31 protein-coding genes and 3 pseudogenes are annotated in these 47,440 nt (G+C 43.8%); 18 read left to right on the forward strand and 16 right to left on the reverse strand.

The window, feature by feature from the left end:
- Positions 1 to 127: 127 nt before the first annotated feature.
- Positions 128 to 307 (reverse strand): annotated as a pseudogene (locus F6K46_RS08035) (DUF427 domain-containing protein); the annotation flags it as partial.
- Between the two features lie 434 nt (positions 308 to 741).
- Here F6K46_RS08035 and F6K46_RS08040 point away from each other — a divergent pair.
- On the forward strand, positions 742 to 1,914 hold the full coding sequence (locus tag F6K46_RS08040) for an N-acetylmuramoyl-L-alanine amidase (RefSeq protein WP_293054778.1): 1,173 nt from the start codon (positions 742 to 744) through the stop codon (positions 1,912 to 1,914).
- 1,208 nt (positions 1,915 to 3,122) lie between these two features.
- Here the strand turns inward: F6K46_RS08040 and F6K46_RS08045 are convergent.
- Entirely contained in the window at positions 3,123 to 3,386 is a 264-nt protein-coding gene (locus tag F6K46_RS08045; RefSeq protein WP_293054779.1) for a hypothetical protein, read from the reverse strand.
- A gap of 337 nt (positions 3,387 to 3,723) precedes the next feature.
- On the opposite strand from F6K46_RS08045, the gene F6K46_RS08050 reads away from it, so the two are divergent.
- Positions 3,724 to 6,687, forward strand: a complete 2,964-nt coding sequence (locus F6K46_RS08050) for a S8 family serine peptidase (protein ID WP_293054780.1) — start codon at positions 3,724 to 3,726, stop codon at positions 6,685 to 6,687.
- 337 nt (positions 6,688 to 7,024) lie between these two features.
- Here F6K46_RS08050 and fdhD read toward each other — a convergent pair whose 3' ends face one another.
- On the reverse strand, positions 7,025 to 7,915 hold the full coding sequence (gene fdhD, locus F6K46_RS08055) for a formate dehydrogenase accessory sulfurtransferase FdhD (RefSeq protein ID WP_293054781.1): 891 nt from the start codon (positions 7,913 to 7,915) through the stop codon (positions 7,025 to 7,027).
- A 353-nt stretch (positions 7,916 to 8,268) separates the two neighbouring features.
- On the opposite strand from fdhD, the gene F6K46_RS08060 reads away from it, so the two are divergent.
- Positions 8,269 to 8,391: a hypothetical protein gene (locus tag F6K46_RS08060; protein WP_269087083.1), complete on the forward strand. Its 123-nt coding sequence runs from the start codon at positions 8,269 to 8,271 to the stop codon at positions 8,389 to 8,391.
- Between the two features lie 68 nt (positions 8,392 to 8,459).
- A complete protein-coding gene (locus F6K46_RS08065; protein WP_293054782.1) occupies positions 8,460 to 10,706 on the forward strand; it encodes an FdhF/YdeP family oxidoreductase in 2,247 nt (748 codons plus the stop codon).
- Positions 10,707 to 11,065: 359 nt separating this feature from the next.
- Here F6K46_RS08065 and F6K46_RS08070 read toward each other — a convergent pair whose 3' ends face one another.
- From F6K46_RS08070 to F6K46_RS08080, 3 genes are all read right to left on the reverse strand, one after another.
- The gene (locus F6K46_RS08070; RefSeq protein ID WP_293054783.1) at positions 11,066 to 11,359 is read right to left on the reverse strand and encodes a hypothetical protein; all 294 of its coding nucleotides are present in this window, start codon (positions 11,357 to 11,359) and stop codon (positions 11,066 to 11,068) included.
- A 57-nt stretch (positions 11,360 to 11,416) separates the two neighbouring features.
- On the reverse strand, positions 11,417 to 11,569 hold the full coding sequence (locus tag F6K46_RS08075; protein WP_293054784.1) for a hypothetical protein: 153 nt from the start codon (positions 11,567 to 11,569) through the stop codon (positions 11,417 to 11,419).
- A gap of 500 nt (positions 11,570 to 12,069) precedes the next feature.
- Entirely contained in the window at positions 12,070 to 12,282 is a 213-nt protein-coding gene (locus F6K46_RS08080; RefSeq protein WP_293054785.1) for a hypothetical protein, read from the reverse strand.
- 522 nt (positions 12,283 to 12,804) lie between these two features.
- Here F6K46_RS08080 and F6K46_RS08085 point away from each other — a divergent pair.
- Positions 12,805 to 12,990 carry a DUF2256 domain-containing protein gene (locus F6K46_RS08085; protein ID WP_293054799.1) on the forward strand — a complete coding sequence of 62 codons (186 nt, stop codon included), beginning with the start codon at positions 12,805 to 12,807 and terminating at the stop codon, positions 12,988 to 12,990.
- Positions 12,991 to 13,131: 141 nt separating this feature from the next.
- Complete coding sequence (locus F6K46_RS08090) at positions 13,132 to 14,088, forward strand: isoaspartyl peptidase/L-asparaginase (RefSeq protein WP_293054800.1); 957 nt, start codon at positions 13,132 to 13,134, stop codon at positions 14,086 to 14,088.
- Between the two features lie 287 nt (positions 14,089 to 14,375).
- Here the strand turns inward: F6K46_RS08090 and F6K46_RS40085 are convergent, their stop codons facing one another.
- Positions 14,376 to 14,726: a HEAT repeat domain-containing protein gene (locus tag F6K46_RS40085; RefSeq protein WP_081431373.1), complete on the reverse strand. Its 351-nt coding sequence runs from the start codon at positions 14,724 to 14,726 to the stop codon at positions 14,376 to 14,378.
- 108 nt (positions 14,727 to 14,834) lie between these two features.
- Here F6K46_RS40085 and F6K46_RS08095 point away from each other — a divergent pair.
- Positions 14,835 to 16,068 (forward strand): annotated as a pseudogene (locus F6K46_RS08095) (transposase).
- On the opposite strand, the gene F6K46_RS08100 reads toward F6K46_RS08095, so the two are convergent.
- The 4 genes and pseudogenes from F6K46_RS08100 to F6K46_RS08115 all read right to left on the reverse strand — a co-directional run bounded on the left by F6K46_RS08100 (position 16,001) and on the right by F6K46_RS08115 (position 23,395).
- Positions 16,001 to 18,985, reverse strand: a complete 2,985-nt coding sequence (locus F6K46_RS08100; protein WP_293054786.1) for a HEAT repeat domain-containing protein — start codon at positions 18,983 to 18,985, stop codon at positions 16,001 to 16,003. The pseudogene F6K46_RS08095 and the gene F6K46_RS08100 sit on opposite strands and share 68 nt — an antisense overlap.
- Positions 18,986 to 19,141: 156 nt before the next feature.
- Complete coding sequence (gene glmU / locus F6K46_RS08105) at positions 19,142 to 20,512, reverse strand: bifunctional UDP-N-acetylglucosamine diphosphorylase/glucosamine-1-phosphate N-acetyltransferase GlmU (RefSeq protein ID WP_293054787.1); 1,371 nt, start codon at positions 20,510 to 20,512, stop codon at positions 19,142 to 19,144.
- 194 nt (positions 20,513 to 20,706) lie between these two features.
- Positions 20,707 to 21,953, reverse strand: a pseudogene (locus F6K46_RS08110) (RNA-guided endonuclease TnpB family protein).
- A gap of 563 nt (positions 21,954 to 22,516) precedes the next feature.
- The gene (locus tag F6K46_RS08115) at positions 22,517 to 23,395 is read right to left on the reverse strand and encodes an MnmC family methyltransferase (RefSeq protein ID WP_293054802.1); all 879 of its coding nucleotides are present in this window, start codon (positions 23,393 to 23,395) and stop codon (positions 22,517 to 22,519) included.
- A gap of 320 nt (positions 23,396 to 23,715) precedes the next feature.
- Here F6K46_RS08115 and F6K46_RS08120 point away from each other — a divergent pair, with 320 nt between their 5' ends.
- Positions 23,716 to 24,813, forward strand: coding sequence for a tocopherol cyclase family protein (locus tag F6K46_RS08120; protein ID WP_293054788.1), 1,098 nt, complete (start codon positions 23,716 to 23,718; stop codon positions 24,811 to 24,813).
- A gap of 180 nt (positions 24,814 to 24,993) precedes the next feature.
- Here F6K46_RS08120 and F6K46_RS08125 read toward each other — a convergent pair whose 3' ends face one another.
- Positions 24,994 to 25,356, reverse strand: coding sequence for a hypothetical protein (locus tag F6K46_RS08125; RefSeq protein WP_293054789.1), 363 nt, complete (start codon positions 25,354 to 25,356; stop codon positions 24,994 to 24,996).
- A 280-nt stretch (positions 25,357 to 25,636) separates the two neighbouring features.
- Entirely contained in the window at positions 25,637 to 26,791 is a 1,155-nt protein-coding gene (locus F6K46_RS08130; protein ID WP_293054790.1) for a DUF819 family protein, read from the reverse strand.
- Between the two features lie 678 nt (positions 26,792 to 27,469).
- Between F6K46_RS08130 and F6K46_RS08135 the strand changes: the two genes are divergently transcribed.
- The 3 genes from F6K46_RS08135 to F6K46_RS08145 all read left to right on the forward strand — a co-directional run bounded on the left by F6K46_RS08135 (position 27,470) and on the right by F6K46_RS08145 (position 29,418).
- Positions 27,470 to 27,595, forward strand: coding sequence for a hypothetical protein (locus tag F6K46_RS08135; protein ID WP_269087082.1), 126 nt, complete (start codon positions 27,470 to 27,472; stop codon positions 27,593 to 27,595).
- Between the two features lie 348 nt (positions 27,596 to 27,943).
- Positions 27,944 to 28,621 carry a PEP-CTERM sorting domain-containing protein gene (locus F6K46_RS08140; RefSeq protein ID WP_075904055.1) on the forward strand — a complete coding sequence of 226 codons (678 nt, stop codon included), beginning with the start codon at positions 27,944 to 27,946 and terminating at the stop codon, positions 28,619 to 28,621.
- Positions 28,622 to 28,800: 179 nt separating this feature from the next.
- On the forward strand, positions 28,801 to 29,418 hold the full coding sequence (locus F6K46_RS08145) for a PEP-CTERM sorting domain-containing protein (RefSeq protein WP_075904053.1): 618 nt from the start codon (positions 28,801 to 28,803) through the stop codon (positions 29,416 to 29,418).
- A gap of 90 nt (positions 29,419 to 29,508) precedes the next feature.
- Here F6K46_RS08145 and F6K46_RS08150 read toward each other — a convergent pair whose 3' ends face one another.
- Positions 29,509 to 31,443 carry a WD40 repeat domain-containing serine/threonine-protein kinase gene (locus F6K46_RS08150; protein ID WP_293054791.1) on the reverse strand — a complete coding sequence of 645 codons (1,935 nt, stop codon included), beginning with the start codon at positions 31,441 to 31,443 and terminating at the stop codon, positions 29,509 to 29,511.
- 99 nt (positions 31,444 to 31,542) lie between these two features.
- On the opposite strand from F6K46_RS08150, the gene F6K46_RS08155 reads away from it, so the two are divergent.
- On the forward strand, positions 31,543 to 31,827 hold the full coding sequence (locus F6K46_RS08155) for a hypothetical protein (RefSeq protein WP_293054792.1): 285 nt from the start codon (positions 31,543 to 31,545) through the stop codon (positions 31,825 to 31,827).
- Positions 31,828 to 31,838: 11 nt separating this feature from the next.
- Here F6K46_RS08155 and F6K46_RS08160 read toward each other — a convergent pair whose 3' ends face one another.
- A complete protein-coding gene (locus tag F6K46_RS08160; protein WP_075904048.1) occupies positions 31,839 to 32,390 on the reverse strand; it encodes an Npun_F5560 family protein in 552 nt (183 codons plus the stop codon).
- A 764-nt stretch (positions 32,391 to 33,154) separates the two neighbouring features.
- Positions 33,155 to 36,511, reverse strand: a complete 3,357-nt coding sequence (locus F6K46_RS08165) for an SdrD B-like domain-containing protein (RefSeq protein WP_143727851.1) — start codon at positions 36,509 to 36,511, stop codon at positions 33,155 to 33,157.
- A gap of 1,020 nt (positions 36,512 to 37,531) precedes the next feature.
- Here F6K46_RS08165 and F6K46_RS08170 point away from each other — a divergent pair.
- The 6 genes from F6K46_RS08170 (at position 37,532) to F6K46_RS08195 (ending at position 47,367) form a co-directional block, all read left to right on the forward strand.
- Complete coding sequence (locus F6K46_RS08170) at positions 37,532 to 38,677, forward strand: acyl-CoA dehydrogenase family protein (protein ID WP_293054793.1); 1,146 nt, start codon at positions 37,532 to 37,534, stop codon at positions 38,675 to 38,677.
- A gap of 12 nt (positions 38,678 to 38,689) precedes the next feature.
- Positions 38,690 to 40,288: an amino acid adenylation domain-containing protein gene (locus F6K46_RS08175; RefSeq protein ID WP_293054794.1), complete on the forward strand. Its 1,599-nt coding sequence runs from the start codon at positions 38,690 to 38,692 to the stop codon at positions 40,286 to 40,288.
- A gap of 4 nt (positions 40,289 to 40,292) precedes the next feature.
- Positions 40,293 to 40,574, forward strand: a complete 282-nt coding sequence (locus F6K46_RS08180; protein ID WP_293054795.1) for an acyl carrier protein — start codon at positions 40,293 to 40,295, stop codon at positions 40,572 to 40,574.
- Between the two features lie 72 nt (positions 40,575 to 40,646).
- The gene (locus tag F6K46_RS08185) at positions 40,647 to 42,077 is read left to right on the forward strand and encodes a type I polyketide synthase (protein WP_293054796.1); all 1,431 of its coding nucleotides are present in this window, start codon (positions 40,647 to 40,649) and stop codon (positions 42,075 to 42,077) included.
- A gap of 321 nt (positions 42,078 to 42,398) precedes the next feature.
- The gene (locus F6K46_RS08190; protein WP_293116925.1) at positions 42,399 to 44,816 is read left to right on the forward strand and encodes an SDR family NAD(P)-dependent oxidoreductase; all 2,418 of its coding nucleotides are present in this window, start codon (positions 42,399 to 42,401) and stop codon (positions 44,814 to 44,816) included.
- A 1-nt stretch (position 44,817) separates the two neighbouring features.
- Positions 44,818 to 47,367: a type I polyketide synthase gene (locus F6K46_RS08195; protein WP_293054798.1), complete on the forward strand. Its 2,550-nt coding sequence runs from the start codon at positions 44,818 to 44,820 to the stop codon at positions 47,365 to 47,367.
- Positions 47,368 to 47,440 lie beyond the last annotated feature (73 nt).

A 47,440-nucleotide genomic window follows, 5' to 3' on the forward strand; every position in this document is an offset into this window, starting at 1 on the left:
AGGATTTTATCGAGAATCTGCACACAGGTTCCGATTACTCTTCCCCTCTCATCTCGGCAGGCTGAGGGATGCACTCCTCAGAAAACCATTTCAGGTTTCGATTCATTCAGACGCTTTCACGTCGCACACCATCCACAACTATGGTATAGTAGCTAGCCTCACCTTTCCAATAACAGGTTGTGTGGGTAGTACTTTCCTTGAAATACTGGTTGTTGATGGAGTCGGGGGGAAAGTATTGATTGCCTTCCACCACGACACATTCGTCGCTCTCGGCTAGTAACGCTCCGTTCCAGATTGCTTTTGGCATGGTTTACTTACTTGCGGTTGACCTAGTTAATTTAATCTTATTTCTAAGTTTACTAGCTTAACACCATTGAAGTGCAAATGGTGTTTCTTGATCGTTGACCCTAAACTCTAACCTTCAAAAGCCTGGTTGCTTGTTATGTTTCTTGCTACCTAGCTACATACCTACCTACATATATAGCGTTTCCAATACTTATGAGGTACATTCAATTTTATTCCCCAGACTCCTGACTCCCTAAAACCCAGGACGAAAGTACTTCACCCAATTGAGAACTGCTATAGATGATAATCGCAATTGAAGGCTAAGATCCAGTCAGCAATAGTGGCCAATCCACCTCAGCCAAATCCATAGTTTGGTTATATGGTTTGGTTACCTGATCGCATCCTATTCCAAGGATACCACTAGTAAATTAGTATAACTGGAGACCGCAAGTCAATATGTCTTTCACTGCTAGTGTCATTTCAGCAAAAGAATGGGGAGCTAAACCCCCAAAAAAATGGCCAGATACCACTCGACCACGATATATTATTATTCACCATACTGCTACTCCCAATGCCCCGAATGATCTATCGAAAGGAACCTTATGGGGATCCAGAAGTTTGGCTAGGAGTATTCAAAAATCCCACATGGATGGTTTTGGCTGGGATGACTCAGGTCACAACTTTTTGAATACCACCGGTGGATATTTACTCGAAGGTAGACAGAGTTCCTTATCAGCGATTAAAAAAGGACGTTCTGTCAGCTCTGCTCATGCTGGTAGTACTCTAGGTAACCAGTCACCCGGAATTGAAAATGAAGGCACCTTTATCAGCTACCGGATGAATGCCAAACAATGGAAAAGTTTGGTAGATTTATGTGTTTCGATTTGCAACACTACCAAGATTAGCCCAGACAATATTAAAGGACATCGAGACTTTTCACCAACCCAATGCCCTGGGGACTGGTTATACAGTCAATTGCCTCGGTTGCGCCGAGAAGTTCGTCAGCGCCTTGACTCATCAGTTGAAGACTATCTCAGAGAAGGAGACACTGGTCTGAAAGTCAAACAGCTACAGCAATCCCTCCAAACTAAAGGGTTTAGTCCCGGCCCAGTTGATGGCATTTTTGGTCCTGCTACCACCAAAGCAGTAATTTCCTTTCAGAAGTTTGAAGGACTAAATGCCAATGGATTAGTGGGTTCAAAGACCTGGGAAGCACTGAAAAGTTCTTCTAAACCATCAGAGAAATCTCCTTCTGAACCAGGTAACAAGAAGCGCGAGCCTGTGGTTATCCTGAACACCTACAAGTATTATCGTGGCTTACCTCACCAAAAACAAGCGATTGAGTGGCTGCAAAAACAGCTACCAAAAGAAGTCTTGGAAGAGTTTTCAGAAAGATGGCGTAACGATCAACCCTCATCTGCCTATCTTCCTTTAATTCAAGGAGCAGTTGGATCAGAAGTAGAGGAACTACAGCAGCTGCTCCAAACCCAAGGATTTTATTCTGGTGCAACGGATGGTGATTTTGGCACTCGGACAAAATCTGCTGTGATTGCTTATCAGAAAGCGAAAGGATTATATGCTGATGGGATTGTAGGTTCTATAACTTGGTCTACTTTGAATCTTGACTAATGGTAATCGGTAATTTGCAATTGGTAATTGGTAGTTGACGATGACCCAAAACGGGAGGCTAACAAAGGAATTATTTAGCCTCCTTTATCTAGGTATAACCATGCTTAAATTGATGCTATTTATTGATAAATATAGACATAATTAAACGTCCCTATAATGGTTAGTTTTTTAACGTTTATACAACTCTTCATAAGTATTTATATTAACTGTAGTTTAGACTATGAGAAAATAACCCAGTGTTCTTTTGAAGCTGAGATGTTAACAAATTTATTCAAAATTTTAGTTACGTCTTCTTATTTTTACCTTTTTTAGCAACCGTTTTTCCTTTTTTGACCACGGGCGAATTTGTTTCTGACGGGGTGACAACCAAGCCAGAAGCCTTATGAATTGGCAATTAGAGCGACTTGTGGTCAAAAAAGAATGGTCTCAATTGTCAACAAGACCAATAAGATTGAAAATGCTACCTCAATTTTACCAGACTCATCTTCAAAGCCGATTAAACTCAACTCAATTTATAACTGTTGAGTTATTGGTAGGGCTGTTACAAAATCACCACGCAAGTCAGGATTGAACCCTTAGCAGCTTTGTTTCCTCAACCGATATTATTTGAGAGTCGTCGCCGTTACTTACAAAGATTCCTCAAACTCCCTCAACTGAGTGTAACTTTACTATGGTTTCCAATTATTAAACATCTAATTCAGACCTGACGGGGTGACAAGCTAATTGAAAATCTTACAGGGGTTAGGTTTTAGGGGTTAGGTGAAGCGTGAACATCTTCATGGCATAGTGGTTGATTAAAACTATCTATGCAGTTGGATTGGTGAAAATTGCTTCAAATGCTGGGAAATACAACAACACGAGTCGCTGTAATAAACCAAACACCATTAACCATTAACCGTGCCACCTGCCTAGGTTTGAGCTTTGTTGTCACCCCTTGAGAATTCAGACTAATTGCCCTCAATCTAAACGTCTATTTATTGCTCTTGATAGAACTCAATGGAAGCAATACAACTTATTTATGGTCAGCGTAATTTGGTCGAAACGAGCTTGGCCGATTTATTGGACTTTTTTAGATAAACGTGGGTGCAGTAACCTGTCAGAACAACAAGCTTTACTGGTTCCGGTAATTGAAATGTTAAAAGGTGACGATTTTGTGGTTATCGGAGATAGAGAATATCTAGCGTGTTGAACTAGCTAAATGGCTCCAATCAAAGCATGTAGATTTTGCTTTGCGTCAAAAAGCCAATACCTACATTCAGGTGCGACCCGTGGCGAATTAAATTCGCCACGGGTCGCACCTCAGAAATTGTGTACCTCATAGCTATGATAATTGCTATAGCAATTCTACGACTTGTGAGGTACAAATTTATGGTTTTTAGGGAGCAGGGAGCAGGGAGCAGGGAGCAGGGAGCAGGGAGCAGGGAAGAGGGAAGAGGGAAGAGGGAAGAGGTAAAAAATAATGTGTACCTCATGAGTCCTAGAAACGCTATAAATGAGATGTAAACCTAGGAGGTATTTTTTTATTGTCCAATAAAAATCCGTATCTATTGCCCCTGTTGCCTTTTGCCTTTTGCCTCTTGCCTTTTGTTCTTTGGGAGTATGTTTACAACTCAAATAAAAAATCTAGATCTGATTAAATGTGAAAGCCCTGCTTAACTTAAATTTTATAAAACTTGAGTGATACTTCTTCAAAGCTTCGCCTACATTTCCCGGATTTATAGTTAGGATAGTTTATGTAGCAAGTATTATCCTAAATATCTGATTGGTAATTTGGGTTTAGATTGTAATCAGTCAAACCATTATTATCGAATGCTTGAGTCTGTTGGCAAATTGTCACTATTAGTAGGTGGATGGCAGCCACCTACTAATACTAATGTGCAGGATGCTAACAGTAATCAACCGGATTTTAGAGGACTGCTGAGACTAGTAGCCATTTCACCAGTGGCTACTGTTACAAACCAACACATCATAAAGGGGCATTTTAGCATGTTTGATATCAAATATGCAAGTTTTAACGATCTCGATAAGTCGTTGCACTTTGGGGAGACTGAGGTACACAAAGCTTTGGGAAGTCACTCCAAAACTTATAAAGCCGCTGATCTTGTTGTTAGTGTTTCTACTACTGAATTAGCAACCCCTGGAGAAGAACTATCTCCCATTGAGGTCAGGGTCAAAAACATTGGTGATAGCCTTGCCCAAGGTACTGAAAGTGGAGGGGCATATGGCTACTTTGTAGACCTTATCCTCTCCAGCGATACAGAAGTGCCAAAAGGCTTTGCTACTTTTTCCCCAAACTTCAGTGAAGACGTTCTGCTACTAGGAGGACGGCTCAGTAACACTCCAGATCTAAAGCCTGGAGAAGAGTTTGTTTTTACGACTAGTGGAGGGATCCCTAATGATACCCCCGTTGGTGATTACTTTATTGCTGCTCAAATTGATCCAGGGCAAAAAGTTGTCGAATCCAATGAGAGAAATAACACTGCTTTTGAGCCTATCAAAATTAGACTCGCTCCTGTAATAGACTTAGCAACAGATTTGGGTTTAGTGGATGATCCTATCGATGTTGGCAATGGGATATTTTTCTTAGGAGAGGGCATCCACCCGGATGATTTGGATATTGACAAGCCAAACAACGTCGATGCTGCTAATACAACAAATACCGATCAACTTTGGGATGGTGGTAGCCTGGGACTGAATCTTGATGGTTCTGGCTTGACGGTTGGTATTTGGGAGGCAACGGAACAAAACAGTAATAGTTGGAGAATCCGGAATACCCACCAGGAACTGAATGGGCGCGTGACAATTGTTGATAGGGGCACAGGTTTCAGTAACCATGCTACCCATGTTGCAGGAACCATTGGAGCAACTGGCATCAACAATCAAGCTCGTGGCATGGCAAATCAGATTGACCTACGTAGCTATAGCAGTAATAACGACACCACAGAAATGGCTAGGGATGCTTCTATAATTGTCGCATCAAATCATTCCTATAATCGAATTGCTGGTTGGGAGATAGCAACTCGAACAACAGTAAATGCTGGTGTTGTCAATAACACAAACACTTGGCTTGAAGATTATAGTGTCAGCTCAACTGAAGATATTAATTTTGGCAAATATGGCACCGATGCTCAAGCTTTAGATCAAGTTATTTTCAATAATCCCAATCTCTTGAGCGTCTGGGCTGCTGGAAATGATCGCAATGATGCATTACCTGATACGCAGACTAATTATGTAACATTCTTTGGCTCAAATCCCAACATCATGAGCTTTAACTGGACTTTACCAGGTTGGTATCTGGTATCTACAAACATCGTGCCGCCTCCTAGAAATGATGGCAATGGAGGCACAGGCTATGACTCCCTTCCTGTTGCTGCTGTTGCTAAGAACACCCTTGTAGTTGGCGCGGTTAATGACATTACCACTGACAGTAGCGATGTGACCATAACAGGCTTCTCTTCGTGGGGACCAACAGATGATGGGCGCATTAAACCGGATGTTGTAGCTAATGGTGATTCTCTCCGGTCCTCAGGAGCCGCCGGGGATGCACATTACTATAACAGTTCCGGTACATCGATGGCAGCACCTAATGTGACAGGTACAGCAGTACTCCTAATTGAGCATTACAACAACCTTTTTAACGCTATGCCTCGGAGTGCTACAACCAAGGGGTTATTAATTCATACCGCAACTGATGCTGGTAATGTTGGACCCGACTATACATTTGGTTGGGGTCTAGTGAATGCAGCGGAAGCTGCCAATTTCCTGACCAACATTGATGAAAATAATCCTACAGTTCAGTTTAGGGAAACTGACTATGTGGGCACTAAGCAAACAATCGATGTTGTCTCTGATGGAACTGAACCATTGAAAGCAACCATTGTGTGGACTGATCCAGCACCTGATACTGTTCCGGGGGCTGGGTTAGATGTGAACACACCTGTGCTTGTAAATGACCTCGATCTATGGATTACAGGACCCAACGGAACTAATCTGCCCTGGACTCTAAATCCCGCTAACCCAGGAATTTCAGCAGTTCGCACAGTAGCTAATCATCTCGATAATGTGGAACAGGTACTTATTGATACGCCTGTTGCTGGAGGGTACAAAATTCATATCGGTCACACAGGCAATTCCTTCAATCAAAAGTATTCACTATTTGTTAGTGGTTTAGCATCAAGCCCAACTATTGTCGCAACCCCCAACGACGATAATCTGACTCTCACCCCAAACAACGACACCATCAATCTATTGACCGGTCAAGATATTGCCAAAGGTCTAGCAGGTGATGATTTTATTGACGGTGACGGCGGTGACGATAAGTTATTTGGAGACGAGGGTAATGACACCCTCTTAGGCGGTCAAGGTCAAGATAAACTGTACGGTGGTAGCGGTGATGACAGCCTTGAGGGCGGTGATGGTGACGATAAGTTATTTGGACAGGCTGGCAATGACACCCTCTTAGGGGGCCAAGGTCAAGATAAACTCTTCGGCGGTAGCGGTGAAGACCTCCTCAATGGTGGTCAAGGAGATAACATCCTGACTGGTGGCGCTGGAGAAGATACCTTTGTCTTGTCCACAGCAGGCAAGAACACCATTGCTGACTTTGAAGATGGTGTAGATTTGTTGAAATTAGATGGAGATCTAACCTTTGAGTCACTTTCTATCTTTGAACAAAATGGTGACACTTGGATCACAACTGAAAATAATCAACTGTTGGCTACATTGAATTTTGTGGAGGCCAATCTGATTACGGCTGACGATTTTATTTATTAATCTAGCGTAAGCTATCAGCTATCAGCTATCAGCTATCAGTTATCAGCTATCAGCTCATGCGTGGCACAGGCTAGAAGCCTGTGCCACGCTACTTGATGTGCTTATGGGTATAGGATAAGCTACACCAAACAGCTTTTGAATAAGCGACTGCATCAAGACAACAGGTAAGCAAAAGTTTAATCTGAGTTACGAAATGCTGTTCGCGCAGCGTGAGCTAAAGGCTCACGCTGCGCGAACAGCAGACCGCTGAATGCTAAGATATCAACCATGATCACAGGACTTACGCGGTTAAGTGTATTTCGCCCCCCTAGCCCCCCAATTCTGGGGGGTAATGATGTCAAAGTCCCCCAGAATTGGGGGATTTAGGGGGCAAATGCCTAAGTTCTGGATCAAAAAAACTGCAAATACGCTCTTTCCCAGAATAAACATTAAACCGTTTTCCCCGCAGAAATCCCACAAGGGTAATCCCAAACTCTCTGGCTAGGGTTACCGCTAGACTGCTGGGAGCAGATACAGCGCAAACAATTGGAACCCTAGCCATGAGACATTTCTGTAAAATCTCAAAACTAGAGCGCCCACTTACCATCACAATGCGATCGCTTAAGGGCAGTTGATTAGTTAATAAGGCTGAACCCACCAATTTATCTACAGCATTGTGACGTCCGACATCTTCTTGTAAAGAGAGTAACTCTCCTTGGGAATTAAACAACCCAGCAGCATGGATTCCCCCTGTTGTGGAAAACACTGATTGAGCTGAACGCAGCTGTTCCGAGAGGCTGTAAATCACCTCAGTGCTGACTTCCATAGCATCAGACATCACTGGACACCCTCGCAACCGTAGTGCCTCAAGACTAGCTTTTCCACAAATTCCACAGGCGCTGGTGGTAAAAAAGTGGCGTTCCAGGGGCTGCAAATCTGGAGTCAGTTCCTGCCTCAGGGTCACATTCACAATGTTATAGCGCTGCTCACCATCTCGATTAGAATCCACACAGTAGCTAATCCGTTGAATATCATCCCGATCCTTTACAATTCCTTCACTGTAGAGGAACCCTGCTGCTAGTTCAAAATCTGCCCCTGGGGTGCGCATCGTCACCGCAACGGTTTTCTGGGCAGAGGTCAGGCGAATTTCCAAGGGTTCCTCTGTTGCCAGTTGATCTAAACGCGATCGCACTTGGCTGTTTTCCACTACCCAGACTTGGGATTTAGTTTTGCTACGGTGCTGATTCATAGTTTATACTCAGAGCTTGCACCAAGTTTAAAATTGATCTGTAAAAGCAGGGAACAGGGAATAGGGAATAGGGAACAGGGAGTAGGGAGTAGGGAGTATAACTGGATTACTATTCCTTAAAATTAAAAATATACCTCACCGATTTGAGAAATACTATAGATTTATATAACTTTTTATGGCATTCCTAAACTAAGCGATCGCTCTGCTATCAACACACACAAAAATTTCTAGCAACCAACCCTTTAACCCTCAGTTTTATTGACACCAATAAACCGTTATCTTCCCTCCAACATTTCATCCTCAGCATTAACTTAAATTAAGTAATTTATTAGATAGTAATCCGTAGATTAATTGTGATAATTTTTGTTCCCTGTTCCCTGTTCCCTGTTCCCTATTCCCTATTCCCTATTCCCTATTCCCTATTCCCTGCTCCCTGCTCCCTGCTCCCTAAAATCCAGAAATTGTTTACCTCATAGCTATGATAATTGCTATAAGTTTATGGTAACGTAATCAAGTCCCCAGATTTTAACGTTACTCCAAACTCATGCTGCGTCAACCCAAAAAAAGCTGGACTCCTTCCCACTGGGCAAAGTGGAAACCATTCGGTATTGGTGAACAATACCCGAACAATTATTGGGAAGTCTTCAGAGCAGCTTGGGAAAACCGAGACGAGTTATCCTATGCTTGGGATATCCTAAATCAGGGAGTGTGCGACGGTTGCGCCCTTGGAACTACTGGTATGAAAGACTGGACTGTTGATGGGATCCATGTCTGTAATGTCCGGCTGCGGTTGTTGCGGATGAATACCATGCCAGCATTTGATCCCCAAATCTTAGCAGATGTCTCCCAGCTTCAGAGGAAAAAAAGTATCCAACTGCGGGATTTGGGACGGCTTCCTTACCCCATGATGCGGCAACGAGGGCAGAAAGGATTCCGTCGAATTAGCTGGGATAAAGCACTTGAATTAATCAGCGATTCCCTACGGAATAGTTTCCCTTCACCCATCGATACCACCACTAACCGATTCAGCGTTTATCTAACCAGTAGAGGTACAGTAAATGAAACCTACTACGCTGCCCAAAAAGCAGTGCGGGCAATCGGGACTAATAATATAGATAATGCTGCTCGCATCTGCCATTCTCCCAGTACCGCTGGACTTAAAGGCGGATTAGGGGTAGCAGCTACTACCTGTTCTTACAAAGATTGGATTGGCACAGATTTATTAGTATTCATTGGCTCTAACGTTGCCAACAATCAGCCAGTTACAGTTAAGTATCTCCACTGGGCTAAGAAGGCTGGTACCAAAATCGTGGTAATTAACACTTACCAAGAACCAGGTATGGAACGCTATTGGGTGCCTTCGATACCAGAAAGTGCCTTATTTGGTACTAAATTTGCCGAAGACTTCTTTTTAATCAACATGGGTGGGGATATGGCATTCCTCAATGGCACCCTTAAAGAAATGATTGCTAACCATTGGGTAGACTTATCCTTTATAAGAAACTATACCGCTAATTTTGAGCAATTAAAAGCAACCCTAGCTAACCAATCCTGGGAAGAACTAGAACAGCTTTCCGGTACTTCCCGTGAACATATGTACGCCTTTGCCAAGATGCTAGCTCAAGCTGATAAAGCTGTGTTTGTCTGGAGCATGGGTATTACCCAGCATCAGTGTGGGGAAGATAATGTGCGAGCCATCATTAACCTAGCCTTAGCCAAAGGGTTTGTTGGTCGAGAAGGCTGTGGGTTAATGCCGATTCGGGGTCACTCTGGGGTGCAAGGAGGAGCAGAAATGGGATGCTATGCCACGGTTTTTCCTGGTGGTAAGCCCATTACTCCAGAAAATGCTGCCAAGCTCAGCCAACAATGGCAGTTTGAGGTTCCCACCACCAAAGGATTAACAGCAGCGGAAATGATTGATGCTGCCCATTCAGGGGAGTTGGATACACTGTTTTCCGTCGGAGGCAATTTCCTGGAGGTGTTGCCAGAACCAGATTATATCAAAGAGGCACTACAGCGAATCCCTCTGAGAGTCCATATGGATATTGTCCTCTCCAGTCAAATGTTAGTAGAACCTGGAGAAACCGTACTCTTGTTACCCGCCACGACTCGCTACGAAATTCCAGGGGGAGTAACTGAAACCAGTACCGAGAGAAGGGTAATTTTCAGTCCAGAAATTCCTGGCCCTCGGATTGGGGAAGCCCGTCCGGAGTGGGAAGTGTTTATGGAACTAGCACGGCGAGTGCGTCCGGATTTGGCAGATAAATTACAGTTTGATAGCACAGCCGCGATTCGGGCAGAAATTGCCCAGGTTATCCCCCAGTATGCTGGTATCCAACATCTTAAGGAAGCAGGTGATCAGTTCCAGTATGGGGGTGCCCATCTTTGCTTTGGCTGGAATTTCCCCACACCGGATGGGTTAGCCCATTTTTCCCCCTTATCTCCACCGAAGCTAGAACTGCCAGAAGGTCATTTCTTGGTAGCCACCAGGCGAGGTAAACAATTTAACAGCATGGTGCAAGAACAGAAAGATGCCATTACTGGGGCAAGGCGAGAAGCGGTGCTGATTAGTCAGGTGGATGCTAAAAAACTGGGATTAAACCATGGCGATGCCGTAATTCTGAGGAATCAACAGGGTCAATTCCAAGGACACATCCATATCGCACCGATTACACCAGGAAATTTACAGGTACATTGGCCCGAGGGAAATGTGCTATTGGATAAAAGCAAGCGATCGCCTGAAGTGGATATTCCAGACTACAATGCTTTGGTTCAACTGGAGAAGATTTAAGGAGATAGTATCGAGGTAAGCATACAGCCGTCAGCTGTCAGCCGTGAGCTTTTAGCTCACGCTACGCGAACAGCTGAATGCTTAGTAATTAGTAATTGGTAAGTTACAAGTTACCAAGTTGCAAGTTATCAAGTTACAAGTTATCAAGTTACAAGTTTCACGTTACAAGTTTCACGTTATCAAGTTTCACTTGATCAAGTTTCACGTTACAAGTTTGAATAGGGATCCGTGTAGGAATTGTAATAATTGTTGTTCCCTACTCCCTACTCCCTACTCCCTACTCCCTACTCCCTACTCCCTACTCCCTACTCCCTACTCCCTGTTCCCTTTGCTATATAAGTAGTCAACCGGAAATGATATTAGTCAGCAACATATCGCCATCCTTGAGGTTCATATTCCCGTTGAATTCGCACCATCCAGCTACCTTGGGGAAGCTCAATTGGCTGATGCTCTTCGTGAGTTAAGGTTGCTGTTTCTGAGAGAACTTGTAGATAAAGGTGTCCATGTTTTTCGTATAACTGAGCAACACCATCACTGATGCGATGGGAATGTCCAGTTACCTCTCCTTCTGCTAGGGTTAGGTGAGGTAACTGTTGTCCATTGATTTGCTCTACAGGAAGTAAAATAACGTCCCCTTGTCGAATAGGTTGCATAGGTTATTTTTTGATTAGTTGTGAGTTTGATTAGTTGTTAGTTTGATTAATTGTTATCTAGTTATCGATTAGTTGGGAAAGGTCATATATCATGTCGGGATAATTACCCTTAATAAAAATCTCCCCCATCTCCCCATATTCCCCTCCTGGGAGGGGGTTAGGGGTGGGTCCCCATCTCCCTATCTCCCTATCTCCCCACACTTCCCACACTTCCCAACCTCCCTCTAATTATGGGTATTCAACCTGACTTGATAATAAGGGTTCTTCTTCCCTTTACTATAGCATTTCTCCTAGTAATGATGTACAGTCAATTGGCTTATGCCTACTCCCTATTGCCTACTCCCTATTGCCTAAAACCTAGGACAAAGTACTTGATAAGTATGAAAAATTATAGGTTTTATAAACGAGTTGTGAAAATTCCGAAACCCAAAATCCTTGTGAGTACGGGTATCCTGCCCCCGTGAAATTTCACAACCTATTTAGAATTGCTATAGACAATCAAAACTCAAAAGTTGTCAATTAACAATAAACAATTAACGTAAGCATTCAGCGGTCAGCGGTCAGCGGTCAGCCGTTGGCCGTTGGCCACGCTATGGGCATAAACTTTTCCCGTAGCGTGGCCACAAGCCTTTAGCTGATAGGTAAGCATTCAGCGGTCAGCCGTCAGCCGACCGCCGACCGCCGTCAGCCGTCAGCCGTCAGCCTTCAGCCTATGCGCTACTTGAGGTGCTACTTGAGGTGCCGACCGCCGTCAGCTGTTGACTGAAAGCTAATAACTGATAGCTGATAGCTGATAACTGATAGCTGATAGCTGATAACTGATAGCTGATAGCTGATAACTGATAGCTGATAACTGATAGCTGATAACTGATAGCTGATAACTTACGCTGATAGCACCTCAAGTAGCACCTCAAGTAGCGCATTAGCTGATAGCTGAATGCTTACCAATTAACGATTAACAAACCGCTATATAATTAATTTTTGTAAATTGTTTTAATTAAACTTGATATAAGTTAATAAGTTGTTACAATTTTAGGTATTTATAGTCTATAATAGAACTAATATGACCAAAAAATTGGGTTTCAAGCCCCGTCCTTCTAGGACGGCTTTTATCTGATTAGTTATAATCAAAGAGTGGCCTAACACAGACAGGATTCGTCGGTACTGTCATAAACCCCACGACGTAAAGCGATGTTAGCACGTGAGGCGCGAAAAACCTCATTAAAAACGTATGGATCCTAACAGATACCGAAAACCAGTAAAGCAAACCTTAAAAACTAAAAAGTACCGTGGGGCACACGGAAACTGAGGAAGCTCAACGCTTAGGGAGATAAGCCCACTGGGGTTAGTTAAGTTAGGCTAGGTATTTTGTTTTTAAACGGATACTCGGCTTAAGTATTGCCTTTGGCGGATAACTAGCTTTAAGGCATGTCGAAGAACTAAGAATCCCCGCTCATAAGCGGGCGGGGAGTGTCAAACGCCAGCAATTGAAATCGAACCTGCCAACAAAAATTTGCCCTGTTTGTCAACGTTCCTTTACATGGCGCAAAAAATGGCAAGATTGTTGGGAGGAAGTCAAATATTGCTCAGAGCGCTGTCGCAGACGGAAATCTGGCGTGAAGCAGGGATGAGGTATAAACGATAACCAGGGCTAGTTCCAAAGGTTTCGTCAGTGAACTTTTTGTGTTTTGTATATTTTCATACTTGACACATCAGAGTCTCATAATTCACACTATGTGTTCTAATCCTTAATATTTTCTTCATTCTTGTGTATGTTTGTGAAGACGGTGTGTCCCAAAGTCATTATCCACGGTGGTGCTGGTAGTTCTATAAAAGGCAAAGGAGGGGCTGATGCGATTCGCAAGTCCCTCCACTCAATTATTGAGGAGATTTATGCCTTGTTAGTGAACGGTAGTAGTGCGACTGATGCTGTTGTCCGAGGCTGCCAACTCTTAGAAGATGACCCGCGCTTTAATGCTGGAACCGGTTCGGTGTTGCAATCAGATGGGCAAATCCGGATGAGTGCGTCCCTGATGGAAGGTCAATCTCAGCGCTTCAGCGGTGTGATTAATGTGTCGCGAGTGCAGCATCCGATTCAGCTGGCAGAAGCGTTGCAAGGCTCCGATGACCGCGTGCTGTCGGACTATGGAGCTGCAGAATTGTTACGAGACCTGCAACTCCCGGTTTACAATCCTATGACGAAGCTGCGGTTACAAGAGTGGCTTCAAGAAAGGCAGGCCAATTTTAGCCATAAGATGGCGGGAGTGATTGCTGAGGACGAATTGGTGACCAGCTCTGAAGCTCGAAGGGGAACCATTGGTGTGGTTGTACTAGATAGCCGGGGTCATCTGGCAGCAGGGACCTCTACTGGTGGTAAGGGTTTTGAACGGATTGGTCGCGTCAGTGACTCGGCGATGCCAGCAGGAAATTACGCTACTTCTGATGCAGCAGTGAGCTGCACCGGTATCGGAGAAGACATTATGGAAGAGTGTCTAGCAGCACGGATTGTGGTGCGAGTCACTGATGGTTCATCCCTGGTGAATGCCATGGAGCGTTCATTTAAGGAAGCTCGGAAGAATCAGCGAGATTTTGCCGCTATCGCTCTAGATGCTAATGGTGCGATCGCATGGGGCAAAACTAGCGAAGTTCTGCTAGCGGCTTATCATACTGGCGAAAAGATTGTGGATACGTTGAATATGACTAAGGATGTGGAATTTTTGTCGATTTAAGTCGATTTAAATGTATCTGAACAATTACGCATACAGGATGCTGAAATCTTGATAGTCATTAGTAATGGCTTTTCGGTACCTGTTAGACTAAGCTGTTAACTTTAGTGGCCTCAAACTGCTATTGTGTATAGCTTTGATATTTTGATAATTGATTTTTTATACTAAATAGTATCTCAATGGCTAAAAGCGTTGCCTAGCAATACTTTGAGCCATTTTTTCTGAGAATTAGCCTTGTGGTCAACCCCTCAGCTCCTACTCCCTACTCCCTACTCCCTACTCCCTACTCCCTACTCCCTACTCCCTTGTGGGATTTCCAAATTCCATAGAGCATCAATCCCACTACCCACATAGTCTGAGGATTGGTGCAGCTCAATCCATTGTGCAAGAGCACTGGACACATAACTAGATGGTTTACCTAACTCAGCCAAGGTCTCAGCAGCTGAGGCCCGTACACCAGACTCTTCATCTTTGAGGCACCCCAACAAGGCAGTGATCACAACTTGAGAAGAATTACCCAACTGGCTTAAGGCATTAATAGTGGCACAACGTACATCAGAATCTTGATCCTCTAGCTGGGGTAGTAGGGCACTGACAACTGTTTCAGAAAGGTTCCCTAACTGACCATTACCAAAAATTATGTATGGGTTTAAAGCCCCGTCCTTCTAGGACGGCTTTTCTGAGATATGTCCTGATAGTTTTCGCTAAATGTGGTACTCTAAAAGAGTAACGGAAAGGGTCGATATCCGATGATCATATTAGAGTTTAAAGCTAAAGGCAAAAAGTCCCAGTATCAAGCCATTGATGAAGCTATCCGGACAGTTAGATTTATCCGAAACTCTTGCATTCGTCTATGGATGGATAATAAAGGGACGGGAAAATACGACCTTAGCAAATATTGCAAAATATTAGCTAAACAGTTCCCATTTGCTAATGAATTAAACTCTACCGCTCGACAAGCTGCTGCTGAAAGAGCATGGTCATCGATTGGCCGTTTCTATGACAACTGCAAGAAGAAGGTACCTGGTAAAAAGGGTTTTCCTAAATTCCAAAAACGTGGCAGGTCAGTCGAATACAAACAATCAGGCTGGAAATTATCCCCTGATAAAAAGTCAATCACCTTCACTGACAAGAAAGGAATTGGGAAACTCAAGCTCAAAGGTACATGGGACTTGTGGCGCGAGACCGCGAAGCAAATCAAGAGGGTTAGGATAGTCCGTCGAGCCGATGGATACTATGTCCAGTTCTGTGTTTCAGTTGACATAGCGGAAGAACTGGAGCCAACTGGGAGCGCTATTGGATTAGACGTCGGACTAAAGGACTTCTATACTGATTCCGTTGGGAACGCTGAACCTAACCCCCGGTTTTATCGGACTGGAGAAAAGCGTCTAAAATTTTATCAACGTCGGGTTTCCCGAAAAAAGAAAGGCTCTGCTAACCGTAAGAAAGCTATTAATAAACTAGGTAGAACACACCTCAAAATAAGTAGGCAGCGTGAGGAACATGCCAAGAGACTGGCACGTTGCGTAATCCGGTCTAACGATCTGGTCGCTTATGTTCGCGCAGCGTGCCGTAAGGCAAGATTTGAGGGTCAAAAATCTGGTCAAAAACCATTGTCTTGCCAAGTCAATTAATGATGCAGGTTGGTATCAGTTTCGGAAATGGATGGAACAGTTTGGTATTAAGTTCGGGAAGGTAACTGTTGCAGTTAATCCTGCTTATACTAGCCAAAATTGTTCTAGGTGCGGTGAAGTAGTGAAAAAGTCTTTATCGACTAGAACCCATGTATGTAAGTGTGGTTGCAGGCTTGATAGAGATTATAATGCTGCAATCAACATCCTAAAAAGAGCCTTAAGTACTGTGGGGCACACAGGAACTTGGATCCTAGATCCGAACGCTTTGGGAGATTTGGCCTCTACTCTTCCTGGCTCTGGCCTGGTTGAGCAAGTCGAGTCTGTGAACAAAGAATCCCCGCGTCTTTAGACCGGGGAGTGTCAACTAACTGACCTAAAGCAGTAGCAGCGGCACAACGGAGATCAGAATCTTGATCTTTGAGGGATGTGACTAAAGCACTGACTACAGCTTGAGTAGGCTGGTCTAATTTACCCAACACTGAAGCACTCAAGCAACGAACACGAGAATTTTGATCGTTTAGCCTGGTCAATAACGCACTCACAACGGTTTTACCACGCTGCTTCAATTTGCCCAATGCCCAGATACTGGAGTAACGAACACGAGAATTTTTATCGTTTAACCGCATCAACAAGCTATTCACGACTAGCTCAGAAACCTGACCCAATTCACCTAATGCTAAAGCTGCTTCAGAACGAACGGTAGCATCGTCATCTTTTAGCCAGCTCAGCAATGTATTTACTAAGCTTTCTGAAGTATTGTCTAATCTAGCAATAGTACTTAGTGATGAGTTCTGAGTATTTTTTGGAAGACTAGTGTTATCTAGAGTAGTGAGATAATAGTCAGGAGAGTCTAATTTATTTAATCTATCACTAGTTAATCTATCACTAGTTAATATGTCACTGACCTGGTGACGCACGGTATCATTATTATCCTGTAGCCCTGCCAAAAAGGTTTTGAGGACTGTCGGGTTTTGCCATAATTGGTTTTGCCCTAACTGGTTTTGCTCTAACTTGACTTGGGTTTCCTGGGATTGTGTATCTTTCTGAGAGTTTGCTCTATCTTTCAATAGTTGTACAAGGTCAAGTTTAATCTCAGTCTGATTCAAGTCAGAAAGGGTTTGAAAGACTTGCTGATGAATTTGGTAACCAACTCGCCGTGAATCACTGGCTGCTAGGGTAACTAATGCTGCTAAAATTTCTTGCAGTAGGGAATTATCTGCTATTTTCAAGGGTTGAGTATTTTCGGTAAGGCTTGTGGCAGCAAATAATAAATCTCGATGTAACCAAGACTCATACTGACTGTCGTGATTTAAAATTTCCTGAATTGCTTTAGCGGCTTTTTTGGGTTTAAGCTGAGCAATTAGTAGCAGCAATACGTCTTGCCAGTAAGAGTCATGGAGATAGTCTTGGATATGATTGAGGATAATCTCAAAATTTTCTTCATTATCGGCTTGATAGTTAATTTCTTGAGCACACAGATAGTCTTGAAAGATTTTATGGATAAAGGCGTAACCATCCAATCCTTGTTGTGTTAAAATGCCAGTGCGATGCTCCTTTGGAGCCGCTACGCTATCCCTAATCAAATTAACCAACCGTTTTGCCTCTGCCTTGGCCTCGTATAACTGAATCTGTTTCAGGTTTTTAATTTCTCTACCAAACCAAGCCATCAGTTCATCTCGATTAATTACTATCCTACCTTCTTTCTCCGTTTTACTCTCCTGGATATTCATCCAATACCCGAGACGTTCCATCAATCGTCTACAATCATTCAATCCCAGATATTTCAGCTTCTGATTATTACTAATATCTGGACTAATATCTGGTTTATTATCCCAGGAGGTTAATAACAGGTCTACTGCCTGGTCATAAAGCTGATAGCGCTCCAAAGGCAATCGGAAATGATAGCGGTGAATTAGGGTAATAATTGTCAACAATAGGGGGTTTCGTGCCAGGCGTCTAATCTGCTGATGCTCATATAGCACTTTGCTCAGGCTTTCTTTAAGTCGTTGTGCTTCTGCTTTGTCTTGAATCTGACTATAGTACCAGCGCTGAATAAATTCCTCTATTTGACTGTCATCAAAGGACTGAATTTGATAGGGATAAAATTCTTCGTTCCTGTAAAACTCCCAGAGAAAATTTGAGTTATGGTAACTGGAATTTTCGCAGGTTATAATTACCCAATTGTTAGGAAATTGCTGGATAAAATCATTAATTTTACCTACGACTTGCTCACCTTTGGCTGGTTCTGTGACTTGATCAAGCCCATCGAGCAAAATCAATGTTCGTCCATCCTCCAGCCAATGTTCAAAGAAACCTTTAGGCAGGGATTTCACCAATAGGGTTTTTTCAGCAAACTGCCGTGCATAGTCTAGAATACTGATATCTGAATACTCGACCCAATCCCGAATATCAATTAAAATCGGCAGCCAGTCAAGATCTGGCGCTAACCCCATTGCTTCTGGTTGCTTCTGGGCTAACATGACAGCAACATAATTCATTAAGGTGGTTTTACCTGAACCAGGCGCACCCAGTAACATGACGTTTCGGGATTTAGCAGAGGTAACCTGCCAGGTTTTTACGGCTGATAAATATTGGGCAAGAGTTTTTTTAACCGTTTGCATGGGCAATGGTTGCCATTGCTTACCGGGTAATGCTACCTGAGGGTGAAAAACCCGCGACTCTACCGGTCGCTGACTACTGGGAGGATGTAACACTTCCACCTCAGGCATGACAAAAATTTGGTCAAGCTTAAGGGAATGGTTTCCATGCTGGGTCGCTACCAACATCCCAGCAAACTTAACATGATCAATCCTGTGGGAAATTTGCTGGAAATAGTTTTCCTTAGTTAGTTGAAATTGTAAATAAGTGCTGGTTTTCTCAGTATAAGTCTTGACAAAGGTTTCCATCCAGGGAAGGATAAAACTATCTTGTGGTTGAGTGGGGGCATAGTTTGAGGCTACCTGCTTAAATTTTTCCACAAGTAAAGAGGTTAACGGTATTTTGTTCTCCTCTTGGAGGGGTTTGTGTAATTCCTCCTGTACTTCCCTATCTTGGAAAAAGTCTTCCAGAAAAAGCGCGATCGCATCAGGAGCAGAGTAATAGAAAAGGCGCTGCTCTGGTGCCAAAGGTTCTTCTCGCATTAGGGCAGCTTTGAGTCCTTGCTCTACTGCTTTGTTAATGTCGGCAGGAGTTAGCCTAGTTTGAATTTTTATCCCTAAAATAGGGGCAACAGATTTAGCAACAACAGAAGCAATTTCCCAGGTCATAGGGCAAGCTCAATTTTCCCTCAACAATTATTATCGCAGTCTTTAGTCATTTGCTTCTCCTTCTTACTTCTGTTACCCCTATTGCCCCTCTTGAAACACCCAATTTAGGTCATTTGCGAACAACCTGATCAACTCACGGCCATCCCTTATCCTTGCTCAGCTGTTGGCATCTTCAGTGGTCTTTAATCGCCAACCGGGTTTAACGACCTGATTTCTACTACGAGCAATCACCAAGCTATCGTTTGGCACATCCTTGGTAACCACAGAACCAGCTGCCACAGTGACATCCTCTCCTAAAGTTAGTGGTGCCACCAGCACACTATTGGAACCAGTCTTAGTGCGATCGCCTATCTCGGTTTTATGCTTTTTAACACCATCGTAATTGGCAGTAATCGTACCTGCGCCAATATTCACTCGTGACCCTAGGGTAGCATCTCCCAAATAAGATAGATGAGAGGCATTAGTGCGATCGCCTATCTGAGTATTTTTCAGTTCCACAAAATTTCCGATACGGCAGGATTCTCCTACTTGGGCATTACCCCGAAGATGAGAATACGGACCAATACGGGTGCCATCTTGAACCACAGAATCACTTACCACTGAATATAGCACGGTCACCTTCTCACCCACCTGGCTATTTTCAATTAGACTCCCTGGGCCAATCCTGCTACCAGCACCAATCACCGTCTTACCCCGCAAATGAGTTTGGGGCTCGATGGTGACATCAGGTTGCAATTGGACAGTCTCATCAATGGTGATACTGTTTGGGTTAATTAATGTCACCCCTGCCTTCATCCAGTCATCCTTAATCCGCTCTTGCAAAATCTGCTCAGCCATGGCCAGCTGTTTACGGTCATTAATCCCGAGAATTTCGTGGGTTACTTCCACATCCACTGCCATTACTGGATTAACCATGGTAACCGCATCCGTTAGGTAATACTCATTTTGGTCATTATCCGCAGACAGTTTTGGTAGGACCAAAGCCAATTGAGACCAGTTGAAGCAATACACACCAGCATTGATGCGGTGATTTTGCTTTTGAGCATCAGTGCAATCCCGGTGTTCCACAATCTGTTGCAGCTGATTGTTACTATCACAGAAAACCCGTCCATAGCCCGTGGGATTCGGCAAATGGGCAGTTAGGAGCGTAGCGCCATTGTTATGGGCTTGATGGGTTTCTAATAGTAGTTTAATGGTATCGGGACGCAACAAGGGAACATCACCATTTAAGACCAGTAAGTCTCCGGTATCGTCTGCCAAGTGGGGCAACAGTTGCTGGACGGCATGACCAGTACCCAATTGCTCTTTCTGTTCAACGAATTCTACATCGGTGTAGGCGCTCAGACTTTCTTTTACCCGTTCACTCTGATAGCCACAAATCACTATCACTCTGGAGGGGTTAATAGAAACACAACTGTTGAGCACACGCTCCACTAGAGTTTGTGAACCCAAACGATGACAGACTTTGGGCAGGTCAGATTTCATGCGAGTTCCGCGTCCTGCCGCTAGAATTGCTACTGCAACCATAGATTAGCTTTTTGCTTCCATCTTTGCATCCCTATCATACTAAGACTTGAGCTGAGTTCAATGTCATAAATTGGCAGTTTTGTTAAAGATGCAGGAGAGAGAATTCAGAATTCAGGATAAGAATGATGAATCTATTGGGAGATTGACATCCTCCCACCGCTAAATTATAAATTCTAGCGGGGGATTCCTAAGACTCACGACTTAGGTTTCTGTTTCTTTCTCCCCTTAGGGGAGTTTTTCGCACCAGCCTTCCGAGACTTACTCTCTTTCGCCGTAGGCGACGCTACGCGAACGGGTCTTACGGTCGCTCCACAGACTGACACGGCAAGCCCTGCCGCCAAAATGTTAATTGATGCGTTGATATCGCGATTAGCCCGAAGGGCTACGCTACGCGAACGTGGTGAGTATTACAGGATGGACAATCCCATTCCCGAATCTTTAAGGGCAAGGAAGCAACACGATTTAGACAAACAGAGCATAACTTGCTACTAGGAAACCATCTATCAATGGAAACAGCTTTCCGATTGTACCAATCTGACTTGTACTTAATCTGACGAATTATTTCTGCCCAATTAGCATCACTGATTACTTGAGCTAGTTTGTGATTTTTGACCATGTTTTTCACAGCTAAATCCTCAAACGCAATCAATTGGTTTTCTCTGACCAGTTGAGTAGTTAGCTTGTGAGTAAAATCTCGTCTAGCGTCCTTGATCTTTGCGTGTATCCTGGCAACTTTCAATCTTGCCTTGTAACGATTGTTAGATCCTTTTTGTTTTCGCGATAAAGCTTTTTGATATTTAGCTAATATTTTCTTGAGTTTTTTAAAGTGTTTAGGATTAGGGATTTTATCTCCATTACTAGTTGTCATCAAACTCGAAATTCCTAGGTCAAAGCCAACCTGTTGATCCGTTGAGGGCAAACTTAAATCTCTGTGGTCATTAAACCTAATTGAGATATGCCACCGATCGGATGGATCTAAGCTGATCGTAACGGTACTTGGATTACAGCTTTCAGGTAAATGACGACTCCAACGAATTGCTAAAGGTTCTTTGCATTTGGCAAGATAGATTTGATCATCTTTCCATTTAAATGCTGATTTAGTGAACTCTGCGCTACCACCATTACGCTTCTTTTTGAAGTTGGGATACTTAGCCCGACCTGCAAAGAAATTAGTGAAGGCAGTTTGGAGATGTCTTAATCCTTGTTGAAGGGGCACAGAACTGACGTCGCCCAAAAAGAATAAGTCATCCTGTTTTTTCCATCCTGTCAACATCAAAGAAGTTTCCTTGTAGCTTATACGTTCTTGACGTTCATACCAACCTTTTGTTCTAGCATCTAAAGCCTTGTTGTAAACAAGTCTTACACAGCCTAAAGTCCTCCTCAACAGAGTTTCCTGTTCAGGGGTTGGATAGAAACGGTAACGGTAAGCTTTTTCGACCATATTAACTCTTTGACATATATTTACATTTTAAGATGTTATGTGTAAGATGTCAAGGGGAGGTGCGACCCGTGGCGAATTTAATTCGCCGAACGCGCCCCGCGTCTCCGTAGGAGAAACGCGCCCCGCGTCTCCGTAGGAGAACGGAAAGCGCACCTAGCAATTCATGAGGGGCTGTGTGCGGAACCTGCGTCCGCACTTTATACGCCCCGTCTCCCGTTATACCCGTAGGGTTAGCGGGAGATGAATTGCTCCTAAGGATAAATAGTATTATTCCGGATTAAACTGTTATTAATTCCTAATTAAGTAAAAAATTACCGTATTCTGAACTATAGGAGGGGAGTAGGGAATCGGGAATCGGGAATTGGGACTGCATCGCTTAAACCTGTCTTGCCTTTTGCCTTTTGCCTTTTGCCTTTTGCCTTTTGTCTTAAAAAGTGGTGCGTTACGGGGCTACTGGCTACGAAGTTGAATATGATGGCAAGGCGCGCCCCTAACGCACCCTACTCCCTACTCCCTACTCCCTACTCCCTACTCCCTACTCCCTGTTCCCTATTCCCTATTCCCTATTCCCTTTGCTCTCTCAACCAACGCTTTTTCCAATGGGAGGTTGGTTCAAGTAACGAGTTTTGCTGCTCTAGGCGGCGTCGGTGTAAAATGTCCGAGGCTGAGTCTGATAAATTCGGGTCTCGGTAAGGTACAGCGGCACGAGTTTGCAAATGTTCTTGCTCTCGGATTGATAAGCTAGGTAAATCAGCTTCAGTAAAGCTAGCGACAGTACCGGGTTGCCTATTTCCCACTTCAATGGTAGAGCCAATCGTAAACCCAGCTGTGATCAGGGCAATTCTGACTGCTGCAGCACAAGAGTAGGTGGCTAGTCTACCGGTGTCTGAGCAACATTGGGCTAAGTGTTGAATAAATTCTAGAGTCCATAATTGGGGACAGTTGGGTGGGGAAAAGGGGTCAAGAAAGATAGCATCAGCTTGGAAGTTAGCTTGTTGCACCTGTTGGATAGTCTCTCTGGCATCACCGAGATAGAGTTGAGCTTGGCATTGGTCGGTTTCAAGCAATCCAGTGGTTGCCAGAGCTTCTAATAGTTGGGGGATAGGATTGGGGAAGTGATTGAGCCAACCCTGAGCGATCGCAGCTTGTGGTACGGTAGAGTCTAATTCTATGGCAACTAGTTGAACATGGCAGTGGGGATTGTGTTTCCAAATTTCCGCTAGGGCAGCAGCTGTGTTGTAACCTAGACCATAACAGATATCCAACAACCGTAGCACTGGCTGTTGGGCTTTTTCCGCTAGTTGGCAGGGTTTGACAAACTTCAGCTGGGCCTCTTCTATGGCACCTTGTCGGCTGTGATAGGATTCACCAATTTCTGAACAAAAGAAGGTGAATGAGCCATCAGCAGTCATTTCCGGTGTGAATACCTTTTTATCGGGCATTAGGAAGTAGGGAGTAGGGGTAAGAGGGAACAGGGAACAGGGAACAGGGAACAGGGAACAGAGTTGATGTAGTTGATGTAGGGTGGGCAGTGCATCAAACAGATTCACCAAGCTGGTTATAGGGTTACTCGGCACTGCCCACCATCTGCCCACCATAGAAGGTTATGTGGTTGTTCGCCTTTGGCGTTCCCGTGGGGTAGGTTATTTGCCCAACATGCAACATGTAACCTGCTAACTTTCAACCCTTCTAGGGGAAGAGTTGATGCTGGAATTTATAATAATTAATGGCAAAATCCCCCAAGCTACCAAAACCCTAGTCTATGACACATCCTTTTCAAACACCCCACAGCGGATATCACTGGGACGGTAAGAGCGGTCGCTTTTTTGAAGGTTGGTACTATCGGGTGACCTTACCCAGTTGTGGTCAGACGTTTGCGTTTATGTATTCCATTGAAGACCCCATCGGTGGTCAACCCTATAGTGGTGGTTCAGCCCAAATTCTAGGCCCTGATGATCAGTATCTGTGTCGTACCTTTCCCCATCCGGAACAGTTTTGGGGGTCATCGGAATCCTTAGGTCTAGGACATTGGGGTAAAACGAAATTACAAATTACTCCTCAATACCTTGATCCTGATAAATTTGAGTATCAAATCAAGGAAGGATATCAGGCTACAGCTACCTTGAATCAAGGGTTTATTCGGGACCCAGCCAACGGACGCTATTGTGATTGGCGCTATGAAATTAAACCGATTTATGGCTGGGGAGATCTGGGAAAACCCCAGCAATCAACCGCTGGCTGGCTTTCGTTTTTACAGATATTTGAACCAGGATGGCAAATCTTGATGGCCCACGGTTTAGCCACTGGCTGGATTGATTGGAATGGTAGGCTATATGACTTTACCAATGTCCCGGCCTATGGGGAAAAAAATTGGGGTCGTGCTTTTCCTAAGAAGTGGTTTTGGCTCAATTGCAACAGTTTTACCGATCAACCAGACCTGGCTCTGACTGCTGGTGGTGGTAGACGGGAAGTAGTGGGGTTGGCAGAAGCTGCTGCTTTGATTGGCATTCACTACGAAGGTAAATTTTATGAATTCGTGCCCTGGAATTCAGAAGTAAGCTGGCAGATTGAGCCTTGGGGAAATTGGCAGATGCAAGGGCGCAATGGTGAGTATGAAGTAGAGTTAACTGGTACAACTGACTATCCTGGTACACCTCTACTAGCTCCGACGGAACAGGGATTAAATTTGATTTGCCGAGATACTATGCAAGGTAACCTGAAGTTGGAACTTAAACAACGACGTGGGGATAACGTTGAACCGATTTTGATAGCTGAAAGTAAGTTATGTGGATTAGAAGTTGGTGGTATTCCTTGGCAAAAACCCTGGAATTCTTCTGCTAAATTGCCTTGGGTTTTGTGATATAGCGCTATGGGCCAGGCAAGAGAGAAAAGGCAAAAGGCAAAGGTGCGCTTTCCGGATTAAGAATTAAATTCGCCACGGGTCGCACCTAAAAGTTGATTACCACAGCTTTTCAGCTTTTATCATCGTTGACTTTTATGTTATTAAATAGGAATTATTGAGAATAACTAGACAGCTTGATTAGTCATCAGACTTATATTTGATCTTCATGACATAATTTATTTTCCCTTTGCTTCCGAATGTCACATCGACACCTTGTATACCATCTACATTAATTCCCGCAGCAGCATCACGGCTCATCTCAATTTCCATTTCATCAACGTTTTGCTTGCGTCCCTCCTCAATGATTGACCTAATGATTTCACTATCATTTTGAATAATTTCATTATCATTTTTAAAAATATTACCTGGTGACTTGACTAAATCTACTACATATTTAACAAGTCCCAATGCAGCTTGGTAAGTGGAAAATGGAAGAATAAAAATTTTCCAGTTAAATTCAGCTTCAAGCTTCTTTGTTTCTGTGTTATAAAGTATTTTCATAACATCATTTATTGATTTTTTAACAGCACTTTCGCCAATCTAGGATATTAAAAATTACAATTAGTCCGTTATGATACTTAGTATTACCCCAAATACAGTATCCCAAAAGCACATTTTTTAGGGGAAATTACTTAATGCTTATCAGTTTGCTTATCAGCCTTAGTAATACTATATAGCAATTCTCAATCATTTGTCAAATATGCAAAATATAAAATAGTTGCTGGTATTGGTTTATAGCGATATTTTTTTGCTATTTTACGAATCATTTAGGACTTCTATATCAACCCAAAGAGCGCAGAAAATTCCCTAATCCTACACCAATAAACGTAGCAACAGCATAACCCAGAGTACCGCAGAGAATCGCTGGAGTAACTAGCTTATCCCACTGCCGTGCTGTTGCCATAGCCGCTGCTGTAGTTGGCCCACCCATATTAGCATTCGACGCAATCACCAATTCAGCTAAATCCAAACCCAGCAATCGCCCAACTCCCAGTAACACTAACAAATGGATGGCGAGAATTAATCCAGCAAAGATAAACAGAACTGATCCCACTCGTAGCACTATTTCCACATTAGCGCTGGCTCCAATTACAGCAAAAAATACCTGCATCAGCAGATAGCCAATTTTTTCTGCAGCCGTTATCCTACTTAAATAACTTGGGAATACTGTCGCTAGCATCACAATTAAAACCGTTACCACCAGAATTACCCCTTTGTTGAAGCCCAACCAGCTAGCGAGACCATAACCTACAGCACAAGCAATCATACTAATAGCTAATGCCAAACTGATCTTGAAAACAGATAGTTGTTGTCGAGACTGGGAATCAAAGATACTAAACTGACTAGAATGAGTATTTTCATGGGAGCGCTGGTTAGGAAAAATTCCCCGTAGCCACTTAATGGAAGGTAAAGAAAACAGCACTAAAAAGTACAAGGTCATCACTAAATTATCTGCTGCTACCCCAGCACTGAGTAAATCTCCTGCTCGTAACCCAGTGCTTTCAGCGGTTGCCGCAAAATTAACTGAACCACCAATATAAGTAGCACAAAAAATTGCTGCCAACTTCCAACCTTCTTCTCCTAAAGGAATCAGATAGTAAGCTACTACTGTGCCTAAAATTGTTCCCACTGCACCAATTCCATAGGCAATTAAAGTAGGTCCAGCCTCTCGCACAATCCTAAACAAGTCAGCTTGGAATAGTAGTAAAGGAATAGCTAATGGAACTAAGTAAGACCAGACCACCCCATAGGCGGGAGCATCCGGTGGGATAATCCTAAGATTAGATAGGATAAACGTTACCAAAATGGTGACAACAGCCCCAGATAGTTTAGCTCCCCAAGGAGTCCGTTCTGCCCAGAATCCAATCGTTGCTGCTGACAGCAACACAGCCCAAAGAGCGAAATCTTGATTAGGATTGATTAGAGAGGTTGCCATGATAGCTATGAGAACCGCTATATATAAATAGGTTATGAATAATAGTGCTAATTTATCACAACATTAAACACTCTTTGGAGCTCTTTCCTACTCCCTATTCCCTGCTCCCTGCTCCCTATTCCCTAACTAGTCAATAATTGATATTATTTATTAATAGTTGATGAATCTTATAGTCAATATAGGTCAACAAATAGCAAAATTTTTCTCCCCTGAGGTTTGGTTACTTAAGGGTTTGAGTAACGATTGAGCCCAGCAAGCCTAGGTAGATCAGCTGATCAGGTGACAATAAGGCTGAAAAGTAGACAGGGGTTAAGTGATGGGTGTTCGGTGCTCGGGATTCTACCCTAAAGAAAGTGAGCTCAACCCAGAGCAAGTCGCCCTCAACAATCAGGCTGAAAACCTGATTAAATCGTTTCTAGCAACAGATGATTACTTGTAATTTTACCCTCAGCTTTAAATCATAATCTTTAATTGTATCATAAACAGAGTCCAGTGGTGACCCTCTGAGGTGTATCAGTTTAAATTGTCAAGGTATCTTCATCTTATCTTTATAAAATTTTTATATTATCTTCATAGTTGAGGGTTGAGTTTTATTAAAAATCTTGATAGATTAAAATCGGCGTTAATTGATAAAAACTATTAATAAGGAGGCATTCGAGATTTAGAGCAGTTCAACCAATGCCTACATTTTTTTCTCGTCCGCTATTTGGTAGTAAGCATTCAGGCGTTGGCCAAAAGCCAAAAGCCAAGGCCACGCTACTTGAGGTGCTTTGTGGCACAGCCTTCGACGCTGTGACGATGTAACTCAGATTAAACGAATGCTTACCCATTTTATTCAAAAGCACAATCTATACCACCATCTGTAGCAGATTAGCTCAATGCTTACCCTAACCCAATAATGCTATACCCGATTTATTGAGCTGCTTCACATTCCTGAATTCAATTCAATTTTGGGGCTTTTAACATTGGGTTTTATCAGAGCATATTCGGTTTTAAAATGCAAATTTTTTAAACTAATAATAAGTTCAAAAGAAGGAGTTAAAAATGTTTACTCATAAATCCTTCGTAAGTTTGAGTTTAGCAACTACTAAATACTGACTACTAACTCCTTCTGCCGAAAGCAGATCATTTGATTCTAGGAGGTTTAAACTTATGTCTTGCTATTTAAAGACAGCCGTTATCACCCTAAGTACAGCATTAAGCATCGTTATCCCTACCGTAGCTGAGGCAATTACCTTTGGATTTGATTGGACAGGTCAAATTGCTGGCTTTAGCGTTACCGGTTTATTTAGCTATGACGAAACGCAAAGTTATACCGATGGAATCGTCAGGACCAGTGACTTAGATTCTCTGATTGTCTCATTTTTTGATCCTCAAGGCAATTTTTTGAGAACCTATACCGATAATCATTTCGATGCAGGGGTTAACTTCAATTTTGATACTCAAACAAAGCAAATACTCCAATCGGGGACTTACTTTGACCCAGATGGAATCAACATTGGAGATGGCTCCAGAAGCGATGGTTTAACCTTCTGGTCAAAACCACCGCAAAGTAGTACGCCTCACGTCCATGTAGATGATTGGTTGGATGAGTTTGGTTTTCCTATCGGTTTTAGTAGCCATGAAGATGTTGCGTTTCCGACTCGAACCACCCAGGAACTGATTGAGACGGGCAAGGTTGGTGACACCTATATTGATCGACTAACTGAGTTAGAAACAAAAGGACAATTTGCCAAAGTTTCCACGGTTCCTGAACCAACAACATTGATAGGAGTGTTGGGTCTGGGAGGGTGGCTTTTCACTTCAAGTTTACAGCGTCGGAAACAATAGCAGATTTTCCAGCAATTTTATGTCTAAAGGAAAGATTTTTCCATGACAAAAACCCTTATACCCATATGATGCGATCGCGGTAGTGAGAAATCTACAAATCCAGGCACGGGGTGCTTCCCTCTTAGCTGGAAAAGAGGTGAAATTTTTGGTGTTTTTTTTCTTGTACTAGGAGAATAACAATGACAATCAAGACTTTAACTAAAGTAGCAACAGCGATCGTTGGCGGTAGCTTAAGCTTAGGGGTAGTCGGAATCAACTTCGTTGAAGCAGCAACTGTCAAATATAATTTCACAGTGAATCTGGAAAAGAGCTTTTTCCTGACTGGCTCTTCTGAACTCGATATTGCCCCCAATCCTGATTATTACAACGGTGAGTTTACCTTTGACGATTCAAGTTTGACTAAGGTGGGAGCTGAGAGTTTAGGAGTTGACGATGGTTTGTCAATTACCCTATTTAGTGATCCTCGAATAAATGAAGAGGACGACGAGCGTTTCCCAGACTTCCCAACTGTCAATTTCCTAAACGGAGAATTACTGGGGTTAGATTACGATGTAGTTTATCATCCTTTTACCGCCGTTGGTGAATTCTCTGGAGATTTTTTCCGTTTTTCTAATGGTGATTTCACTGACGGTTTCGATCCTACCTTCTATACTCCAGAAGACGAGCCGCGCCAGCCTATTCTCGGAAGTGGAACTGTCACCTATACACTTGTTCCTGAACCAACAACATTGATGGGAATGTTGGGTCTAGGAGGGTGGCTTTTTGCCTCAACCTTAAAACGTCGGAAACAATCATAGATTGTAAGCTATCAGCTATCAGCCGTCAGCCCGCATAAGCTGTTCGCGTAGCGTGCGCGTAGCGCATAAGCTGACGGCTGATAGCTTACATCACTCAAACTGCCAAATTTTAATAGTATTATCTTGAGAACTACTAGCAATGGTAGCACCATCATGGCTAATAGCAACCGTAGTAACAGCGCCTAAATGATCTGTAAGAGTATAGAGCAATTCACCACTACCAGGATGCCAGATTTTGACAGTCTTATCGGCGCTACCACTGATTAAGGTATTCCCTTGAGGGCTAATGGCAATAGATTTAACAGCATTCCCATGTCCGGTGAGAGTAAGCAACGGTTTTTTTGGTATTTGTAAATACCGATCCCTCTTCAGCAACCAAATCTTAATGGTTTTATCAGCACTGCCACTAATTAAAATTTGACCACTAGGGCTAAAGGTGAGTGACTCTACCGATGCCGAATGTCCAGTAATCGTTGCGGCAAGCTTACCAGTTACTAAATTCCAAAGCTTAATGGTTTTGTCAGCACTACCACTAGCTAGCAGTTGTCCATCTTTACTAATAGCTACTGTATTAACGGTTCCTAAATGGCCAAACAAAGTTGTCTGTAATGATGCCTTCTTCAGCATCCAAAGCTTAATAGTCTGATCCGCACTACCACTAGCTATAAGTTGCCCATTGTGACTAATTGCCAGACACTTTACCCAAGCAGAATGTCCACAAAGGGTATGGATTAAATTTCCCGTATACCCATGCCATAGTTTAATGGTATGATCCCAACTGCTACTAGCGATAATTTCTCCATCTGGACTAAACCCAACCGCCTCAATCACATTTAAATGTCCTGAAAGTTTGGCGACAACTGTTTTAGCTTGCCAGTTAAAAATGGTGATAGTTTTGTCTGTACTACCACTAACTAAAGTTTCTCCCTTCGGGTTAAACGCGATAGAATTAATTCCACTCGACTCTTCGGAAAAAGTCTGTACACATTTCCAAGTAGGAGTCTCAAACTTAGGGGTAACTGTTGTAGATAAAGACGTTACTGGTATAGCAGCGAAATCCTCTGGTAAACCAAGTGCTGCTAGGACTTGAATGGCTGATTGGTAGCGTTGGTCTGGTAAATTTTCTACCATTTTGTTCAGGATGCGAATAAGCTGCTCACTGACAGGTTGCCTGAGGTAATCGACCCAAACCCACTTCCCTTCTAGACTATTAAACATATCAAAGGGGTGAACATTGGTAAGTAGATGAATACAGGTAACCCCTAAACTGTACAAATCGCTGGTTGCGATCGCTTTTCCCATCAACTGTTCCGAAGCCGTGTAAGCCGCAGAGCCAATCATAGTTCCCGTTCGTGCTAGCACAGTTTTTGTAGTCAGCTTAGCAGCACTGAAATCCACCAGAAACAGTTCGCTCCCCCTTCCCCCCCAAGAATAAAACCTCTTCCTGGTTTTTCGTGTTGGTAACTTGGACAAAGAGGACTCAGGAGGAGGCCGACGAATGATATTGTGCGGATTGATATCCCGATGAATTACCTGATGACTATGGATAAAGCGCAGCACTGGCAGCAATTCAATCAGGACTTGCCGAACCTGGTTTTCCCTAAACGTCCCTTCGGTTTCCAGTTCTGTGGCTAAGCTTTCACCCTCGATATACTTGTGAACTAGAGCCGGTTCTCCTGGGATACCTAATTGATGATCCGCCTCAAAATAGGCCAGAAGTTCCGGAATCTGAGGATGTTGTCCCAGCACTTGCAGCCTAGTCGCTTCTTGGCGGAAAGACTCAGCCGCTTTCTGAGCATTGTTGGTATCTTGATTTTGTAAGGATAACTGTTTGATGATACACTTACCATGGCGCTCATCCGCCTCATCCACCCCCAGAAAGGTGCGCCCCATACCACCAATACTAATTAGCCTCAGAGCACGGAAGCGTCCGCCTAATCGTAATCTATGGCCACAATAGGCACAAAACCTGGCCTGATTCGGATTTTGAGGATTTTGGCATTTAGGATTAAGACAGTAGCTCATGATATGGGGTGGTCAAGTCGAAGGGTTGGCAAGTTGACAAGTTAGCCAGTTGACAGATTTGTTGAAAGTATTCCCCAAGTTTTCCCCAAGTTTTCCCCAATGTTAACTGTTGCAAACCAAGCAATAAACGTCAGCAGTCACCCCTCAGCTGTCAGCCGTCAGCAGCTGTCAGCGGTCAGTTGTCAGCCGTCAGTTGTCAGCCGTCAGCTATACAGAAACCTTGGCCAAAAGGCCACGCTACGCGAACAACAAACCAACCTACCCTTAGGTAAGGCCAAAGGCGAACAACCTTCGACAAACCCACCTTCAACCTTCAACCTTCAACCTTCAACCTTGGCCTTTGGCCACGCTACGCGAACAACCTTCCAGATGAGGCACCCCTAACCCAAAGGCTGTTACACACTACCAAAAGTTGGGATTGGACTAGCATTCTGACGATTGAAGCTCGGTAGATCAACCCGGGTGATATTGCGGCTTCTAACCGCTAATCGGTAACTGACACTCTGGAGTTCTGCGTGGAGTTGTCGGTTTTCCCGCTGTAACATGGTCACCTTCTCTTTGACTGGTGCCATCCGTTCCGAAAACTTCTGGTGATAAATTTTTGGTAGCTCTTGTACCACTTGTTCTAACTGACGAGAGCGCTCGGTTAATTCTTCTACTGATTCCCGCAATTGCTTAATTTCCGTGTCACGGGTGGCAATTTGCTGTTGATAAAATTCCACCTGCTGCTCGACATCGTGCAACTGTTCTCGCAAGACCACCATCTGAGCCTTATGGCGCTCAGACACCTCTTGGGGAGGTTTGAAATTAGCATTACCCTTCACCAAGCGGAATAGTTCTTGAGACAGCTGCTGCACTAACTGGTCTCTAAGCTGCAACTCTTCCCGCAAGTGAGATACTTCCGTTTGCAGAGCTGATCTCGATAGGGTTTCAATCTGCCTCACCATGGCTTACCACTCCAAGTAAATATACAATTTTCAATAGTAGATGCGAACCGGGGGTGTCGATCACTGATCACAAAATATACTGTTGCAGCTAATGTACCATCCAAACCCGGCCATTGACCATGCCATAGCACATCTAGCCCAGATCACCTTCAGGTTTAGAGTTTAGAATTCTTCATTCTTCATTCTTCATTCTTCATTCTAAATTCTGATTTATCAGAGTGGGAGAGTTTGAGAGGGAAAAGAATACCCCGTCGAATTAGGTCTTGAATTTACCGTAGCGATGCAGCGCGGTCTTGGGAAGGCAGCGCGGTCTTGGGGGTTCCCCCGGAGACGAAACCTTAGATAGTGGAGCCTTTATAGTTAGCAGGTTATGCAGAAAAGGGTTAAATATTTGTTAATAAGGCTCCACTATCTTACGGTAACTTCAAACCATGAGCGACTGCCGTGGTTTCCCCCACTCGCGCTTTGCATCAAGAGAAGGATAGGGTCGCCTTAATCAAACAGTTTTGACCCTTTTTCGCACAGCCGACCAACCATAAAGGCGACCCTATCTATCGGTTTCGTCTTCGGGGATGAATATTCCGTCTCAAATAGTGTTAATATAAAAAGTAAGGGTCTCAAAAAAACTGGGTATTGACCCTACTCAGCTACCCTGGCCTATGGCCACGCTACGCGAACGGTGCGCGGGAAAGTCACGCCCAGGTCGATAACAGTCGCCCACGGCTGTGCCTGGGAATCCCCATCCCTGCGACGGGTGGGGAGGTTCAATTCACTAAAGCCCGGAAGCGAATAAATCCATAGGAATTGGGTGGGTTTCCGGGGGAATCAGCGTTTGGCACATCCCCAACTTCCACTACTACTACTCCATTCTGATTGAAGGTGACATTACATCCGGCTGGCACTGATGTTCCTGGCTCGTAATACCGACCGCGATCGCTATCGGGAATATTAGTAAGATAGATGTTCGGTTCAGCTGGACCACCTGAGGCTAGGGCACTGGTGCTCTGGAACATGGCAATCCCGACATCACTACTGGGGAAGCCAGCAGTGGCATTAAATGAGTCGGGAATAAAGGTAGTTTCTCCAGGTACTCGGTCACAGATGCGCAGGTTTTTAGCATTGTTGCTGCCATTGGAGAGGAAGTAAACAGTATACTCTAACTCATCCCCTGGCATCACTTGCCCAGAGTTAATTAATCCCCGCAGATAAACATCAGGATTTGGCCAGTTGGGGTCATTGTCATCAGCAGCACGGTCGGAACCAACGTTATTCTCAGAACTGCCACCATCAATGCCATCGATAAAGGGTGAACCTGATTGTGGTAGCTCTATCCACTCGTTGGTATCTTTCGGTTTGATAGCAGTAATCCGCTTGACCAGGATGACATTGGGCAAGATATTGTTATAGACTCCAACACTAGTTTGGCGTACACTAACCGTATCTGTATCCCTGGTTTCGAGGAATTCAGGACAACGGCCATTGGCATCATTACTAAGGGTATGCTCCCAACAAGCACTAGTATTTCCGTCTTCTCCATTGGGGGTGAGACTAATCGATTGACCAGTGCTTGCCCCATCTAAGTCTCGTTGGTAGGTGTCATCCCACAGATTCAATTCAGCTGACGGTGGAGTATTGATGGCGTTATTGGAGCCATAAGCAATGTAGTCTACAATCTTGAGTTCATCGTCATACAGCCAGATATCTTCTCCAGCATTATTGAGTTTGCCTGCGTTTCCTAACCAATCCTGGAATGCAGCATCGGCAGCTTGATGGTCTGATGTATTGTTGCCAATCCAAATCACAGCATATTCTCCTGGTTGGAGAGTGGTGTTGTTGGGGAAGATATAGGCCGGATTAGCAGCATCACCAGTAATGTTGCCAGTATTATCAGTACTGTTAAAAATCAGGTTGCTATCGGCTAGCCTCCAGTTACTGATATCTACAGCATTATCGGAAGAGTTATAGAGTTCGATGAATTCATCATTAGCCTCAGCACTCCTGCCAGTTTGGGCGTAGAGGACTTCGTTGATAACGATATTTCCGGCTTCTGGTGAAGCTTCTTCCGGGACTATGCTGTAGGTATAGGTAGCACACAATCCGACACTTGCCTCGCTAGTAGAGCCAGTGGAAGCGTTATCAGAGTTAATGAAACTAGCTGCAGAAGTAGTATTCACCTCGATACTGACAGTTTCCACTGGTGATGAGGAGCTAATGAAATCAGCTAGGTTAGTGTACTCCTCGGTATGGGTTTCATTGGCAATAATAGTGGGAGTCTGGCCACCGGAAGTGCCGCCAAAGTCAAGATTACCATCATAGACTGGTAGATTGAAGTCGGTGGATTGGCTGTAATTTCTGGTAAAATTCTCGTTAGTATCAGGTAAAGAGACACTGACTTGTCCATCTTGGTTCACGGTTATTGTTTTTGACTGGTCTACCGTATTCTCGTAAATTAACTCTTGTGCAATCAGGGTACTCAGGGTTAGCTCCACCTTCGCCAAGCTACCCATAGCAGAGTCAAATTTTTGTACGTTTAGGGTTTCAGTCCAATTGGTACGCTGGCGTGGTATTACATCGCAAGCCACAATAGTGTTGGTTTTGAGGGTAAGTCCAGCATCAATACTGGTATTGTTATCTCCCGCAGCCAAGGTAAAGGTAGCAGTGCGACCTGTTACTGGATCGGCATCACTGTCTAGGGTATCATCCCCAGCATCTTGGCTAGTGAAGTTATAGGCCACAGCAGGGGAGGTGAATTCAATGATGTAATCCCCTGGGTCAAGGTTGCTGAAACTGTAGTTACCATTGCTGTCGGTAAAGGTGGCATCAACGAAGGTGTTGTCAGATTTGTAGATATTGACTAGGGCGTTGGCAATTCCAGGCTCTCCAGCATCTTGGATACCATCACCATCTAGGTCTTCCCAGACTTTATCCCCTACAGAGGCAGTTGTTGGTGTAGAGTCAGCGATCGCAATTTGATAATCCTCTACTTCACCATCACTAGCGGCACCAGTAGGAGTAAGGCCAGTATCAGAACTATACCGGAAACGGGCATAGGTATTACCAATACTAGCTCCAGCTGGAACAGTGACATTTAATGCGATCGCATTGCCAGAAGGACTAACATCGGTAGCAATTTGCTCACCACTATCATCAAAGTCTCCATCTGCGTTCCAGTCAATCCAAGCATTGAGCACTCCAGACCCTGCCGTAGTAATATCTAAAGTGACATTATCCCCTATCGGTAGACTTTGTCCCTGGAGAGTAGCGCTATTGATTTGAACCCCATCATCGGTATCATCGGTAGCGTTATTATTATTATCCGTGCCATCTCCAAAGCCATCGGTATCAGCTGTTACTCCTGCCCCTAAATAGGTGGTATTGTCAATGGTGTGAGTAGGACCACTATTAGCGGATAAGGTTTGGTAATCTCCATTACCGGTGCTGGCGGTATTATCAGGAGCATCACCGTAGTCAACAGGCAAAGCTGTACCATCTAAAACCAGCCTTGCACTGTTAAAAGTACCCTCATCACCACCAACACTATCGCAAATTTCTAAAGTCCAGGTACCATTAGAGGTTTTGCCATTAAAAACAGCAAGACTATTGGACGGGGCTACAGTCCGGTCATAGAGAGGTGCTGCCGTATCATCATTGTCCCCATCATCTAGGGAATTCCCAGAGTTGCTGTCTAGAAGAACATCAAATCCATCTGCCGAGCCGCCAGTATTGCTGATTACATCAACAGAGGTACTATCCGGATGCTGTAACGTGACTCGAAGATCGCCACGCCAGGTGTGATCCGCATTAAATCCCAGATTAACGTCTTGAACCGTAAAGTTATCAGTAACGTTAAAAGTTCGCACTATTGGTGAACTACAGCTGTTTGATGTTATTGCCGCACTAGTGGTATTGTCATAAGTCACACTTTGTGCTTCTACTGGAGTAGAAGTAGCCACCAGCAAAGCAGACCCTGTCACCAAGATAGGGAAAGTAGCCTGAGCTAGGTTAGTTACCCCGATCAGGTTAAAGCCTAAAGGCTGTGGAGCAAAATTTACCTCAGACGCTTCTGAAAAGTCTGAGGAATGGTGTGGGATTTTTTTAAGATAATTGAATAAAGACTTCATAACTGGCCGCAATGAATTAAAGAGAAAAGCTAATTGGTAACTGACCCAAATAGTCTTGATATCAATCAATTATTTAGTTGAGCAACACCGACTAAATAACTAATCGTGGCTCTATAAAAGTTGCCATATAAAACGTTTATAAAATAATTAGTATAATCCTGATATTACAGGAGTTTGATTTTTTGAAAGAATATTTTTTTATCAATCACCCGCCCTATAATACTTAGTGGGCAATAAGCGCAATTTTATGCATAAAATCAGTTCGGTAGAACCCTAATCATTAATAACGAATAACTCAACACTCAGCACTGAGCACTCAGATAAGCGATTGAGCCGCTTGTCACGCTACGGGAAGGCATCCGAGTTTTCCTCCCAGTTAAACTACTCTCCTCATCTAGGATTGCCTAATTGATGTGGTTATTGCCTAGAGAGAATTACGGAATTTTTTTGATGTTACGGAGGGATTGATATCAGTAAATTCCACATCTACCTGAGTTAGGTATTAGCTCGTAGGTGTTAACTTGTAAGTATTAAGTGTTAGCTGTTGGGTTAATTATTGTAGTGCCTAATAGCTATGTTAGTAATTGTTATTTGTTAATTTTAAGTAATAAGTGAAGTGCCTGATAAAACCAAACACTAACTAGCGTTAGTAGTATAATTACTAGGGAAATCAATAACAGACATCACTTAATCGGTGTCGATCTCCTTGAATCACTATATCCCTTATGGGGAGAGCCTTTAACTAGTAAAGTAGTACAAATGAACGGGACAACTTCAGCCTAGATGCTTATTTCGAACCTTTTTTTCTTGGGCTTACCCTGGCTCTTATAAGGTTTTTTTGAGATTATTAAATTCAGCTCTATGGTAAGATTATTCCTGCAATGTCAAAATTCATAAAAATAAAATAATAATAAAATTATCGTCATATCAAATGAATTCAAGCTATATACTACCAAGGTAAGAAAATCAAATTAATATTTTGATACAACCGATAAATTAATTAAGATTGTATAAGATTTAATGGATTTTGCTTGGAACAGTCAACAAATTGCATTTAAAAGAAAGGTCATTCGATTTGCCCAACAGTCATTGACCTCTGATCTGATCAAACAGGACAAAGAGGAAATATTTAATCGTGATGGGTGGCAAAAGTGCTGCGAGTTTGGTATTCACGGGTGGCCTATCCCTTGTCGTTATGGTGGACAGGAACTGGATATCCTTACCATTGCTTGTGCTTTACAAGGATTAGGATATGGCTGCAAGGATAACGGATTGATATTTGGAATGAATGCCCATATCTGGGCTGGGGAAATGCCTCTCCTGACCTTTGGGAGTGAAGAACAAAAGGAAAAGTATCTCCCCTTACTTTGTCGGGAGGGGTGGATTGCATCCCACGCAGCCAGCGAACCACAAGCAGGGTCTGATATCTATAGTCTCAAAACCACGGCTCAAAAAGATGGAGATAAATACATTCTCAACGGGCATAAACATTATGTGACCAATGGAACCGTTGCAGACCTGTTCATCATTTTTGCTAATGTAGATCCGTCTCTTGGTAAAGAAGGGTTGACAGCTTTCATAATAGAAAAAGATACCCCTGGTCTAGTTGTCCAAAAGACTACGTCTACGATGGGAGTACGTACCGCTCAAGTAGCGGAATTGAAGTTAGAAAATTGTGAAGTATCAGCCAGTCATCGATTAGGTAAGGAAGGGGCGGGCTTAGCCATATTCAACCACAGTATGGAGTGGGAGCGGGGATTTATTCTCGCCTCTGCTGTGGGAACTATGGAACGGTTATTGGAGCAGTCTATTCGTTACGCTAGAACCCACAAGCAGTTTGGTCAAGCAATTGGGAAATTCCAATTAGTTGCCAATAAGTTAGTGGATATGAAATTGCGATTGGAGAGCGCCAAAGCCCACTTGTATAAGGTAGCTTGGATGAAAGAGCATCAGAAAATGGCTCTAATGGAAGCTTCTATCGCTAACCTGTACATTAGTGAAGCTTGGGTTAAGTCAGCTCTCGAAGCTATCGAGGTTCATGGTGCATACGGCTATTTAACCAATACAGAGTTAGAACGAGAGTTGCGGGATGCTATTGGTAGTAAGTTCTACTCCGGTACCTCTGAAATTCAGCGAGTAGTTATAGGCAAATTCTTAGGGTTGTAAAAGAGCACTACTATGTCATATTTACTCCATCATCTACTAATCAGCAGTGCTAGAACCCATAGTAATTGTGTTGCTGTGCAGCAACAAGAGCGCACCATCACCTATCGTCAATTAGATGAGATTAGTAACCAATTGGCAAATACCTTGAAGTATGTAGGGGTAGAAAGGGGAGACCGAATTGGTATTTACCTTGATAAGTCAATTGAAGCTGTAATTGCTATCTTTGGCATACTGAAAGTTGGTGCTACCTATGTACCTTTAGATCCCCATGCACCCATCAAACGGATTGCCTTTATCATTAGCAACTGTCAGATCAGGACACTAATTTCAACTCAGAAAAAGATAAATAGTTTAGGAAACAATTCCCTAGAAGAGTTACAGAGTATCAACAGTGCGATCCTTGTAGATGATGAAGAGCAAGCCACGCAATGGTTGGGGAAAACAATTAAATGGTCAGAGGTTTTGCAAGCTCCTTCTAGTCCACCACCGGAGCCAAATCTGGTGGAAAACGATCTGGGTTATATCCTCTACACCTCTGGCTCCACCGGAACCCCAAAAGGGGTAATGATTAGCCATCGTGCATCTCTGACCTTTGTGAATTGGGCGTATGAGACATTTCAGGTCACTGGGGAAGATCGGGTTTCCAGTCATGCGCCATTTCATTTCGATCTTTCCATCTTTGATCTTTTTACAACAATCAAAGCAGGAGCCACAGTTATTCTACTCTCACCTGCTTTATCGGTCTTTCCTATTAATCTAGCTAAATTCATCGCCGCAGAGAAGATTTCAATCTGGTATTCAGTACCCTCTATTCTTACCAGTTTGGTCTTGTATGGTCGCTTAGAAAAACATAGCTTCCCCGCCCTGAGAACTATTTTGTTTGCAGGAGAAGTTTTCCCCATCAAATATTTGCGTAAGTTGATGGACTATATTCCCCAGGCTGGTTATTACAATCTCTATGGTCCAACTGAGACCAATGTCTGTACCTACTACCAAGTTCCATCACTAGATGTTGAAATCACTGAATCCCTTCCCATTGGGAAAGCCTGTGCTAATACCGAAGTTTTTGTCTTGAGTGAAACTAATGAATTGGTTACGAAAGGTGAGATTGGTGAGCTTTGTGTCCGTGGACCTGGATTGATGACAGGTTACTGGAATTTGCCCGAAAAAAGTGCCAAAGTGCTTTCTCCCTTTACCTTACATCATTGGTTAGGGCATGAAATGATCTACCATACGGGGGACTTGGTTAAACAAGCTCCAGACGGTAATTATATCTTTTTAGGTCGTCGCGATCACATGATTAAAAGTCGCGGCTACCGCATTGAATTAGGTGAAATAGAGAGCGTTTTGTACAGCCATCCTGCTGTGGATGAAGTTGCAGTTATTCCCATCCCCGACAATGAAATTGGTAACCGGATCAAGGCTGTGGTGGTAACCAGTAGTGGAGAGCAATCTGTAGGAGTGAGGGATGTTTCAAGACAGACTTTAAAATCTTTTTGTGCAGAGCGGCTCCCCAAATATATGGTTCCCGATTCGTTCGAGTTCCTTAATACCTTGCCTAAAACTTCAACTGGTAAAATAGACAAAGTTAAATTATGTCAGGAGCAGTAATCACATGATAGAAAACCAGACAATGACAGAAGAAAAGCTCGAACAAATGCTCAAAGAATTCATCACTCAAGAGTTGGCTTATGACCAGCCTGACTTGGTTCTAACTAACGACTTAAAGATCATTGAGCAACGGGTCGTAGACTCAATGGATATCTTTCGGTTGGTTCGTTTTGTGGAAGAAGAAGTGGGGATTTTTTGGGAACCTGAAGAATTCGTTTTACAAAACTTTGAAACAATTGACCATATCAAAGCCTATGTACTCCGTGAATTAGCGTCATCAGTATAAAGGGATAAGTATTGTGACCCCTCCTTTCCATCCTAATTTGGGATGCCCTTACCCTTATCAAGAAATTCAATTATGAACAAAACAGCTTACCTCAACCATGACTCTGACCTTAGAGAAAATTGTCACCAGGAACCTATCGCCATCATTGGGATGGGATGTCGTTTTCCAGGTAAAGCTGATTCCCCAGAGGCTTTTTGGCAACTATTAAGTAATGGTGTCAATGCAGTCAAAGATATTCCCTCTTCTCGTTGGGATCTAGAGAGATATTATGACCCCAATCCTACACCAGGCAAGTTTTATGTGCGTTCTGCGGCTTTCCTTGAACCAGAGGAAATAGAAGAGTTTGATGCCGAATTTTTCCGCATGGCATCCCGGGAAGCAGCTAGCTTAGATCCGCAACAGCGTTTACTTTTAGAAGTAAGCTGGGAAGCTCTTGAACATGCAGGAATTGCACCCACCTCCTTAGCGGGTAGCCAGACAGGTGTATTTGTAGGTATTCACTGGGATGATTACTCAGCAGAACGCTTTTATATGGTGAATCCGAGTGACCTCAATGCTTACCCCACCTTGAGCAATTTGCGGAGTCTATCAGCAGGGCGAATTGCCTATGTGTTAGATTTGCATGGCCCTACACTACAGGTTGATACAGCTTGTTCTTCCGGTTTAGTATCGGTTCATTTGGCTTGTCAATCCTTGCAGAATCGTGAGAGTAATCTGGCTATCGCTGGTGGTGTTAGTCTGCTACTCTCTCCTAAACTAACCGTTGGCTTCTGTCAAATGAATGTCTTAGCCAAAGATGGTCGCTGCAAAACCTTCTCGGACTCAGTAGATGGATTCGTACAGGGAGAGGGTTGTGGGATGATCATTTTGAAACGTCTCAGGGATGCTCTTCGCGATCGCGATCCGATCTTGGCAACCATCAGAAGTTCAGCAATCAATCACGATGGCTACAGTTTAACCCTCACAACCCCTGCGATTGCTGCCCAGGAATCAATGCTACGCCAAGCTGTAGAAAACGCTCACATCGAGCCTCAGCAAGTTCAATACGTTGAAACCCATGGAACTGGAACACCTTTAGGGGATCCTATTGAAGTCAAAGCCTTGGCAAAAGTATTAGGGCAAAATCGTCAAAACCCATTGGTAATTGGGTCGATGAAGACCAATATGGGGCACTTAGGAGCAGCTTCTGGTGTAGCTGGTTTAATCAAAACTGTCCTTTCACTCCAACATAACCATATCCCCCCCAATTTACATTTTGATAAACCCAATCGACGCATTCCTTGGCATAAATTAGCCGTTACCGTACCAACTGAGCTGATGCCTTGGCCAGAAGATGAACCAAAACTGGCAGGGGTAAGTTGTTTTGGTATGAGTGGAACTAATGCCCATGTAATTTTGGAAGCCCCCCCCAAACCGTCGCAAGTTGAGCTTTCTACTGAGCTAATTGAACCTACATACCATTTACTTATACCAATTTTAAAAAGTCGTGTCATACTTAAATGAATACCTAGGGTAAACGCATCTTGTTGGGTAACCGGGGATAGTTCTCAATAAACCCGGCCTGATTGTGCTTGTTGACAAGGCATTGTCTTGAGGTAGAGTAAGACATGCTTGCTGTTGAGCTAGTTGTGTAGTGACTCTTGCGCTTGCCTATCACTCTGCCCCTTTTCTCGCAAACAACGTCATTGCAAGCTTTGAGCCACTTGTGTCAGGCAGCCAGGCGAGCAAGTATTACATCTAGTTCAAGCTTTAATTTCAGCTAATATCTCTCCCCGATTGTGGTTAGTCACCCAGGGAGCACAGTCAGTATTCAAGGATGATATTGTGAATATCTGGCAAACCCCTATCTGGGGATTAGGTAAAACCCTTTCTCTGGAACACCCAGAATTTGCAACCACCTGTTTAGACTTAAGCGCTGATCGCCTCGACAATGAAACCGCTAAGTCTTTGCTCCAGGAATTACTTACTCCCGATCAGGAAAACCAAATTGCTTATCGCCGTGGGGTTCGCTATGGGGCTAGGCTGGATTATTCCCAACCTGTACAAACACTAGCTAACGCTCCCGTAACGTTGAAGTTGAACAGTTACGGTACCCTTGACAATTTAGCATTAGTTCCCTTGGCTTCCTCTTCCTTGGCACCAGATGAAGTAGAAATAAAAGTTAGGGCGAGTGGACTTAATTTTAGAGATGTGCTGCGTGCCTTAGGCATGATGCGCGACATCGAGGAATCTTTAGGGATTGCTAATTCAGCAAAGGATATATTGTTCGGCTTTGAATGTGCAGGCACAATTGAGCGTGTGGGCAAACAAGTCTCTGATTTCCAAGTGGGTGATGCTGTGATTGCCTATGCATCAGGTAGTTTAGCAAGTGTGGTTAAGGCTAAAGCAACATTGGTAGTTTCCAAACCACCGGAACTCAGTTTTGAAGAAGCAGCAACAGTTCCGGTTAATTTTTTGACGGCCTATTACGGTCTGTTGAAGTGTGCCCAAATTGGTTCCACAGACCGCGTATTAATTCACAATGCGGCGGGAGGTGTTGGTCAAGCAGCAGTTCAATTGGCAAAGCTGAAAGGAGCAGAGGTATTTGCGACAGCTAGCCCACCCAAGTGGGATTTCTTAAAGTCGGTGGGCATTAAGCATATCTACAACTCACGTACCCTTGAGTTTGCTGAGCAAATTATGGCTGACACCGATGGAAAAGGTGTGAATGTTGTCCTCAATAGTCTAGCTGGTCAGTTTATTGATAAAAGTTTTGATGTGCTTGCCCAAGGAGGGCGTTTTGTAGAAATCGGTAAACTTGGCATTTGGGATGAGCAGAAATTGCAAGCTTTGCGTCCTGATGCGGCTTATTTCCCCTTTGATTTAGGGGAGATGGATGGGGCGAAAATTTCTGCCATGTTGCTGGAACTGATGAACTTATTCAAGGAAGGTAAACTCAAGCCCTTACCCCTTAAAGCTTTCCCCATCACCGAATATGTCAATGCTTTCCGCTATATGCAGCAAGCTAAGCACATTGGTAAGGTAGTGTTAAGTTTTCAAAATCCAGAAAATTGCTTAGTCCGCCAAGACAGCAGTTATCTGATTGCAGGAGGATTGGGCGCATTAGGCTTGCAGGTGGCTCAGTGGCTGGTGGAACAAGGTGCTAAACATATAGTCCTCACCGGGCGAAGCAGTGTCAAACCAGCAGCAAAGGAGGCTATTAAACAACTAGAGCACTCAGGAGCTAAAGTCTCAGTTGTTCAAGCTGATATTTCTCATCAAGAAGATGTGAAAAAAATCTTGACTCAATGCCCTAATTTAGCTGGGATCATCCATACCGCAGGTGTTTTAGCTGATGGTTTGTTAAGGGAACAAACACCGACACGCTTCCATACCGTTATGGCATCGAAAGTGCAAGGAGCTTGGAATTTACATCTTTTGACTCAAGATTTACCCTTGGACTTTTTTGTCTGTTATTCCTCCGCTGCTTCTTTGTTGGGTAATGCAGGTCAAAGTAATTATGCAGCAGCTAATGCCTTCCTTGATGGCTTAGCTAATTATCGAAGAGCGCAAGGATTACCTAGTTTAAGTATCAATTGGGGACCTTGGGGCGAGGTAGGAATGGCAGCCAAACTTTCTAGTCGCTTGAAAGCTCAAGGTTGGGGTATTATTAGTCCTCAACAAGGTTTGCCAGCATTAGACTACTTAGTAAAACACGGAGATAGCCCTCAAGTAGGTGTTTTGCCGATGAACTGGTCAAAATTCTTAGAACGAATGCCAGAAAATTGGCCATTCTGGGATAATTTCCAGACAAATATTGTTAAATCTTCTCAAGAACAACCAGCCTTACTTGACCAACTAAAAGCGACTCTAGCTCATGAGCGACGCACCATGTTAATGGAGCATGTTCGTTCGGCCATCAGAAAAATAATTGGCTTGAATGCAAGCACGAGGATTGAAGCGCGTCAGTCTTTGTTTAACTTAGGACTTGACTCCCTGATGGCGGTGGAATTAAGAAACAATCTGGAAAAAAGTACTGAACATTCCTTGCGCTCCACTCTGCTATTTGACTATCCCACCTTAGAGGCATTGGTGAATTACCTGTTGCAAGAGGTACTCATTCTAGAAGATACAAGTGCCCAGACCGCCGATGAAGAAACGACAACATCTAGTCAAGTATTTGAAGAACTTTCGGAAGAGGAAGCGGACATTTTACTAGCCAGCAAGTACGAAAAATTAAACAGATTATTAGGAAATATTTAACATGGTTCAAACTCCCGCCAAACCAACCACAGTCCAGTTGCTCCAAGCCCTAGAGGAAGCGAGTTCCAAACTAGAGGCTGTTCAACAAGCAAAAACAGAACCGATTGCCATTATTGGCATGAGTTGTCGTTTTCCAGGTGCAAAAGACCCAGAGTCTTTTTGGCATTTACTCTCCAATGGCGTAGATGCAATTCAGGAAGTCCCTGCTAACCGTTGGCAGATTGATGAGTGTTACGATCCCGATCCCGATGCTCCGGGAAAGATGTATAGTCGCTATGGTGGCTTTTTGTCCGAAGTTGATAAATTTGACGCTCACTTCTTTGGCATCTCACCTAGGGAAGCCATGTCCCTTGACCCACAGCAACGGCTACTACTAGAAACAAGTTTTGAAGCTTTAGAAAATGGTGGTCAGTCATCAGAAAAGCTATTTGGCACAGCAACGGGTGTGTTTGTGGCAATTAGTACTTTTGATTATGGGATGCGTTTGTCACAAGCGCGATCGCAAATTGATGCTAACCTGGGTACAGGTACCCTTTTAAGTCCAGCAGCAGGACGCTTGTCCTATAGTCTGGGATTGAAAGGTGCAAGCATGGTAGTGGATACAGCCTGTTCTTCTTCCCTCGTCGCCACCCATCTGGCTATCCATAGCTTGCGTAACAGGGAATCTGACCTAGCTTTAGTGGGCGGTGTGAACTTACTGCTGGCACCAACCCTAAGCATCAACTTCTCAAAAGCGCGGATGCTTGCCCCAGACGGTCGTTGTAAAACCTTTGATGCTAGTGCCAACGGGTATGTACGTAGTGAAGGTTGTGGCGTTGTGGTTTTGAAGCGCCTCAGTCAAGCTATAGAGGATGGGGACAACATTTTAGCCTTAATTCGAGGTTCTGCCATCAATCAGGATGGGGCGAGTGGTGGTTTAACAGTACCCAGTGGACCTTCCCAGGAAGCAGTAATTCGTCAAGCACTGAAAAATGCAGGGGTCAAGCCGAATGAAGTTAGCTATATCGAAGCCCATGGTACAGGCACTTCTTTAGGAGACCCCATTGAAGCTAATGCTTTGGGTAGCGTTTTTGGTAAGAGGGAAGAACCCTTGATTATAGGCTCCGTTAAAACCAATATCGGACACCCAGAAGCAGCAGCGGGTATAGCCAGTTTAATCAAAGTTGTTCTCTCACTGCAACATAAACAGATTCCACCTCACCTGCACTTTCAGCAACCTAACCCTTACATTGATTGGGAGCAACTACCGCTCCAAGTGCCTAGGGAATTAAGGCAGTGGTCAAGAGTCAATCAACAAAGGTTTGCTGGAGTTAGTTCCTTTGGTTTTAGTGGCACTAATGCCCATGTCATTCTTGCCGAAGCACCAGCAGTTGAACTAAAAAGCAAAGAGCAAACTGCCCAACTACCCCTCCATCTGCTCACCCTCAGCGCCAAAACTAAACCTGCTCTTGAGGAAATGCTTCACAACTATACAGAGCATTTAGCTACTCATCCTAGCCTAGACTTAGCTGATATTTGTTTTACCACGAATACCCGTCGTACCCATTTCCCCGAACGTTTGGCAGTGGTAGCTGACTCAGTGGCACAGTTACGGGAACAGTTGTTAGGGTATCAAGTGGGGGTCGAACATCATCACCTGTTGCGAGGTAGTAAGGATGAATACCAACCCCAGATTGCATTTCTCTTCACTGGACAAGGTTCCCAATATCTCGGTATGGGGCGAGAACTATACGAAACCCAACCGATATTTCGTCAAACCCTAAACCGTTGTCAGGAAATTTTGGGTCCTATGGGAGACGAAGGGCATTTGCTCCTAGACATCCTCTACCAAAGTGATGACCATTCCTTGCTGGAGCAGACCGTTTATACCCAGCCTGTGCTGTTTGCCCTAGAGTATGCCCTAGCTCAGATGTGGCTATCATGGGGAGTCGAACCCACCGCAGTTATGGGCCATAGTGTAGGGGAATACGTTGCAGCTTGTGTGGCTGGGATTTTTTCCTTAGAAGACGGCTTGAAACTGATGGCAGCTAGAGGACGCTTGATGCAACAACTGCCTACTAATGGACAGATGGTTTCTCTGTTGGCATCGGTTGAACAAGTGGAAGAAGCACTTGTCGGTAACAGCTTAGTTGGTATTGCTGCTATTAATGGACCCGAGAGTGTTGTGATTTCCGGGCAGCAAGAAGCAGTAAGTCAGGTAGTACAAAAGCTAGAACATCAGGGAATTAAGCATAAGCCCTTGCAGGTTTCCCATGCCTTCCATTCAGCAATGATGCAGTCGATGCTAGCTGATTTTGGCAAGGTGGTGCAAGAGGTTAGTTTCCACCAACCCAAACTTAACTTTATCTCCAATGTTTCAGGTTGTGAGGAGCGGCTGTTACCTACATATACCCAATATTGGCTCGACCATTTGACACTCCCCGGTCTAAAGACGCGGGGATTCTTCGCTCATAGACTCGACTTGCTGAACCTGGCCGGAGCCAAGAACAGTAGAGGCATTAAACTAAGCCGGAGAGTCGCCCCTCCGACTCGTCTTCAAAACCGTACGTGATAGTTTCCTATCATACGGCTCCTCATCATAGGAACCATTGTCATTGGTACCTCTAGAATGGATTGACATCTAA

The organism is Moorena sp. SIO3E8 (genome assembly GCF_010692445.1).
GTDB lineage: Bacteria > Cyanobacteriota > Cyanobacteriia > Cyanobacteriales > Coleofasciculaceae > Moorena > Moorena bouillonii.

Bases quoted from the DNA above. Each gene is read 5' to 3' on its own strand.
- glmU (WP_293054787.1), bottom strand. From the start codon at position 20,512: ATGGTTGCAGTAGCAATTCTAGCGGCAGGACGCGGAACTCGCATGAAA.
- F6K46_RS08090 (WP_293054800.1), top strand. From the start codon at position 13,132: ATGTTTGTGAAGACGGTGTGTCCCAAAGTCATTATCCACGGTGGTGCT.
- F6K46_RS08160 (WP_075904048.1), bottom strand. From the start codon at position 32,390: ATGGTGAGGCAGATTGAAACCCTATCGAGATCAGCTCTGCAAACGGAA.
- F6K46_RS08040 (WP_293054778.1), top strand. From the start codon at position 742: ATGTCTTTCACTGCTAGTGTCATTTCAGCAAAAGAATGGGGAGCTAAA.
- F6K46_RS08130 (WP_293054790.1), bottom strand. From the start codon at position 26,791: ATGGCAACCTCTCTAATCAATCCTAATCAAGATTTCGCTCTTTGGGCT.
- F6K46_RS08140 (WP_075904055.1), top strand. From the start codon at position 27,944: ATGTCTTGCTATTTAAAGACAGCCGTTATCACCCTAAGTACAGCATTA.
- F6K46_RS08145 (WP_075904053.1), top strand. From the start codon at position 28,801: ATGACAATCAAGACTTTAACTAAAGTAGCAACAGCGATCGTTGGCGGT.
- F6K46_RS08050 (WP_293054780.1), top strand. From the start codon at position 3,724: ATGCTTGAGTCTGTTGGCAAATTGTCACTATTAGTAGGTGGATGGCAG.
- F6K46_RS08120 (WP_293054788.1), top strand. From the start codon at position 23,716: ATGACACATCCTTTTCAAACACCCCACAGCGGATATCACTGGGACGGT.
- F6K46_RS08065 (WP_293054782.1), top strand. From the start codon at position 8,460: ATGCTGCGTCAACCCAAAAAAAGCTGGACTCCTTCCCACTGGGCAAAG.
- F6K46_RS08045 (WP_293054779.1), bottom strand. From the start codon at position 3,386: ATGAGGTACACATTATTTTTTACCTCTTCCCTCTTCCCTCTTCCCTCT.
- F6K46_RS08185 (WP_293054796.1), top strand. From the start codon at position 40,647: ATGAACAAAACAGCTTACCTCAACCATGACTCTGACCTTAGAGAAAAT.
- F6K46_RS08100 (WP_293054786.1), bottom strand. From the start codon at position 18,985: ATGACCTGGGAAATTGCTTCTGTTGTTGCTAAATCTGTTGCCCCTATT.
- F6K46_RS08165 (WP_143727851.1), bottom strand. From the start codon at position 36,511: ATGAAGTCTTTATTCAATTATCTTAAAAAAATCCCACACCATTCCTCA.
- F6K46_RS08080 (WP_293054785.1), bottom strand. From the start codon at position 12,282: ATGCGCTACTTGAGGTGCTACTTGAGGTGCTATCAGCGTAAGTTATCA.
- fdhD (WP_293054781.1), bottom strand. From the start codon at position 7,915: ATGAATCAGCACCGTAGCAAAACTAAATCCCAAGTCTGGGTAGTGGAA.
- F6K46_RS08170 (WP_293054793.1), top strand. From the start codon at position 37,532: ATGGATTTTGCTTGGAACAGTCAACAAATTGCATTTAAAAGAAAGGTC.
- F6K46_RS08195 (WP_293054798.1), top strand. From the start codon at position 44,818: ATGGTTCAAACTCCCGCCAAACCAACCACAGTCCAGTTGCTCCAAGCC.
- F6K46_RS08180 (WP_293054795.1), top strand. From the start codon at position 40,293: ATGATAGAAAACCAGACAATGACAGAAGAAAAGCTCGAACAAATGCTC.
- F6K46_RS08070 (WP_293054783.1), bottom strand. From the start codon at position 11,359: ATGCAACCTATTCGACAAGGGGACGTTATTTTACTTCCTGTAGAGCAA.
- F6K46_RS08125 (WP_293054789.1), bottom strand. From the start codon at position 25,356: ATGAAAATACTTTATAACACAGAAACAAAGAAGCTTGAAGCTGAATTT.
- F6K46_RS08135 (WP_269087082.1), top strand. From the start codon at position 27,470: ATGCCTACATTTTTTTCTCGTCCGCTATTTGGTAGTAAGCATTCAGGC.
- F6K46_RS08115 (WP_293054802.1), bottom strand. From the start codon at position 23,395: ATGCCCGATAAAAAGGTATTCACACCGGAAATGACTGCTGATGGCTCA.
- F6K46_RS08155 (WP_293054792.1), top strand. From the start codon at position 31,543: ATGTTAACTGTTGCAAACCAAGCAATAAACGTCAGCAGTCACCCCTCA.
- F6K46_RS08150 (WP_293054791.1), bottom strand. From the start codon at position 31,443: ATGAGCTACTGTCTTAATCCTAAATGCCAAAATCCTCAAAATCCGAAT.
- F6K46_RS08175 (WP_293054794.1), top strand. From the start codon at position 38,690: ATGTCATATTTACTCCATCATCTACTAATCAGCAGTGCTAGAACCCAT.